Annotated in this window: 51 protein-coding genes, 1 rRNA gene and 1 other RNA gene (1 of these 53 running past the window's edge); 30 read left to right on the forward strand and 23 right to left on the reverse strand. The window is 36.1% G+C overall.

Annotated elements, in window-relative coordinates; translation table 11 throughout:
* Window positions 1-106, forward strand: the final stretch of a protein-coding gene (locus ACIQLB_RS17530) for an SMI1/KNR4 family protein (RefSeq protein WP_400728463.1). 485 nt of this gene lie to the left of the window's left edge; the window shows 106 of its 591 coding nt (coding positions 486-591); its start codon lies beyond the left edge, outside the window; it ends in the stop codon at window positions 104-106.
* Between the two features lie 205 nt (window positions 107-311).
* On the opposite strand, the gene ACIQLB_RS17535 is transcribed toward ACIQLB_RS17530, so the two are convergent.
* Entirely contained in the window at window positions 312-1,625 is a 1,314-nt protein-coding gene (locus ACIQLB_RS17535; protein ID WP_400728466.1) for a short-chain fatty acid transporter, read from the reverse strand.
* A gap of 309 nt (window positions 1,626-1,934) precedes the next feature.
* On the opposite strand from ACIQLB_RS17535, the gene ACIQLB_RS17540 reads away from it, so the two are divergent.
* The 4 genes from ACIQLB_RS17540 (at window position 1,935) to ACIQLB_RS17555 (ending at window position 5,065) form a co-directional block, all read left to right on the forward strand.
* On the forward strand, window positions 1,935-2,813 hold the full coding sequence (locus ACIQLB_RS17540; RefSeq protein WP_400728469.1) for a LysR family transcriptional regulator: 879 nt from the start codon (window positions 1,935-1,937) through the stop codon (window positions 2,811-2,813).
* 107 nt (window positions 2,814-2,920) lie between these two features.
* Window positions 2,921-3,628: a CoA transferase subunit A gene (locus ACIQLB_RS17545; RefSeq protein ID WP_400728472.1), complete on the forward strand. Its 708-nt coding sequence runs from the start codon at window positions 2,921-2,923 to the stop codon at window positions 3,626-3,628.
* On the forward strand, window positions 3,628-4,269 hold the full coding sequence (locus tag ACIQLB_RS17550) for a 3-oxoacid CoA-transferase subunit B (RefSeq protein WP_400728475.1): 642 nt from the start codon (window positions 3,628-3,630) through the stop codon (window positions 4,267-4,269). Before ACIQLB_RS17545 ends, ACIQLB_RS17550 begins: the two co-directional genes overlap by 1 nt.
* Window positions 4,270-4,651: 382 nt before the next feature.
* Window positions 4,652-5,065 (forward strand): VOC family protein, encoded by a 414-nt coding sequence (locus tag ACIQLB_RS17555; protein WP_400728478.1) that lies wholly within the window; start codon window positions 4,652-4,654, stop codon window positions 5,063-5,065.
* Window positions 5,066-5,237: 172 nt separating this feature from the next.
* On the opposite strand, the gene ACIQLB_RS17560 is transcribed toward ACIQLB_RS17555, so the two are convergent.
* A complete protein-coding gene (locus ACIQLB_RS17560) occupies window positions 5,238-5,693 on the reverse strand; it encodes a hypothetical protein (RefSeq protein WP_400728481.1) in 456 nt (151 codons plus the stop codon).
* Window positions 5,694-5,773: 80 nt separating this feature from the next.
* On the reverse strand, window positions 5,774-6,904 hold the full coding sequence (locus ACIQLB_RS17565; protein WP_400728484.1) for a CamS family sex pheromone protein: 1,131 nt from the start codon (window positions 6,902-6,904) through the stop codon (window positions 5,774-5,776).
* A gap of 400 nt (window positions 6,905-7,304) precedes the next feature.
* Here ACIQLB_RS17565 and ACIQLB_RS17570 point away from each other — a divergent pair, with 400 nt between their 5' ends.
* Both ACIQLB_RS17570 and ACIQLB_RS17575 read left to right on the forward strand, forming a co-directional pair.
* Window positions 7,305-7,877: a tetratricopeptide repeat protein gene (locus tag ACIQLB_RS17570; protein ID WP_400728487.1), complete on the forward strand. Its 573-nt coding sequence runs from the start codon at window positions 7,305-7,307 to the stop codon at window positions 7,875-7,877.
* 411 nt (window positions 7,878-8,288) lie between these two features.
* A complete protein-coding gene (locus ACIQLB_RS17575; RefSeq protein ID WP_400728490.1) occupies window positions 8,289-9,470 on the forward strand; it encodes a NupC/NupG family nucleoside CNT transporter in 1,182 nt (393 codons plus the stop codon).
* 183 nt (window positions 9,471-9,653) lie between these two features.
* Here the strand turns inward: ACIQLB_RS17575 and ACIQLB_RS17580 are convergent, their stop codons facing one another.
* Window positions 9,654-9,896 (reverse strand): DUF3923 family protein, encoded by a 243-nt coding sequence (locus ACIQLB_RS17580; protein ID WP_053595887.1) that lies wholly within the window; start codon window positions 9,894-9,896, stop codon window positions 9,654-9,656.
* 335 nt (window positions 9,897-10,231) lie between these two features.
* Window positions 10,232-10,424: non-coding RNA, 6S RNA (ssrS, locus tag ACIQLB_RS17585), on the reverse strand.
* A gap of 246 nt (window positions 10,425-10,670) precedes the next feature.
* On the opposite strand from ssrS, the gene ACIQLB_RS17590 reads away from it, so the two are divergent.
* The 3 genes from ACIQLB_RS17590 (at window position 10,671) to ACIQLB_RS17600 (ending at window position 12,711) form a co-directional block, all read left to right on the forward strand.
* The gene (locus tag ACIQLB_RS17590) at window positions 10,671-11,009 is read left to right on the forward strand and encodes a zinc ribbon domain-containing protein YjdM (RefSeq protein ID WP_400728493.1); all 339 of its coding nucleotides are present in this window, start codon (window positions 10,671-10,673) and stop codon (window positions 11,007-11,009) included.
* A gap of 162 nt (window positions 11,010-11,171) precedes the next feature.
* Window positions 11,172-11,702 (forward strand): sigma-70 family RNA polymerase sigma factor, encoded by a 531-nt coding sequence (locus tag ACIQLB_RS17595; protein WP_400728496.1) that lies wholly within the window; start codon window positions 11,172-11,174, stop codon window positions 11,700-11,702.
* Window positions 11,695-12,711, forward strand: coding sequence for an anti-sigma factor (locus ACIQLB_RS17600; RefSeq protein WP_400728498.1), 1,017 nt, complete (start codon window positions 11,695-11,697; stop codon window positions 12,709-12,711). Before ACIQLB_RS17595 ends, ACIQLB_RS17600 begins: the two co-directional genes overlap by 8 nt.
* Window positions 12,712-12,763: 52 nt before the next feature.
* Here the strand turns inward: ACIQLB_RS17600 and ACIQLB_RS17605 are convergent, their stop codons facing one another.
* Window positions 12,764-13,276, reverse strand: coding sequence for a zf-HC2 domain-containing protein (locus ACIQLB_RS17605; RefSeq protein ID WP_400728500.1), 513 nt, complete (start codon window positions 13,274-13,276; stop codon window positions 12,764-12,766).
* Between the two features lie 103 nt (window positions 13,277-13,379).
* On the reverse strand, window positions 13,380-14,018 hold the full coding sequence (locus ACIQLB_RS17610) for a YfbR-like 5'-deoxynucleotidase (protein ID WP_370082871.1): 639 nt from the start codon (window positions 14,016-14,018) through the stop codon (window positions 13,380-13,382).
* Between the two features lie 172 nt (window positions 14,019-14,190).
* On the opposite strand from ACIQLB_RS17610, the gene ACIQLB_RS17615 reads away from it, so the two are divergent.
* Window positions 14,191-14,631, forward strand: coding sequence for a hypothetical protein (locus ACIQLB_RS17615; protein ID WP_400728503.1), 441 nt, complete (start codon window positions 14,191-14,193; stop codon window positions 14,629-14,631).
* A gap of 47 nt (window positions 14,632-14,678) precedes the next feature.
* On the opposite strand, the gene ACIQLB_RS17620 is transcribed toward ACIQLB_RS17615, so the two are convergent.
* The 5 genes from ACIQLB_RS17620 to ACIQLB_RS17640 all read right to left on the reverse strand — a co-directional run bounded on the left by ACIQLB_RS17620 (window position 14,679) and on the right by ACIQLB_RS17640 (window position 22,701).
* Window positions 14,679-16,523: an FtsX-like permease family protein gene (locus tag ACIQLB_RS17620; protein WP_400728506.1), complete on the reverse strand. Its 1,845-nt coding sequence runs from the start codon at window positions 16,521-16,523 to the stop codon at window positions 14,679-14,681.
* A complete protein-coding gene (locus ACIQLB_RS17625; RefSeq protein ID WP_400728509.1) occupies window positions 16,513-17,274 on the reverse strand; it encodes an ABC transporter ATP-binding protein in 762 nt (253 codons plus the stop codon). The genes ACIQLB_RS17620 and ACIQLB_RS17625 overlap by 11 nt, the downstream gene beginning before the upstream one ends.
* A 115-nt stretch (window positions 17,275-17,389) precedes the next feature.
* Complete coding sequence (locus ACIQLB_RS17630) at window positions 17,390-18,370, reverse strand: sensor histidine kinase (RefSeq protein WP_400728512.1); 981 nt, start codon at window positions 18,368-18,370, stop codon at window positions 17,390-17,392.
* Window positions 18,367-19,056, reverse strand: coding sequence for a response regulator (locus tag ACIQLB_RS17635; protein WP_400728515.1), 690 nt, complete (start codon window positions 19,054-19,056; stop codon window positions 18,367-18,369). Before ACIQLB_RS17635 ends, ACIQLB_RS17630 begins: the two co-directional genes overlap by 4 nt.
* A 612-nt stretch (window positions 19,057-19,668) precedes the next feature.
* The gene (locus ACIQLB_RS17640) at window positions 19,669-22,701 is read right to left on the reverse strand and encodes an ATP-binding protein (protein WP_400728518.1); all 3,033 of its coding nucleotides are present in this window, start codon (window positions 22,699-22,701) and stop codon (window positions 19,669-19,671) included.
* Between the two features lie 65 nt (window positions 22,702-22,766).
* Between ACIQLB_RS17640 and ACIQLB_RS17645 the strand changes: the two genes are divergently transcribed.
* From ACIQLB_RS17645 to ACIQLB_RS17655, 3 genes are all read left to right on the forward strand, one after another.
* Window positions 22,767-22,937: a hypothetical protein gene (locus ACIQLB_RS17645; protein ID WP_400728521.1), complete on the forward strand. Its 171-nt coding sequence runs from the start codon at window positions 22,767-22,769 to the stop codon at window positions 22,935-22,937.
* 58 nt (window positions 22,938-22,995) lie between these two features.
* Complete coding sequence (locus ACIQLB_RS17650; protein WP_400728524.1) at window positions 22,996-23,139, forward strand: hypothetical protein; 144 nt, start codon at window positions 22,996-22,998, stop codon at window positions 23,137-23,139.
* Window positions 23,140-23,450: 311 nt separating this feature from the next.
* The gene (locus ACIQLB_RS17655; RefSeq protein WP_400728526.1) at window positions 23,451-24,473 is read left to right on the forward strand and encodes a GGDEF domain-containing protein; all 1,023 of its coding nucleotides are present in this window, start codon (window positions 23,451-23,453) and stop codon (window positions 24,471-24,473) included.
* A 44-nt stretch (window positions 24,474-24,517) separates the two neighbouring features.
* Here ACIQLB_RS17655 and ACIQLB_RS17660 read toward each other — a convergent pair whose 3' ends face one another.
* Together ACIQLB_RS17660 and ACIQLB_RS17665 are read right to left on the reverse strand one after the other, a co-directional pair.
* A complete protein-coding gene (locus ACIQLB_RS17660) occupies window positions 24,518-25,636 on the reverse strand; it encodes a response regulator (RefSeq protein WP_400728600.1) in 1,119 nt (372 codons plus the stop codon).
* Window positions 25,637-25,779: 143 nt separating this feature from the next.
* The gene (locus ACIQLB_RS17665; protein WP_400728529.1) at window positions 25,780-25,962 is read right to left on the reverse strand and encodes a putative motility protein; all 183 of its coding nucleotides are present in this window, start codon (window positions 25,960-25,962) and stop codon (window positions 25,780-25,782) included.
* Between the two features lie 280 nt (window positions 25,963-26,242).
* Between ACIQLB_RS17665 and ACIQLB_RS17670 the strand changes: the two genes are divergently transcribed.
* The 10 genes from ACIQLB_RS17670 to nhaC all read left to right on the forward strand — a co-directional run bounded on the left by ACIQLB_RS17670 (window position 26,243) and on the right by nhaC (window position 36,118).
* Entirely contained in the window at window positions 26,243-27,028 is a 786-nt protein-coding gene (locus ACIQLB_RS17670; protein ID WP_400728532.1) for a 3D domain-containing protein, read from the forward strand.
* A 187-nt stretch (window positions 27,029-27,215) separates the two neighbouring features.
* Window positions 27,216-27,767: a superoxide dismutase family protein gene (locus ACIQLB_RS17675; RefSeq protein ID WP_400728535.1), complete on the forward strand. Its 552-nt coding sequence runs from the start codon at window positions 27,216-27,218 to the stop codon at window positions 27,765-27,767.
* A gap of 230 nt (window positions 27,768-27,997) precedes the next feature.
* The gene (locus ACIQLB_RS17680; RefSeq protein ID WP_400728538.1) at window positions 27,998-28,264 is read left to right on the forward strand and encodes a hypothetical protein; all 267 of its coding nucleotides are present in this window, start codon (window positions 27,998-28,000) and stop codon (window positions 28,262-28,264) included.
* 167 nt (window positions 28,265-28,431) lie between these two features.
* Window positions 28,432-29,424 (forward strand): TAXI family TRAP transporter solute-binding subunit, encoded by a 993-nt coding sequence (locus tag ACIQLB_RS17685; RefSeq protein WP_400728541.1) that lies wholly within the window; start codon window positions 28,432-28,434, stop codon window positions 29,422-29,424.
* Between the two features lie 144 nt (window positions 29,425-29,568).
* Window positions 29,569-30,084 (forward strand): DUF1850 domain-containing protein, encoded by a 516-nt coding sequence (locus tag ACIQLB_RS17690; RefSeq protein WP_400728544.1) that lies wholly within the window; start codon window positions 29,569-29,571, stop codon window positions 30,082-30,084.
* Complete coding sequence (locus ACIQLB_RS17695; protein WP_400728546.1) at window positions 30,081-32,120, forward strand: TRAP transporter permease; 2,040 nt, start codon at window positions 30,081-30,083, stop codon at window positions 32,118-32,120. Before ACIQLB_RS17690 ends, ACIQLB_RS17695 begins: the two co-directional genes overlap by 4 nt.
* Window positions 32,121-32,132: 12 nt before the next feature.
* A complete protein-coding gene (locus ACIQLB_RS17700) occupies window positions 32,133-32,462 on the forward strand; it encodes an S-layer homology domain-containing protein (protein ID WP_400728549.1) in 330 nt (109 codons plus the stop codon).
* A gap of 191 nt (window positions 32,463-32,653) precedes the next feature.
* On the forward strand, window positions 32,654-32,797 hold the full coding sequence (locus tag ACIQLB_RS17705; protein WP_387086180.1) for a hypothetical protein: 144 nt from the start codon (window positions 32,654-32,656) through the stop codon (window positions 32,795-32,797).
* 484 nt (window positions 32,798-33,281) lie between these two features.
* Window positions 33,282-34,397, forward strand: coding sequence for an amidohydrolase (locus ACIQLB_RS17710; RefSeq protein ID WP_400728553.1), 1,116 nt, complete (start codon window positions 33,282-33,284; stop codon window positions 34,395-34,397).
* 275 nt (window positions 34,398-34,672) lie between these two features.
* The gene (nhaC, locus tag ACIQLB_RS17715) at window positions 34,673-36,118 is read left to right on the forward strand and encodes a Na+/H+ antiporter NhaC (RefSeq protein ID WP_400728556.1); all 1,446 of its coding nucleotides are present in this window, start codon (window positions 34,673-34,675) and stop codon (window positions 36,116-36,118) included.
* A 65-nt stretch (window positions 36,119-36,183) separates the two neighbouring features.
* Here the strand turns inward: nhaC and ACIQLB_RS17720 are convergent, their stop codons facing one another.
* Window positions 36,184-37,425 (reverse strand): hypothetical protein, encoded by a 1,242-nt coding sequence (locus ACIQLB_RS17720; protein ID WP_400728559.1) that lies wholly within the window; start codon window positions 37,423-37,425, stop codon window positions 36,184-36,186.
* 78 nt (window positions 37,426-37,503) lie between these two features.
* On the opposite strand from ACIQLB_RS17720, the gene ACIQLB_RS17725 reads away from it, so the two are divergent.
* Together ACIQLB_RS17725 and ACIQLB_RS17730 are read left to right on the forward strand one after the other, a co-directional pair.
* Window positions 37,504-38,616 carry a mandelate racemase/muconate lactonizing enzyme family protein gene (locus tag ACIQLB_RS17725; protein ID WP_400728562.1) on the forward strand — a complete coding sequence of 371 codons (1,113 nt, stop codon included), beginning with the start codon at window positions 37,504-37,506 and terminating at the stop codon, window positions 38,614-38,616.
* A 12-nt stretch (window positions 38,617-38,628) separates the two neighbouring features.
* On the forward strand, window positions 38,629-39,309 hold the full coding sequence (locus ACIQLB_RS17730) for a GNAT family N-acetyltransferase (protein WP_400728565.1): 681 nt from the start codon (window positions 38,629-38,631) through the stop codon (window positions 39,307-39,309).
* A gap of 468 nt (window positions 39,310-39,777) precedes the next feature.
* Here the strand turns inward: ACIQLB_RS17730 and ACIQLB_RS17735 are convergent, their stop codons facing one another.
* The 4 genes from ACIQLB_RS17735 to ACIQLB_RS17750 all read right to left on the reverse strand — a co-directional run bounded on the left by ACIQLB_RS17735 (window position 39,778) and on the right by ACIQLB_RS17750 (window position 42,300).
* The gene (locus ACIQLB_RS17735) at window positions 39,778-40,422 is read right to left on the reverse strand and encodes a YesK family protein (RefSeq protein ID WP_400728603.1); all 645 of its coding nucleotides are present in this window, start codon (window positions 40,420-40,422) and stop codon (window positions 39,778-39,780) included.
* Between the two features lie 33 nt (window positions 40,423-40,455).
* The gene (locus tag ACIQLB_RS17740; RefSeq protein ID WP_400728568.1) at window positions 40,456-40,941 is read right to left on the reverse strand and encodes a hypothetical protein; all 486 of its coding nucleotides are present in this window, start codon (window positions 40,939-40,941) and stop codon (window positions 40,456-40,458) included.
* A gap of 5 nt (window positions 40,942-40,946) precedes the next feature.
* Window positions 40,947-41,438, reverse strand: coding sequence for an RNA polymerase sigma factor (locus ACIQLB_RS17745; protein ID WP_400728571.1), 492 nt, complete (start codon window positions 41,436-41,438; stop codon window positions 40,947-40,949).
* 154 nt (window positions 41,439-41,592) lie between these two features.
* Window positions 41,593-42,300: a Fe-S oxidoreductase gene (locus ACIQLB_RS17750; RefSeq protein WP_400728573.1), complete on the reverse strand. Its 708-nt coding sequence runs from the start codon at window positions 42,298-42,300 to the stop codon at window positions 41,593-41,595.
* Between the two features lie 119 nt (window positions 42,301-42,419).
* Between ACIQLB_RS17750 and ACIQLB_RS17755 the strand changes: the two genes are divergently transcribed.
* Both ACIQLB_RS17755 and ACIQLB_RS17760 read left to right on the forward strand, forming a co-directional pair.
* Window positions 42,420-42,848: a DUF4395 domain-containing protein gene (locus ACIQLB_RS17755; protein ID WP_400728605.1), complete on the forward strand. Its 429-nt coding sequence runs from the start codon at window positions 42,420-42,422 to the stop codon at window positions 42,846-42,848.
* A gap of 385 nt (window positions 42,849-43,233) precedes the next feature.
* The gene (locus tag ACIQLB_RS17760) at window positions 43,234-43,722 is read left to right on the forward strand and encodes a GNAT family N-acetyltransferase (RefSeq protein WP_400728576.1); all 489 of its coding nucleotides are present in this window, start codon (window positions 43,234-43,236) and stop codon (window positions 43,720-43,722) included.
* Between the two features lie 77 nt (window positions 43,723-43,799).
* Here ACIQLB_RS17760 and ACIQLB_RS17765 read toward each other — a convergent pair whose 3' ends face one another.
* The 3 genes from ACIQLB_RS17765 to ACIQLB_RS17775 form a co-directional block, all read right to left on the reverse strand.
* A complete protein-coding gene (locus ACIQLB_RS17765) occupies window positions 43,800-44,765 on the reverse strand; it encodes a DMT family transporter (protein WP_400728579.1) in 966 nt (321 codons plus the stop codon).
* A 95-nt stretch (window positions 44,766-44,860) separates the two neighbouring features.
* Window positions 44,861-46,090, reverse strand: coding sequence for a peptidase T (pepT, locus tag ACIQLB_RS17770; RefSeq protein ID WP_400728581.1), 1,230 nt, complete (start codon window positions 46,088-46,090; stop codon window positions 44,861-44,863).
* Between the two features lie 29 nt (window positions 46,091-46,119).
* A complete protein-coding gene (locus ACIQLB_RS17775) occupies window positions 46,120-46,770 on the reverse strand; it encodes a lysoplasmalogenase (RefSeq protein ID WP_400728584.1) in 651 nt (216 codons plus the stop codon).
* 163 nt (window positions 46,771-46,933) lie between these two features.
* Here ACIQLB_RS17775 and ACIQLB_RS17780 point away from each other — a divergent pair, with 163 nt between their 5' ends.
* Complete coding sequence (locus tag ACIQLB_RS17780; protein ID WP_400728587.1) at window positions 46,934-48,613, forward strand: hypothetical protein; 1,680 nt, start codon at window positions 46,934-46,936, stop codon at window positions 48,611-48,613.
* Window positions 48,614-48,659: 46 nt separating this feature from the next.
* Here the strand turns inward: ACIQLB_RS17780 and ACIQLB_RS17785 are convergent, their stop codons facing one another.
* Complete coding sequence (locus ACIQLB_RS17785; RefSeq protein ID WP_400728590.1) at window positions 48,660-49,085, reverse strand: hypothetical protein; 426 nt, start codon at window positions 49,083-49,085, stop codon at window positions 48,660-48,662.
* A gap of 532 nt (window positions 49,086-49,617) precedes the next feature.
* On the opposite strand from ACIQLB_RS17785, the gene ACIQLB_RS17790 reads away from it, so the two are divergent.
* Window positions 49,618-49,711, forward strand: a 16S ribosomal RNA gene (locus ACIQLB_RS17790); the annotation flags it as partial.

Genomic DNA, 49,711 nt, shown 5'->3' on the forward strand with positions numbered 1-49,711 from the left:
TTTGCACGACCTTGATCAATATGAAGTGATTGCAAACAGCTTTGATGAGTATTTACAGGATCTTATTGACGGTGGTTACATTTTTCTGGAAAACGAAGAAGAGTAACCTCTTGCACTCGAGAAAATGCAAATACTAACCACATGAATATACTAGAAGTCTCCTACCTCTATAGGTGGTGAGATGAATGTAATTTTTGGTGATGAACCAAGATTTGTCTTAAGGATCTCTTAGTTTTTAAAAGGTACAAAAAAACTTCACGAAAATGTATGGTCATATACATCTGCGTGAAGTTTAAATACTTTATATTCGGCTAGAAGAAAAGGAAGCCAATGCTAATAATAATGCCTGTGAAGATTAAAATGAATAAACAAAAGCCCATTATATCCCTAGCCTTTAAGCCAGCGATTGCAAGGGCTGGAAGTGCCCAGAACGGTTGAATCATATTCGTCCAAGCGTCACCCCACGCAATAGCCATAGCGGTTTTTGCATAGTCGGCACCTAAAGTGGTTGCAGCATCTAGCATAATAGGAGCTTGCACCGCCCATTGTCCACCGCCTGATGGAACAAAGAAGTTAACAAGTCCTGCTGAGAAAAATGTGAACAAATAGAAGGTATGTTCATTAGAAATATTAACGAACCATTCTGAGAATACAGCAGCTAAACCAGAAGCGGTCATCATGCCCATAATTCCTGCATAAAACGGAAATTGAAAAATTATTCCTGTTGTTGTTTTAATAGCATCCTGTGCAGCAGCAAGGAAACGCTGTGGTGTCCCATGGAAAATGATACCCAACACAATAAAAATCGTATTAACCACATTTAAATCAAGAGCAAAGCCTTTCGTAATAAAATGATGTACTAAATATATAAGTCCAATAATACCAATTAAAATCGTTAAAATATAACTACGTTCAGAGCGGCTGGCAAAGTTGTTTTCGGGTTTAGGCAGCTCTGTTTTTTCTTCTATTAATAAAGCAGGGTCAACCTCAACCGTATCTTCTTTCTTTGGCATCATCCAACGATTAAACAACGGTAAGGTGAAGACGATAACAATGACTATAAATAAGTTATAAGTTGAAAAGAGTGTAACATTTGTTGGGATGATACCCATAATGTCAGCAAACTTATGACCTTCAGTCGCAATGGATAACGGAATAGAACCAGCTAGTCCGCCATGCCAAATAACAAAGCCTGAATAGGCACTAGCAATTAATAAACGATAATCTACTTTTTTAACATGACGGGCAATTTCCTTTGCAAAGAGGGCACCAATGACAAGTCCGAATCCCCAGTTAATCCAGCAAGCTATTAATGATACGAAAGTAACAATGATAATGGCCATACCTGGTGTTTTTATTTTACTTGCAATGGCTGATAATCCTTTTTTAAAGACCGGACTATTCGCTAAAATGTGACCTGCAGCTAAGACAATCACCATTTGCATTGTAAATGCTAATAGTTCCCAAAAACCATCTCCCCAATAGATCACCATATCGAGCGGAGAAGAATCTGTTAATGCAACCCCTAAAAGTAATACTAATACTGTGAGTATAGTGACAAATATGTATGGGTCAGGTAAATACTTTTCCATGATAGCATTCGAAACTCTTGTTAACGTTTTCATGTTAGAAATCCCCTTTCCTTTTCTGCCATCCCTTATTGCTAATTGTACATAGAAAAATGAATAAAGGAAGATAGAATGGGTATTAAGCACAATAAATCTAACTTGATGTAGAAATAAATTGATGGTTGTTATCTTGGGTATGGCGAGTAATTAAATATTATGAAAATTATAACAAATGCTTATTGCTATTGTATTTGTCTACATATTTATTAAGAAGAAGGATTAGTATAAAACGAGGAGAATTTATTACTGAATAGGGGGTTTGGGAATAATTTTTATAACAAATTAGAATAAATAGGAGGTATCAATATGGAGTTGCGAGATTTAAAAGCCTTTATGAATGTTGTTGAACATGGAAGCTTTACTAAGGCTGCTAGTGAATCCTTTGTGTCACAGCCTTCATTAAGCAAAAGCATTAAAAAGTTGGAGAATGCTCTGCGTGTAGAGTTATTAAACCGCTCTACACGCAATATAGAATTAACAGACGCAGGTAGTATTGTTTATAAACAAGGACAAAAAATAATACGTTCTGTACATGATTTACATATATTATTGGATGATTTATCGAACATCGAAACAGGTACGATTAAATTAGGGATTCCGCCGCTAATTGGTACACTATTTTTTCCTGAAATTGCTCGAAAGTTTCATAAGCGGTATCCAAAGGTGCATTTAGAGCTTGTGGAACGTGGAGCTAAAATGATCGGAACATTAGTAGAAAATGGCGATGTTGATATGGGGATTGTTGTCATACCTACAGATGGAAGGAAATTTTCTGTCCAATCATTTGTGGAAGACCAGTTTTTTGTCTTTATCAATGAGTCCCATCCATTGGCTCAGCAAGAACATATTCTATTACAAGATTTAAAAAATGAAACATTTATTATCTTTACAGAGGAATTCACACTGCATGATTATGTTATTAAATCATGTAAAAGCGTAGGATTTACACCAATAATAGGCTATAAAAGCTCGCAATGGGATTTAATAGTCGAGCTAGTATCCTCGAATTTAGGGGTGACGCTTTTACCATATTCCATTGCCGCAAAGCAGACGAATAAAAATGTGAAAATTATTCCATTACTTAATTTTGACATGCCATGGCGTTTAGGTGTTATTACGAAGAAAAATACATATCAATCTTTTGCATTAAAGCAGTTACTCAATACAATACGTTCTGAAAAATGATTTATGCACTTTTAGAATAAATAGTATTCTAATTAATTCCTTTACTTATAAAATGGTATTGAGGTAGAATTTTTCTTAATAAGTGAGCAATTTTAGGGGGTTTCGATATGGGGAAGGGCAAAGTGTGGAATTCGTTTAAGGAAGCCGTCGCTGATATTAAAGATGGAGATACATTAGCGGTAGGGGGCTTCGGGCTATGTGGTATCCCAGAAAAGTCAATTGCAGCGCTAGTACAAAGGGGAACAAATGACTTAACAGTTGTAAGCAATAACTGCGGTGTGGATGATTGGGGTTTAGGGCTTTTATTAGCAAATAAACAAATCAAAAAAATGATTGCATCCTATGTAGGTGAAAATAAAATTTTCGAGCAGCAATTTTTAAGTGGGGAGCTTGAAGTAGAATTGACACCACAAGGTACGTTGGCGGAGCGTATGCGAGCTGGCGGAGCAGGAATTCCGGGTTTTTACACAGCTACTGGAGTGGGAACACCTATTGCTGAGGGAAAAGAAGTAAAGGTTTTCGATGGCAAGGAATATATTTTAGAAAAAGGTATTGTCGCAGATTTTGCCCTTGTCAAAGCATGGAAGGCAGACAAGCTAGGAAATTTAGTTTTCAGGAAAACATCACGTAATTTTAATCCTTTAGCTGCAATGGCAGGGAAAATTACGATTGCAGAAGTAGAGGAAATCGTTGAAGTAGGAGAGCTAGATCCAGATCATATTCACACGCCAGGGGTGTTCGTGCAACGCATTTTACTAGGTGAACATTATGAGAAGCGTATCGAGCGTTTGACGGTGAAAAGGGGGGACGTGTGATGGCTGATACAAGACAAAGAATAGTAAATAGAGCGGTAAAAGAAATACAAAACGGCATGAACGTCAATTTAGGAATTGGTATCCCGACGCTAGTGGCTAATGCAATTCCAACTGATTATGATGTCCTTTTACAGTCAGAAAACGGACTCCTTGGCATTGGTCCATATCCAGCAGAAGAAGCCGTCGATCCTGATTTAATTAATGCGGGTAAAGAAACGGTAACGGTTGTTCCAGGCGCTTCCTTCTTTGATAGTGCTGAATCATTTGCCATGATTCGTGGCGGTCATATCGATCTTGCTATTTTAGGTGGCATGGAAGTATCTGAAACGGGTGACCTTGCGAATTGGATGATTCCAGGAAAAATGGTGAAAGGTATGGGAGGAGCCATGGACCTTGTAGTAGGGGCGAAAAGAGTAGTCGTCGTGATGGAGCATGTCAATAAAAACGGCGAGTCAAAAATAAAAAGACAATGTGAGCTACCGTTAACAGGAAAAGGCGTTGTGCATAGATTAATTACAGATTTGGCTGTTTTCGACTTTACAGATGAAGGCATGCAGCTTATAGAATTAGCAGAAGGTGTCACATTAGAGGAAGTGAAAGAGAAGACAGCTGCTTCTTTTAGTGTTGTCATAACAGGATAAAGTGAAACTTTAATCAGTGGGGATTTTCTTCATCCCCACTGATTATTAGTCTTCACCAATCGGGCGTTTACGGGCAGTTAACCTCCCATAACTTTTTTGCTTCCGTTTAATCTTGAGGTTGTACCCGATGCTTCTCTTTCGGTACACAATTACTGCCCGTTAATGCGGGGTAAAGTGATTGAATGTAACCAGTTCTTTAATAGGGCTGGTTATTTTTCATTCGGAGTGTCAATCAAAGAATATATTTGTGATTTTTGAAAGTAGTATTGTCGCTTCGCGGGTATTTGAAGAGCATTAAGGTTGATTGTGATTTTTCAGACTATTGGCTGTTCTCAAGCTCTGTTTTACAATTGTACAATGGTCGAAAAGGGGAAAAATAACAATGAGACAACAATGGTCAGATGAATTACAGGTAGCACAGGTACGCGTTGCACGGCCGACTGATAAAATAAAGGAAATTGAAAAATTTTACTGTGAAGGCGTAGGGTTAGAAAAAATCGGTTCTTTTTCAGGACATCGGGGATACATAGGTATCATGATTGGTCTTCCGAATGCTGGTTATCATTTAGAGTTTACAGAGCATATTGAAGGAAGTCCTTGCCCAGCACCAACAAAAGATAATTTGCTCGTATTGTATATCCCGAATCGTTCAACCATACAGCATATTGCTGAACGCTTATTGCAAATGGGCTACCCTGAAGTGGAACCAGAAAATCAATATTGGGCTGAAAAAGGTGTCACAATTGAAGATCCCGATGGCTGGCGTCTTGTATTGATGAACACAGAGGGTATTTAAATAGATAAGCGATTCGAACCACTTTTATACCCTGCGCAGTATTTAATTACAACCTTTAATATCAAAAGATAGAAAAGGTATTAAGCAAAAAAACTTTTGTCTGAAGTAATTAATAAATAAAACAAGATACCTCTTCTCTATACAAGGAGGGGTATCTTATTGTTGGAATGCTCTATTGTCCTAAAGCAGCACTTTGATGATAATGAGTAGCAATGGATTCAATATCTAGCTGGGTATAGTTTGCCCAATTAGCCTTTCTAAAATCTTCCTCACTAAAATAAATATTCAATAGCTCCGTCATAGATTTATCCCCCTTAGGGTCCGTTAAAGGTGCATACCAATTAATAGCTGGAGTTTTAACGCTTTGTAGCTTAGACAGCTCTGCAAATATTTTAGTGGAATCCTTCAGCATTTGATTTTTCATACCTTTTTTCACATCAGTATCCTGTATAGAGATTGATACGATACCGTTCTTTTCTTCAACGGTAAATTTATTTTTAACGATGGCTCCCACTATATCTTCAACGGAAGTATTTTTATCGACGGCAACTTCCTTTGGAGCAGTGTTTTTCCCGCAAGCTGATAAGAGTAGTGTGGCTAGTAAAAACAAATAAAATAACTTCTTCATGTAATAACCTCCCTTGTTACTACCATATATGCGCAAAATGGAGGTGAATTATACAAAAAGAAAGCTGTTAATAAAATAAATTAGAATGGAGTTGCATAAATCTGTTTTTCAGTGGGATCCCAGAGGACAATCCCGACATCTTGGTTTTGATCTATAATACGAATAGAAATAGGAATATAATCAAATAAAACAGTATTCAATTTAGTACTAGTCAACTGTAAAAGGCCAATCAATTCAGTATCATTTATTAAAGGCACATTAACATCTATTTTTAAGTCTGTTAAATTTCCGTTTTCATATCGAAGTTTACCAACTATTTTAGGATTTAAATGTTTAAAGCCTTCTTGAATATCTTCTTTGAAAATTAATAATTTACTATAAGTATCTTTGTCTATACTATAAAGTGAATCTGAAGGGAATGTATAATTTTTTATATCTATAGCAGCCCATTTATCTATTTTATCCTCGCCTTCTGGAATAAATGTTTGAGCTAAAAATATTCCTGGAATTATATCATTTTTATTGGATTCTTGATATAAAGTTAAATAAATAGGGATATTAGGTATTTTATTGTTATTTTTTATATTTTTTATTATAGTTCCGGCTATTTCCTTACCGTATTTTTCTACGTCATTAACCTCATCTTCGTTAGTATCGACTTTAACTTGATCTGTATAAGTTAAGCCTTTATCATCATGTACTCTAATGTCATAAAATTCATTTAAGGATATGGCTAAAGACATTCCTTCTACTTTTCCGTTTTCTTTGTTAACAAAATTTTGTTCTAAGACATGAGATAATATTTTAGGATTATTTTTTTCATCCTCTAAAATATCTCCAGTACTTTTTTCAATAGGTGGGTTTAAACCAAAACCTTCTTTTGATTTTCTATCTAACCATTGATTGATTATTTTTTTATCTAAATATTGACCTTCTTGCATATAAAACTTCTTTGTAGGAAAGTGATCGACTGATAAATCCATTAATCCTTTTTCAATTTCACTGACATTTATTGGATTGTTCATATTACTAAGTATCAACCCTCTTGAAACATTAGATATTGCAGGTTGTTTAATTTCATATATTTCCTGTTGTTGAATTGATGATGTATACATTTTCTCATCATTTTTAAGAACTTGATCATCATCACTACAAGAAGCTAAAAGAAATAGTGGTGATATAAAAAACAGCATACTCTTCTTTATATTCATTTAATATACTCCTTACTGATTCTTATATAATTAATCGTGTATCAAAAGTTATGATGACTTCAGGTTGGCTAATTAAGACTGAAATTGTTCCGATAAAAGCTAAAATTGTTCCGATAAAATGAGATTTTATTCCGATAAATCTTCAAAGTATTCCTTTAAAAATGAATTCATAACAATAACGTGGAGTTGATTTCGTTCCACTAGGCGCTTCTGATGAGCCCCTTCGCTCCAGGATCTCATCTTCAACTGCTTTATATTTACATTTTAAGTTGAATTATGGTAAAAGTATATAATAAAAAAACTGATATATATTTCGTACGTCATAAAATGCAAAATCCGCCTTATATCATCGCTTTAATTTTTTATTAATGATTTAAAAACTATTGGAGGCATTGATAAAATGAATTTTCCGGAGTTTAAAAACTGTCTTTTGACAATAAATGAAATAATTTATTTTGATAGCAATGAGTATCTTCGAGAAAAAACTTCTAATCCTTTTAGATTAAGGGAAATTATAGACATGGCTGAAGATTTACTAGCAAATCTAACGAATGAAGATGAAAAATATTTTCTAATGGGAACGCTAGGGAACTTATATAGAATTTACGGAGAACCACAAATAGCTGTTAACATTTTAACTAAATGTGTTACTATTGCCAGCAATCAAAACAACAGCAATCGAGAAATTGTGTTCTTAATACGTCTTGGAGAGGCAATTAAGTATAACGGTGATCCGATGAAAGCATTAGAAATCTTCAACGAAGCTTTAGTTAAATGTAAGGCAAACAATCAATTGTTATATTTGGACTTTGCCATACAACATAAAGGAAAGTGTTTATTAGAAATAGGGGAAATAGCTGAAGCAGAAAAATGCTTTAAAGAAGCATTAAATTTAAGGGAACTTAAAGGTGATGTATCTCTTATTGAATCTACCCAACAAGCATTAAATTTTATACAGAAATTGAAATGCTAATACCTAGATCCTATATTGAATAATCATAAAAAGGTTGGGTGGTTTAAAGGTCACTTATAATTATTGGACAGGGATTTATCCTTAAAAGTTCATGTAAATAAGTATAATTTGAATAAAGTTTACAAAAACTTGTAGTAAGCTGGCCATCATTTATGATGGTCTTTTTTTATAAAACGATAATTTTGTAATCGTTTACTTTCAGGCATAGTTTTTTTCTTTTAACTATTGAATTGCTAGTGAAAACAATGTATAGTGAAGTGATTTGTCTGACGTCTGACTATCTACATAAATTCATTTTTAAGATCTATAACTGTTATTCAAGTTTCAATAATGGAACATAATGAGTGAAAGAAGGATTTGTAGTTTCGGATATCGAACGCAAAAATTATCAATATATTTATGGAGGAACTCATGAGATACTTAATATCCTTTTGTGGATTGTTACTTGTTTTTGGTTTAGCTCTGTTAATGAGTAAAAACAAAAAAGAAATAAAATATAAAAACATAATTATTATGTTAATCATTCAATTTATATTTGCAGCATTACTGTTAAATACGAAGTTTGGTTATGTTCTAATCAAAGGATTTACAAATGTATTTGATCATTTATTGTCTTACGCAAGTACGGGCGTAACTTTTGTTTTTGGTGGTTTAGCGAATAAAGGAGAGTATTCCTTCTTCCTAAATGTGTTATTACCAATTATTTTTATATCTGTATTGATAGGGATATTACAGCATTTCAAAATTCTTCCTTTCATCATGAAATGGATAGGTTTACTTTTAAGTAAAGTAAGTGGTATGGGGAAATTGGAATCCTATAATGCTGTTGCTTCTGCAATGGTAGGTCAATCTGAAGTATTTATTACTGTAAAAAAACAATTAGATAAGATTACTCCACAGCGAATGTATACATTATGTGCATCAGCAATGTCGACCGTTTCAATGTCAGTTGTTGGAGCATATATGACGATGATTGAACCAAAATATGTTGTCACGGCGATTGTATTGAACTTGTTTGGTGGATTTATTATTGCTTCAATCATTAATCCGTATAGCGTAGAAGAAAGTGAAGATATCTTAGCGATTGAAGATGAAAATAAGCAAACTTTCTTTCAAATGCTTGGAGAATATATCATGGATGGATTTAAAGTAGCCGTCATTGTTGGCGCTATGCTTATCGGTTTCGTAGCATTAATGGATTTAATCAATTCACTATTTGATATGATTTTCGGTATATCCTTCCAAGACATTTTAGGTTATATCTTTGCACCAATAGCTTTCCTAATGGGTGTACCATGGGCAGATGCTGTTTCTGCCGGAGGAATTATGGCAACCAAATTAGTAACGAATGAATTTGTTGCAATGGTAAGCCTTGGAGAAGTAGCTAAGTCTATGAGTGCACATACACTGGGTATTATTTCTGTATTTGTTGTATCCTTTGCAAACTTTTCATCGATCGGTATTATTGCCGGAGCAGTAAAAGGTTTGAATGAAAGGCAAGGAGATGTAGTTGCTCGTTTTGGTTTAAAGTTGTTGTATGGTGCCACACTCGTTAGTATCTTAACGGCTACAATTGTTGGTATTGTTATTTAATTTATAAAAAAGAAGCAGTTGACTGCACTCCAATTGATAGATACATCTATTGGGGTGCGTTTTTTTTATGACTGCGTGGTTTTTGCACTTCGTAGATGGATAGAACACAGGCACTTTTACATTAGTACATATAAAAAAGCCACTTTATTTAAGTGACTTAGAAAACTACAAAGACCACCGTTATTAAGATAGTCTTTTTGTTGAAGTATTGGTTGTACCTTTTTTAACAAAATGAATAAAAATGAGTAGTATTAGTTGAAACAGTGCAACAATCAAAAATACAATACCCAAAACAATGAATGAGACCATTCTAACTTCCGGAGTTTGAACTACCCCTGCATAATCAACTTCTCTTACTCCAATAAATATGGCCCCAGCAGCAAAAATGAATAACCATACAATATTTATAGCCCACCATATTTTCATACTCAAAATACATATCTCCTTTCTATTCATAATTGTATTTGGTTTACTACCATAACTTAGGGTTGATGACCTTTCTAGCGAGGTACTTCCCTAAAAATCAATGAGCATTCTAAAATCAATACGCTCTTTAATAAATGCGTTTTTATTGTAACACTTTTCCTTTTTACTGGAAACGAGCTTTAGGCGGTGCTACCTTTCAGCCTTAAGACTGATTTCCTTATAAATTAAATGAACAAAAAACAGACAACCAATATTAGCTCATTTTGATAAAAAAAAGTCACCCTCCAATAATGGAGAGTGATTCGTTCAAAAGCCTTGTGGCTGTATGATTAAATTAAAAAGCCGCGTATGCCGTAGTTATTATAGAAAGTTTTAAACCACCACTCCTCAAAGTGGGTGTTCGCAGAAGCTTTCCTGCTTATCCTCATGCACCTTGGTGTGAGGCCCGTCATTCCAACTCCAATAATAAAACTCCCTTTTACAGCTTAAAGGTTAAAACTTAATATTATACGAACAATGCAGCCTTTAAAAATATAATAAGGCATGTTAAACGAACTTGCAAGTAAGATGGTTTGTACAAAAAAGTCAATGGGCGAGTATCCCAAATCATACTTATCCAAAATGAAATAGCTCCAAAAACATAAAATAGATTCAAACATTTATCACAAATACGAACGAAAAATACGAACGCCCTTTACTTAATAGGGCGAAGTATGTAAAGATAGGAGAATATACAGGGTTTACCTAGCAAAAAAGTAAAGGGAGGAAGCGGAAATGGCAGCTTATCCAAATTGTCCGAAATGTAATTCTGAATACACATATGAGGATGGAACGAACTTTGTATGTCCAGAATGTGCGCATGAGTGGAGCACTGATGTAACGGAGCAGGACACAGATACGTTACTCGTAAAGGATGCTCATGGCAATCTACTTGCAGATGGTGATTCCGTTACAGTTATTAAGGATTTAAAGGTGAAAGGTAGTTCTTCAACGCTAAAAATTGGGACAAAGGTGAAAAGCATTCGTCTCATTGAAGGTGATCACAATATTGATTGTAAAATCGATGGCTTTGGTGCAATGAAATTAAAGTCTGAGTTCGTAAAAAAAGCATAATTACTGTAAAAAGAGTCGTGAAATGAAGCGCCCCAACTTAATGTTGGAAGGCTATTCTAAACCGACTCTTTTTATTTTTTTAAAAAATTTAGTAATTACTGTAACATTTAGAAAAGATATACGTTTTACTTATGAAATAGCGAAACGAGGGGATGGCATGGCATGGACAGACAGCGGAAAAACGAGCTTGAGCAACTTTATGAAAAATACGCGAAATCGTTATATTATTTTCTGCTGAAGATGTCTGGATCAGTGCATATAGCGGAAGATTTAGTGCAAGAAACATTTGTACGAGCTACGATATCGCTGTCGTTTTATAAAGAGGAGGATGTGAGAGCGTGGTTATTCAAAGTTGCGCGGAACACGTATTTAGATGAATGGCGTAAGCAGAAAAGGCGAAGGACTATTCCATTCGCAAACTTATTTTGGAAAGATGAAATGCTAAGTCCGTATGGGTTACCAGAAGAGGATTTTTTAACGCAGGAAGTGACAGAAGATGTACAGGCGTTGTTGAAATTTTTGCCTGAAAATTACCGAACGATTTTATATTTACGTGAATATGAACAATTCACCTACTTAGAATTGCAGGAAGCCCTAGAGCTTTCTGAGGGGCAGGTGAAAATACTTTTGCATCGTGCCCGTAAAAGATTGGAAGAAATAGTGAGAAAGAATGGAGGTTTCCAACATGACTGAGTGGTCGCAGGAGAATGAAAAAAAGATTTTAAGAAAATACCGTTTTACGTTAACATTTCGAGTACTGCGTATATTGCTAATATGCTTCGTTATTTATGCTCTCTATATAGCAGGGGTGTCCATCGTTTTTGATAAAACGCGTCCTGATCTTAAACATGCTTATAACTCTTTAATAGTACTTGAATGGCTACATCCAAATATGAAAGGTCAATATTCTATGGGTTCGCCTGCTGAAATAACACCATTTCTGACGCAAAAAATTAGCTATCCTCTAGAGAAGCAGGTAGGAAAGGAAAAGGTAGTAGTCGGCGAAATGCATGTTGAAAAATCTATAATGAATTCTAATTCATCTCTGAGTATGGACTTACCGTCGACAAATACATCACAACAATTTAATTTTAATTTACCCGAAGATCCGGTAACGGGAAAAGCAACCTCATCTCAACTTAACAATAATATATGGAAGATATTAGAAGAATTACCTGATGGAACTGTAGCGGAAATGGCATTTTCAATTTCATCATTTAAAGAGCCTATAGAATTGGTAAAAATGCTTGCTCCGTACGACGTCCGAATCGTTTGGATGCCATTATATACAGGTGAGTTTAAATCCTTTGAACCAACTGCTTCTGGCCGCTCCAGTGGTACAATTACAATTTATGATAGAATCGGTCTATCAGGAGGCTTAACAGTTAGTGATGATTATTCACATATATCTGAAGCACAGGACTTATCAAGTAACTTCTCAAGTACTGTGAAAGATAGCCAGCGTTGGATGGTAAGAAATATGGAAAAACTATTGAAAAATGAAAAGAAAAGCTATTATGAGGAGTTTCTCGGTTTACACCATTTGCAAGAACGCTATGATTATATTAAAAAGAATGGATTTCAAGCTTATGGTGCTGTTGTAACAGGACCGACAAAGCAACTATGGATGCTTCAAGATCTAGAAGGTATTTCTAATGAAATGCTAGGGGATGTTGAGCTTATGAATGGGTATAATTGGTGATGAAAGAAGTTGTCTCAGATACTTGAGACAACTTCTTTCTGCAGGTGTAACATTATTTTGTAAACCTACGAAACATAATAGCAAAACCTGCACCAAATAGTGCGAAAATAGTATGTAAAAGGGCTATGTAGCTAGCTCCAATCAACAGTGTACCGATTTCCGTTAAGGAGTAGTGGGTGACATAGAGTGAATTATTAATATTGTTAATAATGGCCCAGACGAAAACAGGTACAGAGCTGATAGCAAAAACAATCCAAATATTTTTGTAAAAGAAATAAGTAAGGCAGCCAAAAATCGCGTAACATATAGCAAAGCTTGTTTGATTGCCAAGTAAGGAAGAGTTAATGGCAAACATAAAGGATAGTACGATAAAAACAAGATGGAAAAATGTTATCGTTCTTTTCATTAATAAAGGATAGCCCAATGATTGCTTTGAAGTAGCGAGCAGCCGACAATGCTCACAAATAGCTAAATGTTGTTCGATAAATTCTACAGTAGTTGCTTGGAGCGCTTGTTTTTTATACAAAGGTAATAAATCCTCTACAATTGAACATTCCTGTGACAAAAGCTTCCCTCCAATCGATCTCCTTCCATTATACGACTTTTTTGAGAAAATAAAAAAAGCCTTCCGTGAGTTAATTCGTTCGGAAAACTTGTAATGCACCCTATTAATTTGATGTTAATACTTCATTGGTCAAAGCTTGAATATCAATATGTGTTTTTTCCTTTACAGCATCCTTCAGAATCTCGGTACGGAAATAGTGAACCGACGCTTCAAGAGGAATAGTTAAAATCTTGGAAAGGGCTGATTGATACATATGCACAAATTCTTTATCTGTGTTTCCGCGTTTTAACTCAGCAAAGGCTTCATAAAATTGGTCAAGCTTATCAGCAAACTCAAGTAGGAGACCTTCTATAGTTTTATCCTTACCTTCTTTCATGCGCTCAAAGAAGACAGCCTGAAACTCTTGTGGGATCTCATCAATAATAAATTTCTCCATCATTTTTTCTTCCACATGTGCAAGCATTTGCTTAAGCTCTGGACTCGCATGCTTTACTGGAGTTTTAATATCACCGATAAATACTTCAGCAAAGTCGTGGTTGATGGTTTTTTCATATAATGATTTCCAATTGACCGTAGCTCCATTCATTTCTTCAAGTGTGGCAAAGAACATTGCATATTGTGATACCTTCCAAGAGTGAGCAGCCACATTGTGCTCCTCAAATTTGAAGCGTCCAGGGCAACGAATAATTCGCTCTAAGTCGTTAAGACTTGTAAAAAATTGATGAATACCTATAAAAATCACTCCTTTTTGTTCTATATGTGCATGTTACTATAATCCATACCCTCTTTGTGCAAATTTCAAACAATTTTACAATGATTCAATTTGTATTTACAAATGATTCACAATTGACGATAAAGTACGCTTTTGTTGAGTGCTATAATGAGGGGGACAGATTAAAAGGAGAGTATGCACCATGATTTCAATTTATACACTTCTTCTTTACATACATATTTTAAGTGCTATTCTTTCGATTGGGCCTTTGTTCGTTGTTTTAACAATTGTTAAGAAAATGCGTATAGCATCTCATGTTGAAATGTCGCCATATATTGAGTCTTTTAAAGGGGCAATTACGATCGTCAAGCATTCGGGGCATGTCCTTGTTGCATCTGGTATTTTATTAATGTGGCACGCGGGCTACCATTGGAGTACCTCTTGGATTGTTCTTACATTTCTTGTGATGTTGGTATCTATTGTTTTTTTAGCTAGAGCGTTTAAACCGACTTTACAGACATTTAATACACCTGCCTATGACCAACAAAAATTTACTTCATTGTTACATCGTAAAGCATGGATGTATATTTTATTATTGCTAATTATGTTATGGCTAATGGTAGCAAAGCCTGTGCTTTGGTAAATAGGAATAAAAAAATTCGCACTCCACAAAGGGTGCGGATTTTTTTATTAAAGGCTAAGCAAGCGTTTAAAATAGCTTTTGCGAATAAATATAAAACTAACGAAGAACAGGGCAAAGAAGCATAAAGAGCTCATCATTGAGACTTGTAAAAATGATGTTGAAACCATATTTCGCATAGCAAATAATGTAGCAAATAACATTGTAGTGGCTATCGCGAATGGTACAAATATAAGGATTGCCAGCTCTTTAGAAACGACAGTGAATAACTCTTTTTTAGATAGTCCAAGTTTTCGTATGCCTACATACTTTTCTTTTTCTTGAAGAAGTGTCGTTTGTAAATAGAAGTAGAGTATACTCATAGCTGCACTTAAGAAAATCAAGCTCAACATAGAGCCGATAAAGAACTCTACACTTTTTATAAACATCTCTCCGTCATACAATACGATTTTTGAAGTTACATAACGTTCCTCATATATAGGGGGCATATCCCCAATAATTTCTTTCGCAAGTTCTGTATGTTCTGTCCAATTGTCTAACTCAAATAAATAAGCTTTGTAGACAGGATATTTGATGCTGTTATAAACTTCATCAGGCACAATAAAATACGTTTGTTGGAAACCTGTTGTTAATAGATTTTTTTCATTTACAGATACAAGCTTAAATTGCTTTAGATATTTGTCATCACTTACATTAGTAATTGGTAATGTTTTACGATTACCAGCAACTGCCATAAATTCATTTTCACCTAAGCTAACCTTTTCATTGTGTAACAAGTTATAGTCGGAAACCGACATATAACCAAGTCGTGTATCTTCATTCGATTTAAATTCAATGAAATATTTTTCTGAATCCACTGTGGATAATTGTTTTTCAATATTTTCAATATCAGCTTCTACCATACTTGGATCAGCCTTAGGAGGTGCAATGTACTGAAAACTGTATGGATAATTTGCCTCACTATCTTTTTCAACATTATAGTAAGAGCTAAATAAAATGCTTGTACTTAAAAATACACCGCTTAATAAGACCGTGATTAAAAATAGTATATTTGCGTGCGATTTCATTTTCGCATTGAGATTGGAAGCTAGTAACATATTCGTTTTCCGCATATAGGCTGGTGATCTCTCGAAAATTTTAAGCAGGAAGTGCATACCTTGTGAGATGACTAGATAAATGGTAGAAAGAATACTTGCGAAAAACGCTGTGTAGTAAAGAACACCAAAGCCATATATAACCTCATGATCAATTTTTAATAAATAGGCTAAAGTAGTGAAAATAATAATACTAATAAATAATAAAAGATAATGTGGTTTTATCGATTTTTCAATAACAGCATCACTTTTTAATAGTTGAATGGAAGCTTCTTTATTAATAAATCTTGTCATTACTTTTGAAATCACAACGAATAATACAAGGAATAAACCAATAGTTAACACGATTGCTTTAATGGGGATATACATACCGAAAGTTTCTGCCTTTAAAACAACTTTGGCACCCATTAAGAAGAGAGGTGCAATGACAAGCCCAAGAATAATGGCTGTAATAATCGCCATGACACCGATTAGAATATTTTCACGAAAGACTAACATACGAATCTGTTTCATCGATGCACCAGTAATCATAAAAATACCTAGTGTTTTTGTTTTTTTCTTTAAAAAGGCCATGATGGAATAGGCGATATAGATAAATGAAAACAAATAAACGAGCAAACTCGCTAACATTAATGCAAGGCCAAGTGTTGAGTTGGAATCTAAACTTGCAAGACTCGGATGAAACACAATGACTGTAAATAGAAAGAAAATAATGATAGAGAACATACTGCTAAGGAAATACGAAACATAGGTCCATTTATCACGTAAAATGTTTTGAACAACGATATGATTAAAGCTCATGCTGTCCACCACCTAAAAAAGCAAGTGTGTCCATGATTTCCTGGTAAAATTGTTTCCGATTATGACCACGATGAATTTCGTTATATAATTTACCATCCTTAATGAAAATAATACGATTGGCAAAGCTTGCTACATAAGGGTCATGTGTCACCATTAAAATGGAAGTTTTTAGCTCAGTATTAATAGAACTAAATAAGTTCATGACATCATTTACTGCTTTGGAATCGAGATTTCCTGTAGGCTCATCTGCCAGCAATAAACTCGGTTCATGAATAACCGCACGAGCAATAGCAACACGTTGTTTTTGTCCACCGGAAATTTCATAAATTCGTTTTGATAGAAGCTCTTCAATTCCGAGAAATTGAGATACATGTTTAAGTCGTTGCTGCATTTTATCGGCAGGTAAACTATCTAACGTTAACGGTAATAAAATATTTTCTTTCACCGTTAATGTGTGGACAAGATTAAAGTCTTGAAAGACAAAGCCTAATTCTGAACGTCGGAACTTTGCAAGTTCCTCATCATCTAAAGAATAAGGATTTCTATCATTTATAAGAATTTCGCCAGCGGTAGGGCGATCGATTGTTGACACGCTATTTAAAAATGTAGTTTTCCCACTTCCAGAAGGTCCCATTACGGCTACGAATTCGTTCTCACCAAGCTGAAAATCAATGCCATTCAAAGCCTTGTATGTGATTTCGCCGAAATATTCTTTTTGCAAATTAGTCACTTGTAGGATTGAGTTTCCCATCTTTAACAACTCCCTTACTTCGATTGAATAGCTTAAGTATAAAGAAGGAGCAGCATTTTACCTATTTGGCTTTATGACGTCAATATGACAAAGTTGTCATAATACGAACCTACAATCATGATTTTTTCACGTTATTTGAAAAGTCTATAGAAAAGGTAGTGACGCACTCGTGGGACTTTAAAGTAAAAGGGTGCTCTAATTCAGTTAAAATCTTTTTCACTAAATACAAGCCTATACCGGTTGCTTCACCGCTCGTTCTCCCTTTCTCACCTGTATAAAATAAATCAAAGACACGTGAAATTTCACTCTCGGGAATCGTATCTCCATCGTTTTTAATGCGTAAAGTAGCTTCGTCATAAATAATTTGGATAGAACTTTCAGACTTACCGTATTTAACGGCGTTATTGATGATTTGATAAAGCACAATTTTTAACCATTTTCGATCTGAATAAATAATCGTATTTTCAACAAGCGTCACTTTTGGAAAAACTTCTTTGGCAATGAAATAATCCTTTAAATCGTTAACAACTTCCTTCATAGGCTCTTTTAATGAGAGTGCTTCTATTTTTAAATCAGCCACAAGATTGGACGTGCGTTCATAAGTTAGTAGCTGATTGAGAGTAAACGTCAGCTTATCGCATTGTTGATTAATTGTTTGTAAATGCTCGGGCTGGCTATTTGCATTCGATTGGATAATTAGTTGAATAACCGACAATGGCGTTTTCATTTGATGGGTAAAATGTGAAAGCACAAGCTGTTTTTCTTTCCCTTGCTCCTCTAAATATTGCTGCTGTGTTAAGTATAGATATTGCATTTGTCGTAGTTTTTGGCTGTAGGCTTGCTCAATCATAGCCTGTGGTTCATACAGATGGAGGTTATCGTTAGTTAATGTGTTTTCCTGTAAATGAGCATAGAGTTTTTTTCTACGATAATAACGTCCAATCAGCCAAATGGTAAATAGAAAGCTAACGAGAAAGATAAAATAAAGATAATGTGAAGATAAATCATCCAATGAATGAATGATCCAGGGTAATAATAAAAAGCTTACACAATAAAGAATGATTACACTTACATGATCACGCAAGAAAAGCTTCATTCTTCTGCCTCCACTAATTGATAACCAAGGCCACGAATTGTTTTAATTTCGAGTCTAGATTGGATCGCCTCGAATTTTTTGCGTAATCGGCCAATATTAACAGATAAAGTGTTTTCTTCAACGAAGGATTCATCATCCCAAATGGCACTTAACAATTTTTGACGAGGAACTACATTAGGATAAGCTTCAAATAGTAATGTACTAAGCTGCATCTCTTTTAACGTTAACAGGCTCTCATGTTTCTCTGTGTAAAGACGAACTGTATTAGAATTTAATGTTGTATTAGCAATTGATATCGAATTAGAATCGGAGGAAGCGTATTCTCCGTATGTACGACGAATAAGACCATTCACTTTTGCCATAAGCACATCTAGCGAGAAGGGCTTAGTGATAAAATCGTCCGCACCATTTTCAATACCATGCACTTGATCGATGTCATTCACACGCGCAGATACGATGATAATAGGGCAGTTGGATAGCTGACGGAGTTTACGCGACCAAAAGTACCCATCATAGGTTGGCAGGTTAATGTCCATAACAACTAGATGAGGTTGTATAGCTTGAAATTCTTCTACTATATAATTAAATTGTTGGACGGTATAGCATTCAAATTGATATTTTGATAAATGCTCCTCAATAATTTTTGAAATATTGATATCGTCCTCTACTATGTATATTTTGTACATATTATCGACCTTTCTTTATGAGGTATCATTAAAAAATGGGTAATTTAATAAAATATACGCTTTATATTAGTTGATCTTCGTTTCGACTGGGCGACTCCTCGGGGATCAGCAATAAAGGAACGAAGGCTAAAAGCATCACATCCTGTGATAACACCTTCGTGACCAACATCGTGTTGGCCCGAGACCCTGGAGCGAAGCGGGAGGGGAACGAAGGCTAAAAGCATCACGCCCTGTGATAACGCCTTCGTGACCAACCTCCTATTGCCCCGACGCCCCCAGGAAGCTCTGCTCTGTGCGAAAGCGAAGCGTCAGCAACAATGTTTTATCTGAGCGAAAGCAAAGCGTCAGCAACAATGTTTTATCTGCGCGAAAGCAAAGCGTCAGCGACAATGTTTTATCTGCGCGAAAGCAAAGCGTCAGCGACAAAGCGCCCAGTCGGAACAGAAATCAACCCCACGTTATGCTGAGTAGCCTTTCTTTATTTATATATTTTTAATGTACCCTGATTTTAAAAAATCCATTAATATTCTTTATTGAATATAGTAATTGTAACTTGAAAGTATAAAAAAGAGCCACCACCAACTCAATTGAGAAGGTGATGACCTCTTTCATTTATTTTTTAGGAATATGGAAGGTGACAGTTGTTCCTTCATTTAGTGCGCTTGTAATTTGTAATCTCTGTCCGTAAATCCTTTTAAGACGTAAATCCGTATTACGTAGACCTACACCAGTGTTTGGTGAATGGCTACCGGATTGTAGTTCATCTAATATACTTGGATCTATCCCAACGCCATCATCGATAACACTTACTGCTACATGATCCGTAAAATCTTTTATACGGATACAAACTTTACCGCCTTCTTCCTGTTTCAATACACCGTGACGAATTGCATTTTCGACTAAAGTTTGTAAGGAGATAGGGGGGATTTCAATGTTTATATTGTCATCAACATCCCATTCAATGTTTAGTAAGTCCCCAAAACGCTGCTGATTAATATAGAGATATGACCGTACTAGCTCTAACTCATCCTTAAGTGGCACAACTCGCTGTAAATTCCGCACATCGAAGCTTGCATGTAGATACTCACCAAAATGATGCATTAAGTCAATCATTCGATCTGTATCGATCGTACTAAGTGATGCAATTGTATTTAAAGTATTAAATAAAAAATGCGGCTGTATCTGGGCCTGAAGCCAAGCTGTTTCCAAATGTAGTCGTTGATTGATGCTATATTTTAAATCGATTAAGGCTCTACTCCTGACCTTTAGCTCTACAGAATTAATAGGCTTCGTAACGTAATCATTTGCACCGTTGGCGAAACCAGTATAAACATCCTCGGAATAATTACGAGCTGTTAATAGTAGGACAGGTAACTCAAGCAATGAGTAGTGTTCTCGAATTATTTCAGTTAATGCAAAGCCAGATATATAAGGTAGCATCGCATCGATAATGACTAAATCCCAACAATCCTCTTGCTGTAACATTTCCAATGCCTTTTCGCTGCTAGTAACTGTAGTAACAGCATATTCTTTTGTTGCAAATAAACTTCGCATAATGGTTAAGTTTACAGGATCATCATCGACCATTAAAATATTAAATTGCTTTTCCACTGTCGATGATGAATTATGTTCTTTAATAGGAAGAAGCATGTCCTCTTCCTCAATATAGGATTGCTCCTCCTTAAGGTCTCCCTCTGCTAATGGTAATGTAAAATAAACATCCGATCCTTTGTCAGGAATAGAATGTATTTGCAAAGTTCCACCATGCAATTCGATAAGCTTCTTTGAAATTAATAACCCGAGACCGATCCCATTATTATTGTCACTTCCTTGTTCGTAAGGGGAAAATAGACGACTTTGGATAGCATCATCCATTCCTAACCCAGTGTCACGGATATGGATAACTGCCATATTATTTTTTATATGGGCACTGATTTTTATCGATCCTGCACTCGTATATTTAATGGCATTATGTAGGATATTGAAAAGAATTTGAATCAATCGATTTTCATCAGCCACTACATTAGGGAATGACCTAGGAATCGTTGAATTCATTTGAATCTGTTTTCCGCTTGTTATAAAGCGTAACATATCAAAAACACCATAAACTATACTTTGGATGCTAACGTTCTTTTTATGGAGATGTAAATGACCTTCCTTTAAACGAGTAAAATCTAGTATGTCATTTAAGGTAAAGGACATGCTTCTCCCGATATCAATTAGATGTTTCAGGTTGTGTTTATCATCAGCCATAAGCTTGTTGTTTGGATTATCATAGATGGACTGTCCTAATGTAATCATTTTATTCATGGGATCCCACAGCTTTTGTGAGCTACTGGATAAAAATTCATCCTTTAATGCATCATCCTTTTGTAATTTAGCAATCAATTGATTAATTTGCGCTTGATTTTCAAAAAAGCGTTTAAACCAATAACCAGAAAAACCTAGCATGGCAAATAAATAATCGAATGGATACATTGGTATATCAAAAATATAGATGGATTTGATGTACGCCCATATGATGCCATTCGTTGTACCAAGGGCCGTCAATGCAATAAAAACAGTGCTCTGTTTTTGATTTTCAAGATACTCTTTTAAAGAGAGTGCTATTACATATAAAAATGAAGCGACATAAAGGAGAAAGTAAAAAGAATTTATTGTGTATAACCAATTAATCGGTAAGATGATAGTTAAAAATGCTGAAAGACCATAGAAAGCAAAGAGCCATTTAAAGCATTTAGCATTATGATATTTGACTAGTAAAACACGCATAAATTGAACAAAGAAAAAAGAAGACCCGAGATAAATGATAGTAGATAGCTTAAATGACCATACATAATCAAGATGTATCCAAGTGAGTATAGATCGATCATATGAAATTAATTCATCTGCTAAAGGTAAAAGAAAGCCTACTGTGAACAGTAAAACAATTGGCTTTGGATTAATAAACAAGAACACAAGGGTGCTAAAAAGTGCGAACAATATGAGTGTTATTGAAATTGTAGCAAGGGATAAATCGTTAATCATTTGGTGATGTTCTATAGCTGAAGCAGAGCCAAATAAAATTCTTTTATCTATGGTAGGGCTTATTGATGTATCAAAATTAGATACATGTAAAATTATGTCAATTTCAGGCTGCTCATTTGTAAAGTAAAGAGTATAAGGAGCGGCTTGGCCTTTATGACTACGTGAATTAGTAGCTACTTTTCCTGACTGTTCAACCAACTTTCCATTAATATATAATGCTGAAGCAGTTGACACTGCAGGGATCCGAACGGCAAAACGATTATCTTTGGGAGCATTGTGATTGAGTAAGATTTTTAAACGGTATGAGCCATATCGTTGGGTCGTTGCATCTGAATCTCGCATAGGAATCGTTCGGGTAGTTTGTTCAAATGATTGGGTATTAATGTTTAAGGGATCTATTAATGATCCGGGATAGTAGAGCCATTCACCATCTAAGTTAAGAACTTCTTCATCGGATAACTGCTGATCCCGTATATCAAATATACCTTCCCGGGCAATCGGTTGATCACTTGAAGGGAGAAAGTATGCTAGCCAAAGTAAACGAAGTGCAGTAAGCACTATGAAAATTAAAATAATGAAAAGTGAATGTCGTATAGTCGCTTTTTTCAACAGTGACATAAGAACCTCCAAAATTTCTTCTTGTAATCAATTATGCCTCGGCATAATTGCGTCCGGAATCGGCTTTGTGCGTAGGCCTGCATGAGGGCCAACACGATGTTGGTCATTTCGGTAATGTCACAGGACGTGGCGTTTTTACCGAGGGCCAACACGATGTTGGTCATTTCGGTAATGTCACAGGACGTGGCGTTTTTACCGATGCAGGTCAGTTAGGCGTTATCGCATGGATGCGATGATTTTAGGCTAACATCCTATGTGAACTCATTTCCGATTCTGTGACATCCGCCGGAGGCTTTGGGCCAACAAGATGTTGGTCACTCAGTCGTTGCCACAGGACGTGGCGTTCTTAGACTGAGTTCCTCTATTTCAGCGGGTGTTTGGACATCTGTAGCTGACGTTTCACTTTCGCTACAAAAGACATCTGCTGAAAGAAGTTAAAAGTACTATATTTACCATGCCATGAAATTTAGTAAATGGAAATAAGAAATTTTTAAAAATAATACTTTCAGACTAATCAGAAATAATGGAGGGGAGCTGATTTCCGCTACAGGCTACTTGCTTTGCTGTGGGCGTAGCGTGAGATTTGAGACTCTTCTTACTGTGCAGTCAAGTACATATTTTGAGGGAGAGTCATTAGTGTTTAAGTTTTTTTTAAGAGGCGTGACGTATGATGAAGTAATAAGTAATTTGTGGGTTAAAGCGTATAAAAATTTAACAAAAAATCATCTCAATGGGAGAAATGATCTATTGTGGGTAAATTCAAGTTAAAGTTATCGTTTGTTATTGTTAGTATGACGGTAATTGTTGTACTTGCGACTTCTAGTATTAGTATTTGGAGTAGCTATCGAAATTTTAACGACATTCTTATGAAAAATAAGATTGCCATGCAGGAAAATTATGTGAAGGAAGTTTCGGTAATCACAGAAAGCTACGTACAAGAAAAACTGATGGAACCAAATCAAGATAAGTCGATCGAACCTTATATGATGCAAGTGGTTGACAAGTTACTTGATGAAAGGGTTGTTTCATTTAGCGCGTTCATAAAAAGTATAATCATTCCTTTACTATTATGGTTAGTTACAGTACTTGTATTAGCTGTATGGCTTGCTTTCAAAATTGCACGACCTTTAAAAAAGCTTTCTACTAGCGTGGAGAGAGAAGAAATACAGAAGCTTGAAGAAATGGATGACTGGTATGACGAAGCACATTCGTTAAAAAAAGTAGTACAAAACATGGTCATAAGTTTGGAAAGCAAAATATTTGATTTAACGAATCAACTGAATTTAGACTCTTTAACGGGAATTCCTAACCGTAGAAGGATGGATCAAATTTTAAATGAGCTAATCATCAATAAAGTGCCACATACAATAGTGTTAATAGATCTAGATGACTTTAAAAGTATAAATGATACTTATGGACATACTGTAGGGGATGAAGTTTTAAAAGCTTTCGCAATTCATATGCAGGAGAACATTGGGCAACAGGGAATGTGTTTTCGATATGGTGGGGAAGAGTTTATGGTTATATTGCCATCCTCGACAATAGATGTGGCTTTAGATTTAGCGGAGAATGTACGTATTAAGCAGGCCTTGTTAGATACGGAGTGTGGCAGGCCAGTTACAATGTCTGCCGGCATTACAGCATTTACAGCAAATATCAAGACTGCTAATCAGATCATTACAATTGCAGATCAAGCATTATATAAGGCGAAGCAGTCAGGAAGGAATTGTATCTGTGTCGTCGAAGAATTATCTGAAATGAATACAAGATAAGAGGCATCGAGAGTTATCTTCTCGATGCCTTTTATAGATTAAAATTATTCAACCGATATAGCATTAAATACCTCAGTTGTTTCTTGCTCGGGTAAAATACCGAGATCCGCTAACAAGGTACATTTAAAGGAATTGTAAACCTTTACTGCACTTGCTCGGTTATCCACTTCTATATAGTGTTTTATTAGCTGACGGATGGTTTTATCGGAATATGGATTATGCTCTATCGTTATAAGTAATATTTCTTCTCGTTTTTTTACATCATGTATTGCTGTATAATGCTCTACTAAATCATGAAGTAAAAGAGTAAATTTATTGTTCATAAAATTTGCCTTACTAGTAATCCAGGGATAATCTAATGAGGCCATAAATTCACCTTGGTAGTTTTGTAGTAGTGCCTCAGCCTTCTCTACATCAATCTTACCAGTCTCCGTTTTACCATTTAAAATTCGCTCTAAGTCATGGGCATCACATTGAAAATCCTCTAGTTGCAAAATATAGCAGACATTTGCATACTGTATGACTTCTGAATAGCCCAGTGCTGAAAGCGTAGTACGTAAATAGGAAACTGTTGTATGTAACTGAACTCTTGCCTTTTTAAATTCTGTATTTGCCCATAAAGCATCGATGATTGTATCACGGGGTACAGGGTTATTAAGATTGGAAAAAAGAAAGGCGAATAATTCCTTTGTTTTAAGCGTTCTCCAATGGACTGCTTTGTCATTGTGTAAAACAACGAATCCTCCAAAGCATTGTATCGTAAGTGCGGGTTTATTTCGTATTTGTATAGGAGTCGATTTATTTTCTAAGTGAAGGAGTTCTTGGATTCTATTAATAGTTGTCTCTAGACGAGCTTTTGAAATAGGCTTTAATAAATAGTCAATGGAGTGAATTTCAAATGCTTGGACAGCATAGTCCCGATACGCAGTGACAAATACGATAAAAATGTTTTTGTTCCATTCTTTTAATAGCCGTGCAATCTCTAAACCGTTCATGCCAGGCATTTCAACATCTAAAAATGCTACTTGAAAATCCAAGCTTGGCCCCTCTGCAAGCAAATCTTTTGCAGTTGTAAAAGATTTAATGACCTCTATTGAATAAAATTCTTTTAACTTTTTCTCCATGTTTATAAGAGCTAATGGCTCATCATCCATTATGATCACTCGAATCAAAAAGGGCACCAACTTTCCAATATTTATTAACCTGATATCAATTATGCCACGGCATAATTGCGTCCTGAATCGGCTTTGTGCTCTGCACAAAGAACTCCTTTCCGATTCTGTGACATCCGCCGGAGTGAAATAGGTTAAATTGAAATATCAAAGGCTGCCCCTTTATACGGATGTATGGCCACTTGCTGCTGTGGCAGATCTTTTAATAATTCGATAGCGGCTGCAGTATTTAAATTAAGCGCATTTTGCATAACACTCATTTGTACAGTTTGTTGTAGCTCCATAATCTGAGAAGACATTATTGTATTAATTTCCATTATACATTCCTCCTTTACCATATTATCGTATAAAAACACTGATTTTCCAACATATAAAAATTGCAAATAGAGTCCCAATGTTCTTTCTGCAAAATTACTCAATTTCCCAAAAATATTATTGATATTGTATATTTTTCCGTTTTTATAGAAATAATTCGTACTATCAGGTCCGTTGTCCTGAGTTATTAATTGCATTCTCTAACATTGCTTGCATAAAAGAGCCTAACTCTAGTGTGCTAGCAGCAGACTGCAAAATAATCAAATATGGAGGTTACAAAATATGAAAAAACAAGCTTTAGCTTTAGCTGTAACATTGACCTTGGGATTAAGTTTATTTGCCAGTCCATCATCTGCTAAGGAAAAACTCACTTTTAAGCCATACGACGTATTGTGGGGAATCTCGAAAATTTACAATTTATCTTTAGGAGATTATGAGCCAATGATCGACCCAGACGCGAAATGGTTTTATCCAGAGCAAGATTTAGATGTAGTCGAATCGAAAAATGATAATTCTATGAAAGACCAGCACTTTGTTGAGGGCGGGGATACATTATTTTCAATTGCACGCGTAAATGGTGTATCAGTGGAAGAATTAAAGGAATGGAATAACCTTTCATCTGATCTAATTTATGTAGGGGAATCATTAGCTATCAAAGCATCGGCGGCAAAACCTAAAACTTCCGAAAGCAAAACAAATAAGGTAGCAACGACATCAAGCAAAAAGAAAGTAACGACATCAAGCACAAACTCAGTGAGTGCACCACCAGCAAATACGGGCAAAACATTAACAATGCGGGCAACAGCCTATACAGCGTATTGTGAAGGATGTTCGGGGATTACAGCGAACGGAACAGATATAAGATCTAATCCAAACTTAAAGGTAATTGCTGTAGATCCACGTGTAATTCCTCTTGGTAGCAGGGTTTGGGTTGAAGGTTATGGTGAAGCAATCGCAGCAGATACTGGCGGAGCGATAAAAGGTAATAAAATTGATGTATTTATTCCTACCGAGGGACAAGCTCGTCAGTGGGGCGTCAAACATGTAACTGTAAAAATTTTAAATTAATGTAAGTTGAAGGATATCTCGTTTATTAGAGATATCCTTTTATTTTGTATCATTATTTTTAAGCGTCAAAGCCATTAAAAGCCAAGTATGAACAATTTACTCCTTAACCAATAATTAGCAAAATTCTACTGAAATTGCATAAGTGGAGGGATTGTTGGCAACCATCAGAAATAGAGGAGGTATTTTTATGAAAAAAATGAGTTTAATAATTATTTCTTTATTAGTATTTGTCGGTGGTTGTGGTTTCTTTGAAAAGAAGGAGCAAAAAGTGGCAGTTAACGCAAATTCAGGACCAACGGCAACCGCGAAAGTAATTGGTAAAAATAATGAAAGCTATGGCAATGCATATTTTGAGGAAGAGGATAATGGGGTTAAGGTAACACTTGCACTTTCGGGATTGCCTGCCGGAACTCATGGCATTCATGTTCATTCAGTTGGGAAGTGTGAACCACCGACGTTTGAATCAGCAGGTCCGCATTTTAATCCAACGCATAAAGAGCATGGGAAACTTAATCCTAAGGGATATCATTTAGGGGATCTTCCGAATTTAGAAGTTGGAGAAGATGGTAAAGTGGATCTGAATTTCTTAGCTGAAGGGTTAACTTTAGAAAAAGATGCTGCCAACTCATTGTTACGTGATGGAGGCACTACATTAATCATTCATGAATCTGAGGATGATTATAAAACAGATCCTTCCGGTAATTCTGGTGCTAGAATTGCTTGTGGCATTATTCAATAAGGAAAATGAATCGACTGTATCTGAAGTAAATCACTTTAGATACAGTATTTTTGTTTTAAGGGTAAAATCGACAACAAATGATTAATGTTCGAAATAAATCGTCATCATAACGTAGGGTTGATTTCCGTTCCGGCTGGGCGCTTTGTCGCTGACGCTTTGCTTTCGCGCAGATAAAACATTGTTGCTGCCGCTTCGCTTTCGCACAGAGCAGAGCTTCCTGGGGGCGTCCGATGAGCCGCTTGGGCCAACACGATGTTGGTCACGAAGGCGTTATCACAGGATGTGATGCTCTTAGCCTTCGTTCCCCTATCGCTGATCCCCGAGGAGTCGCCCAGCCTCCACTCCAATCAACTTATTCACATAATATTCCTTTTAACAAATGCTCTCCCCAATTTAAAAAAGAAGTAAATGGTTACTTCAATAATGAATATGCATTTTTTATACATGTAGCAATTAAAAATGTTTTCTTGGAAAAAGAATTTAATGGATTAATGTAGATAAATTCAGTGTGAAGAAGTTATTAGTTTAATCCGGAAATGTTAGGTATTTAAGGAGAAAGGTATAATTATAAAAGACTGAATTTACAATAAATAGATTGACATTATTATACTATGTTTGATAATTTTAAATAGATTATTATTTTTAACCAAGGGGGAAGGTTACTGTGAAGAAAAAACAATTCAGGTTATTAATGCTATTAAGTGCCTTTGCGCTATTGATTTTAGCTGCATGTGGTTCGGATAGTGGAACAGGTTCAAAGGACTCGAATAAGGGAGAATCGGCATCATCTGAAAAGCCTAAATTTCTGAACTTATTAACAGGTGGAACGCAAGGTACTTACTATGCATTGGGTGGAACGTTTGCGGATCTAATTACGAAAGAAACAGGCATCAAAACAACTGCTGAAGTTTCTCAAGCATCTGCTGCCAACATGACGGCTTTGCAAGATGCTAAAGGTGAAGTTGCCTTTGTACAATCAGATATTGCTTATTATGCCACTGAAGGAACAAAGATGTTTGATGGTAAAAAAATCGATGCAATTGCTGCTCTAGGTGCACTTTATCCAGAAACAATCCAATTAGTAACAACTGAAGCATCAGGCATTAAAACATACGCTGATTTAAAAGGGAAAAAGATTTCTGTAGGTGCTCCAGGTTCTGGAACTTACGCAAATGCTGAACAATTACTTGAGATTCATGGTTTAACAATGGATGATATCAAAGCACAAAACCTTGATTTTGGTGAGTCTGCTGACGGTCTTCAATCGGGGCAAATCGATGCAGCGTTTATTACTGCGGGTACGCCAACAGGTGCTGTTGAGGCATTAAATGCAACAACTAAAGTAAATATTATCGGTGTAGATCCTGGTAAAGCAGATGAGCTAATTGCTAAATATCCTTACTACGCAAAAGACACAGTAAAAGCTGGTACGTATGGTCTTGCAAAAGATACTGAAACAGTTTCAGTGCTTGCAATGCTAGCGGTGAAAAAAGATCTTTCAGATGATGTTGTTTATTCAATAACAAAAGCTATTTATGATAACAAAGATAAAATTTCTCACCCTAAAGGGGCGTATATCAACGCTAAGACAGGTTTACAGGGTATCAGCATTGACGTTCACCCAGGTGCCAAAAAATACTTTGATGAAAAGAAATAACGGAACATTCGGGTTTGGATTTTTCAAAACTATAGCTTATGGCGAGTAGAAAGTTATTTTCTTAAATAAAAGAGGCTCGGATTGCGTAAAGCTTCGAGTCTCTTTTCTTCCGTACATAGCTTTTTAAGTGGGGGAACAGATGTAGTGCGAAAGAGAACATTAATAATTGTTATAGTTTTTTTATGTATTTGCTTGAGTATAGTCATTTTTCTTCCTCTTCAAAAGGTATTCGCATTTACGGAAACACGTATAAATAATCCGGTTGTGCATTATATACCACTGACAACTGAGGATACATTTGAAATTAGATACACTCACTCCATCCATAAAACGGATGTACTCGAACATTATAAATGTGTAGATGGAACAAGTATTCAAATGTTAGGGATGGAGTATGAAAGTTTAGCAATCGGCATGCCAAGCTATGCAGAGAAAAATCAAACATTAACAGAACGAAATGGTAAATATTTTTTGCAGTTTGACAATGAAGTTATTAAAAATTTTACGATCTATATAGCCGATTTGGATTTAGATCTTGTATTAGATTACGAGGATTATGAATACGATTTTAAAAAAAACTTACAAAGGGGAAAATCCTATTTATTTGAGGTGAAGCGTTTATCGCTTTATGAACAATGGAAAGGAGCAAGGATGAAATGACGACACAACATAAATCAAACGACGACGTAAAAAAAGAAGAATTCGAACAAATATCAGCTGAAGAGCAACAAGCAATACTTGAGAAATATGATATTGAATCCAATGTCCGAACGGTATCAGGCATTATGAAGCATGTCATTTTCTTTGGACTACTAGCATTTTCGTTGTTTCAGCTTTACACAGCAATTAAAGGCCAATTCCCAGCGCAAATCCAGCGTACGATACATTTAGGTTTTGGTTTGACCCTAATATTCTTACTATTCCCTGCTCGAAAAAAAGCAGCAAAGAATAAAATTGCATGGTTCGATTATATTTTAGCGGTATTATCCATTGCAGTAGGTTCGTATTGGACGATGAATTATACAGAGCTTGTCAATAGTAATGGTACTATTACACAAACAGATTTTATTGTTGGTCTCATAGCTGTTGTATTGGTGCTTGAGGCAGCTCGTCGTGCAGTAGGTTTACCGATTACCATCATTGCAATATGTTTCTTAATTTATGCCTATTTCGGACCGTATTTCCCGGATTTTATGGCACACAGAGGGCAAGATGTAGAGAGTATTGTTAATCTCATGTATTATACGACAGATGGGATTTTTGGAACACCGATTAGTGTTTCTGCCACATTTATTTTTGTGTTTTTACTCTTCGGATCATTCCTTGTCAAAACAGGTGTTGGTCAATACTTTAATGATTTAGCAGTAGCTATAGCAGGTAAATTGATTGGTGGTCCTGCAAAAGTAGCGGTATTTTCTAGTGCGCTTCAAGGTACGATTTCAGGGAGCTCTGTAGCGAATGTTGTAACATCTGGGTCATATACGATTCCGATGATGAAAAAGCTTGGATACCGCAAAGAGTTCGCGGGTGCCGTTGAGGCAGCAGCATCTACAGGTGGGCAGTTAATGCCTCCAATTATGGGTGCGGCAGCGTTTTTAATGGTTGAGTTTATCGGTCGCGGAATTACGTATTGGGATATTGCGAAGGCGGCGGCTATACCTGCATTGCTTTATTTTACAGGTATTTGGATCATGACTCATTTCGAAGCGAAACGTGTAGGTTTAAAAGGCTTACGTGATGATCAAATGCCAAATCGTCTAGAGGTATTTAAGAAAATTTACCTTCTATTACCGATAATCTCTATCATCGTTTTAATGTTAACAGGTACAGCAGTAATGCATGCTGCCCTTTACGGTATTCTTATTTCTATTGGTGTTACTATGTTTAATAAAGAAACACGTTTAAAACCAAAGGATATTATTGATGCATTAGTTGAAGGTGCTCGTACAGCACTTGGTGTTGTAGCGGCAACAGCTTGTGCAGGTATTATCGTAGGTGTAGTTGTAAAAACAGGTTTAGGCTTAAGTTTAGCTAATAGCTTAGTAGCTTTAGCTGGTGGTAGTATTATTTTAACGCTGATCTTTGTTATGATTGCTTCCCTAATTCTTGGGATGGGGGCTCCGACAACAGCAAACTATGTAATTACGTCCACAATTGCTGCTCCTGCAATCGTGGCATTATTATCACCGAATACACCACAGGAATTAGTACCAGTAGTCGTTTTATTATCAGCTCACTTCTTTGTATTCTACTTTGGTATTATTGCTGATATAACGCCACCTGTTGCGCTTGCTGCTTTTGCGGCCTCAGGGATCTCTGGTGGGGATCCGATTAAAACAGGTGTAAACTCAGCAAAGCTTGCTATTGCAGCGTTTATTATTCCGTATATGATTGTATTTTCACCGGCGTTGCTAATGATCGATACAACTATACCTGAAATTATTTGGGTAGTAATCACGGCTATTACAGGAATGGTAGCTATAGGTGCGGGAGTAATTGGTTACTGGTATCGCAAAATGCTTTGGTTTGAACGCATTATTGCGATTGCAGCTGGTTTACTTCTTATCTATCCAGAAAAATTTTCGGATTGGGCTGGTTTAGCCATCTTTATTGTAATGTTTGTTATTCAATATGTAACACAGCAAAAAGGTAACGATGATGACAATCAAAATAGTAAAACGAGTGCTATAGCTTAAGTAATATCATTTTTGGATGTCCCACATAGCCATCCTTACTATCAACAAATTACACTACTCCAACAAGCGGGTATTATAGACGGTTCAAACGGGGCTTTCCGTCCGAATGCTTATATTACTCGTGCCCAAATGGCAAAAATGATGGTGCTTGCATTTGGCTTAACGCCAGAAGGCAATAGTACGTTCAAAGATGTCGATCCATCACACTGGGCGAGTGGATATATTGCCGCTTTAGCGGACCATAACATTGCACTAGGCGATGAAAACGGTAATTTTAGACCGAATGAAAACTTAACACGCGCACAATTTACGGCGTTCATGTACAGAGCACTTGGTTTATAAGTCTTACTATAAGGGAGATGTATCGTAATTTGATACATCTCTTTTTCTGATAAACCCGGAATTTCAATCTAAAAAGTAGATTGTTTTTATACTTTTTATGCATAATGAGCATCGTTTATTGCTTTTTTTACAAAGGGCATTGTATAATTCTTTTATCAGAAAATTCAATTAAATAAAAAGGGGGTGATTAAATGAAAAAGTTGTTGAACTCAAAATTTGAAACGTATTTAATGGATCAGGAAATTGAGCTTAATATGGAAGAGGAAAAAAATGAGGAGCAACTAACGATGGTACATTATGAAGAATATCCAGAAGGTTTTTTTACAAGTTTATAATAAATATTTGATGGACTGTGCTAAAGGTAGAAATAACTTTTAACACAGTCCTTCGTTTTTTTTACATATATTAATCATTTTTGGATCCTCACAATAGCGTGTGGTTGATTTTTGTTCCGACTGGGCGCTTTGTTGCTGCCGCTACGCTTTCGCACAGATAAAACATTTGTTGCTGCCGCTACGCTTTCGCGCAGAGCAGAGCTTCCTGGGGGCGTTGGAGCAACGGGATGTTGGTCACGAAGGCGTTATCACAGGACGTGATGGTTTTAGCCTTCGTTCCTCTGTTGCTGATCCCCAAGGAGTCGCCCAGTCGGAACGGAAATCAACTTATATATGATATACGTTTTATTTAATATTTGATTTCTTCGGCTGTATGGAGTCATATTAATATTTTTTTTCATATATATAGGTCTAAATCCATATGTACTTTTAAGAAATACTTTCATGTATAATGAGAAACAAAAATGCGTATAGAGGTGTAGTTATGTCAAATGCAGTAACAGTAGAAGAAGCAATTTATCAATGGTTTGAACATTTCCATAAATACCCAGAGGTAAGCTGGAAGGAATTTGAAACTACTAAAAAGATTGCGTCCATTTTAGATGAGTTAAACGTATCCTATCGTTTGTTAGGGGATGTTCCGGGGTTAATTGCTGAAATTGGTACAGGTGATGAAATTGTTGCTGTACGTGCAGATATAGATGCTTTATGGCAGGAAGTGGATGGGGAATGGCAAGCGAACCACTCATGTGGGCACGATGCAAATATAACGATGGTGCTTGGCGCTTTATTACTGCTGCAAGATCGACCATTGCAACATCGTGTTCGTTTTATTTTCCAGCCTGCTGAAGAACTTGGGAATGGAGCTTGTGCAGCCTTTGAACGTGGAGCTGTTGATGGTGTATCGCATTTATTTGGTGTTCATCTAAGACCAATTGAAGAGTTACCACTTGGCAAGGTATCGCCTGCTATCCATCACGGAGCGGCTTATTTTTTAGAAGGAACAATACGAGGCACTGATGCCCATGGTGCTAGACCTCATCAAGGGAAAAATGCAATCGATGTTATTATGGCCGTACAGCAAATGATCCATAGTATACATTTATCACCTTTCGAGCCTCATTCTGCAAAGTTAACGAAGATTGTTGCAGACGGTGGTAGTACGAATATTATTCCAGGCACTGCGAGCTTCTCAATGGATATTCGGGCGCAACGTAATAATCAATTAGAATTACTTCGTAGTCGTATTGAGTTTGGCTTAACATCAATCCAACAGCAGTTTGAGATTGATATGGACTGGAAATGGATAGATTTCACACCTGGTGCTGAGGTTTCTTCAATTGCTGCACGTATGGCTAAAGACGCAATTATTGAAACACTTGGGGAAGAGCATTTAGCTGGGGAAATTACAACACCTGGAAGTGATGACTTCCATTTTTACACAGTTAAAAAACCTAAATTAAAAGCAACAATGGTTGGTATTGGAGCCAACTTAACACCAGGATTACATCATCCAAAAATGACTTTTGAACGAAGAGCATTAATGGATGCCGCAAAAGTACTTGCTTGTGTGTTAGAAAAAAAACCTGAATACGAATAATGATAGCGAGAGGGAGTTATATCAAAAGTACAAAATTCTTTTGATATAATTCCTTTTTCTTTTCTTTTTTGTCGAAAAGTATGAATATTTCGCATTGTCCTTAATAGCTATTTGAAAACGTTTTTATACGCTAAAATAGTCGAAATTGCTCGAGAAGCATAATTTTTTTGCGTTGACTTTTAATTTTTTGAATATTATGCTAAAAAACATAAAAAAATATTTGCGTCTTTGACAACCGAGAATGGCAACTGGTGCAAAAAAAGGGGATGGATTATATGAAAAAGGATATTAATGCGGGTTGGGCACTTCTGACTTTTGTACTAATGATTATAGCTATGCTAATTACAGTAGTTGTGTTAAAGCAAAGTCCTCACGTACCACTTATTGTTGGAACAACTGTAGCAGCAATTGTGGCTAAAATGCATGGATTTAAGTGGATAGAAATTGAGGAAATGATGTATAAGGGGATACGTCTAGCTTTACCAGCGATTGTTATTATTATTTTAGTAGGTTTGACAATTGGCGCATGGATTGGCGGCGGTGTTGTCGCAACAATGATTTATTTTGGTTTAAAATTAATTTCTCCAGCTTGGTTTTTAGTAACAATAATGCTGTTATGTGCAATCGTTTCACTGGCGATTGGTAGCTCATGGTCGACGATGGCAACAATCGGTGTTGCTGGTATGGGGATTGGTTTAAGTATGGGGATTCCTGCAGCAATGATTGCTGGAGCAGTTATTTCAGGTTCATACTTTGGTGATAAGATGTCGCCATTATCGGATACTACTAATCTTGCAGCAGGTTTAACAGGCACAGACTTATTTGATCATATTAAGCATATGCTTTATACGACAATTCCAGCTTTAGTCATTGCGATCGTTGTATTTGGAATTATGGGTAGAAGCTTTGCAGATATCTCCATGAAATCAGAAAGCATTTTAACGACATTAAAAGTAATGCAGGAAAGTTTTGTTATTTCTCCTTGGTTATTACTTGTACCAGTTGGTGTAATTGTATTGGTAGCGAAAAAAGTACCTGCAATTCCAGCTTTAATTATCGGAATAATCTCAGGATTCTTACTACAAATCTTCGTACAAGGTGGCACACCTACAATGGCTGTACATGCTTTACAAGAAGGATTTGTGATTTCAACTGGCAATGAAATGGTGGACAATCTATTTAACCGTGGTGGCTTAGATTCGATGATGAATACGGTTTCAATGACAATTGTGGCTATGACATTCGGTGGGGTGTTAGAATATTCCGGCATGTTAAAAGCACTTATGAATGTCATTATGAAATTTGCTAAATCAACAGGAAGCTTAGTTGCTTCAACGATTGCTGCATGTATTACAACAAATGCTACATGTTCTGAGCAGTATATTTCAATTGTTGTTCCATCACGTATGTTTGCGAATGTGTATAGAGAGCGTGGCTTGCATTCGAAAAACTTATCTCGTGCGTTAGAGGATGGGGGAACACTAACTTCTGTATTCTTCCCATGGAATACTTGTGGAGTCTTTATTTTAGCAACATTAGGTGTAGGAGCTATGGACTATGCGCCATATGCCATTATTAACTTCCTGGTACCTATTATTTCAATTTTTTATGCCTATATCGGATTTGCGATTGTTAAGCTGACACCTGAAGAAATGGAAGAAGCTGAGAAGCGCAAAAAAGAGCAAGAAATAAATGATGCTGACATGGTCATGGCTGACTAAATCTCTTCTGATAGTTAACAAAAAGTCTCGCGGATGCAAAGGCATCTGCGAGAGATTTTTCTATGTTAATAGATAGCAAAGTTCAATTCATATATTGTACGTGGGCGGCCTTGCTGGTGAGTCATTTCTTCACCAACTACTTTAGCATAACCGTTATCCACTAATTTTTTAATAATGCGCTCTGTTGTACGGCGTGTAACCTGTAAGTATTCTGCAAGATTATGGGATGTAAATTGTGCTGATTGTCGCTCTCGGCTAAAATGAATGATCTTGGAAATATTTAATGGACTTAAGCTTGTTTGCTTGGCCATTTGTAAAACGTAGGGATCATCTGTTTTTAAAGCTAGTCTTACTTCCGATTTTGGAAATGGACCTAGCAAGTTTTTATGTTCATCAAGTATATAAATTTCACAAGGTTTAGCAAATGTTAATGCATTCTTAGCATTTTGGTTAGCCTCAAATATTGAATGACCATAACCGAATGCTAGCTTAAATGGCTGATCGATTTGTTGTAATAAGTTCTGTAAGTTCTCTTTCTCGAGTGCCTTTTGCAAATGCCCAGCTGTCGTATATAGTTCAAAAGAGTATGGTGAAATTTCTTTATAAGTTGAATGTGTAGCTACTGAGATTTGCGTTAATATGTTATAGTCTATAGGTTTATTTTCAGGAGCTTCTAATAGTCCAACAACGGCTTTTACAGACTCGGATTTTGTAAGAAGTGATTGGGATCTCGTTTCCTCTAAGCATTGAATAATGGAGTTAGTTGCATCTAACATACGCATTGCAGGTATTTGAAGAGCTTGTAATTCATCAAACACACTATGAATACTTGTTATGACAAAGTCAATGCTGTTAGCTTCCCATAAAGCTATATGATGCTGCAATATAGCTTGAGTAGGTTTAGTGATAGAAATAGGTTGAATATATGGTTTTGGACCACAATACTCTATTTCTGTTAAAACATTTTCTACAATAGCGGGATTCATAACATCAATGGAAATTCTATTTAAAGGTACTGCATGACTGGCTATAAGCGATAACAAAGTTGTGGAAATTGTCGTCTCATCTTGTTTTATATAATTCCAAGGTATTGGCAGTTCTGACAGTGCAGATTGGGCATGTAAGTAGGGTAGTGTTCCTCCGAATAAGAGTGCATCACATGGCTTCATTTCCTTTAACAAAACGGGTGCCTCTGTAGGTTGATTATAAAGATAAAAATCTATTTGAATATTCTCTATGTTTTGTGCGATACTGTTTATACGCTTCATAAATGCTTTCGAGCAGATAACCGCTATTTTAGTAGACATAGGCACTTTCCTTTTCTATTTTTTTTAACAATTAGCGACGTATTAGCGACAACTATATTATACAGGAGACTGATAAAAATGAAAATCCAACAAGTAGAGATTTTTGCAATTCATTTACCACTTATTGATCCATTTATCATCAGTTATGCTACATATGATACAATGCCTTCTATTATTTTGAAGGTTACGACAGACACGGGTATTGTAGGCTACGGTGAAGCAGTACCAGATGAGCACGTAACAGGGGAGACGTGGGAGAGCACGTACGCGCTATTAAAAAGCCAACTTGCTCCTGCAATCATTGGAGAAAATCCAATGGCCTTTGAAAAGCTTCACGATAAAATGAACAAAGTAGTGAAGGATGTCCCAGCAGCGAAAGCAGCGATTGACATTGCTTGTTTCGATATTGCAGGTAAAGCGTTACAGGTTCCAGTGTACCAACTACTAGGTGGACGTTATCATGAGAAATTCCCGATTACGCATGTACTGAGCATTGGAACTCCTGAGGCAATGGCAGAAGAGGCGGCTGACCGTGTAGAGATGGGCTATCGATCATTTAAAATGAAGGTAGGGACAGAGGTAGTTCGTGATGTTGCTCGTATCAAAGCGGTGCGTGAACGTGTTGGTGAAGACATCGCAATTCGTGTAGATGTAAACCAAGGATGGGGCAATGCGTCAACTACATTACAAGGTTTACGTGCATTAAAGGATCTAAATATCGATTGGTTAGAGCAGCCAGTAGATAGTGAAGATATTGATGGAATGGTAGAAGTGAAGTCAAAGTCTGATGTATCATTAATGATTGATGAAGGGCTTCGCGGTGTACGTGAAATGCGTGAAATTATTGCAAAGCGTGCTGCAGATAAAGTCAATATTAAATTAATGAAATGCGGTGGAATTTATCCTGCTATGAAACTAGCAGTAATGGCTGAAATGGCAGGCATTGAATGTCAAATCGGTTCAATGGTAGAATCATCCGTTGGTTCAGCAGCTGGCTTCCATGTAGCATTCTCTAAAAAAATAATGACAAGTGTAGAATTAACAGGTCCATTAAAATTCTCTAAGGATGTCGGAAACTTACACTATGATGTGCCATTTATCTGTTTAAATGAAAAACCAGGATTAGGTGTAGACGTAGATGAAGAAATCCTTAAAGAATTATGTAAGTTCTCAACAATTGTAACGGCCTAAGGAGGCGGCGAAATGGAAAAAATTCATGAAGGTGTACTTGGGGAAACGCCGTTTTTTGTTACAACACTAAACCTTCAGCATTTGCAAGAAATTGAAAAATTACAGTTTGAGGTTTATGAATCATTAGCAGACCAAAGTATATTACAGCCATTAAGCACGGAGGAATTTGACTATATTTTAAGAGGCAATGGCATGATGATAGGTGCTTACGTAGGGGATGAGTTAATGGCCTTTCGTGCACTATTGAACCCACCTATTGATGACGAGCACCTTGGCTATGATTGTGGGATTGCCGAGGACGAATTTCATAAAGTTTTATATCAAGAAATATCGAATGTCTCACCAACATATCGTGGCTATGGCTTACAAAAAACATTAGCCCAAGTTGTCATGGGTCATATCGATTTAGAAAAATATGATTATGTATGCTCAACAGTAAAGCCATATAATATCCCTAGCTTAAAGGATAAATTTTCTCAAGGATTAGTCGTAAAGGGATTAAAGATTAAGTATGTAGATAAGCTACGATATGTTTTCTATAAAGACTTGCGACAAGAGCTATCCACCTTTACAGAAAAGAAGGCGATTTCGATGGATGATACAGCTGGTCAGCAACAGCTTTTGAAACAGGGTTATATGGGTACTTCTATGTATGAGGATCAAAATGATTGGTTCGTCGTTTATGAAAAATAAATAATAGCAAAAAGCCTTACCTTTTACTTATTGTGAGGGTAAGGCTTAGTTAGTCGACAAAAGAATATAGATTAAGGGGTATCAATAATCAAAGGTTGATTTTCACTCCGAGTTGGCGCTTTCCGCGGGCTTGGCTTCAATCTCCTCGTCACTACGTTCCTGCGGGGCTTTCAGCGCAAGCTAATCCCGTAGGAGTCGCCACTCTCCGTGAAAAGTCAACAGCTCCTCATCACTAGTGTGAGTCGACAAGCTGATTCAAATTTATAACCATGATAAAAAGAACAAAGCCATGTAATATAACAATAAAGGTATTTAATTTTAAAAGCTCAAACAAGCACAACCCCGTTCTAAATTTAGGACGGGGTTAAAAATATAGTTGTTTAATTTCAATGTAAGGTATTTAACTACACTAACAAATAGCGCTCGATTATTTAATAAGGATATACGGTTACAATTAAATAGTTTTTTTCAGTTATTAAATTTAGACTTGATTATCTCTCCATCAGTTGTTTGGATTACTAACGGCTCAACAATTTTATCTAGACCTATCTTTATAAAGGGGAGTCCCGTTTCTTTTCCTTTATCGACGACCTTAACTGTGACTTCAGTGTTCCCAAGGGTCTTTACATCTTTTACTTCCAGATGCTTTCCTTCATATTTCTCGCCTAATTGAATATAAATTTGTTTCATTCCTTCAGAAATCGTAGATACCTCATAGTAGGAGGGAGTATCTTTATCAGCCTCTATAACGCCTTCTTCATTGACCCAATAACCTTCATCTAAGGTGATCGCCCAACCAATAATAGCAAAAATAAGGACTGGGACTATAAACAAGATTGATTTATCCACTTTGTTAAATTCAGATTTTTTTAGGCCATTCGTAAAAGGAAGTAACAACGTCCCAACCATGGCAGCTATCAAAATACCTACTCCAATAATGCCAAAACCCATCCCTTCAAAGCCCCCCACTTTGAACAATCCGTATAGGACGGTAAGCACAGCAATTAAAAATGTCACAATCGGAGCCAAGTAGAACTTTCCTGTTTTTTTCAAAGCTATAAAAGTAAAAAGGAAAATACAGGTCCCTATAATGAAACCAACTAAACTTATCATCCCCAATTGATTCACCTCCAAAATAATAAGGTATTAATTGAAAATCGACATAAATGTGTCTAAAAAAAATATAATCCCCAAATCAAAAAGAATTGAGAGTATAATCCATCTTTTGGTAAAAAAAGTCATCGTGAATACTGATAAAAAAATAGCTGCTGGGAAATAGAACATGAAAGTGGCACTTTTGATATATTCAATGGCCGCATCAGCAGACAGTTCCCAGTTGTAAAAGTAAAAAGAAGAATAAATGATATAAAATAAAATGAAGGCTCTAATGGAAATAAACAACCATTTAAGGCCATGATTAAACTGAACTAATTTCTTTAATGGCTTTATTTCTACTTCCTCACTATGTTCTAACATCGGGTAATTTCCTTCAGCTAATTCATTAAATAATTGCCTACACTCATTACAGTCTTGAATATGTTCCAAAACCACTTCTTTTGTTTCTTGTTCTAACTCATCAAATACAGAGATTAACTCCCGCGAAAGAATATGAATCTTTTGGGAATCCTCCATCTTTTTCACCTCTTTTTAGCCATCTGCTTTCTCATCCTAAATATCTTGGACTTTAATGTAGGGATAGGTATATCCAAAAGTGTACTAATTTCTTGATAATCATAACCATAATGAAACTTAGCTAAAAAAATGGCTTTATCACTCGTCGATAAATAACCTAAGGTAGTTGTAATTTGGGAATTTATGATTGCTTTTGACTCGGGTGTTTGATTATCAATTAATAAGCTTTCAATTACACTTTCATCATGAAACAGCGCTGGTTTTCTTTTTTTGTAATGATCGAGGAGTGTATTTTTGGCTACCTTTACTAACCAACTTTTCATATAAGTAACTTCTTGGATTTTTGATGGATCTGTTAAGATTTTTGCAAATAACTCTTGAATGATGTCATCGGCTACGTCATAACTTTTAGTTAATCCAATTAAAAAATTCCGTAAATATGTGTAATGCTCCTCGTAAATCTCTTCAATCACCTCAAATGGATTTTGATTAATCATTTTTATCCTCCGTAAGATATCGCGCACTAAAGAGACGACTCAAATTGGAAAAAGTTTTAACTTTTTTTAGTAATAGTAAAAAAATAAAAAGAATCCAGTTTGAATAAAAATTTAATCAAAATGGATTCTTTTTCATATGAGAGGTAAGGCTTTTTTATTTTATCGGGCAAAATCCACAAGCCATTAAACCAGGTATGTCTTTAGAAAAACAACATGATTTTCGTACTGGGACGTTCACTAAATAAGAGGGGCTTTGGCCTCCTGTATATTGTGCCCACCAAGATTTGTTGGAGAAACGAGCCCATGTTTTAGGGTCCTCTAAAGCTTCAATATCCTCCATTGCCTGATCGGCTAGACCGGGATTAGAAAGCAATATATGATAGTGCCAAAGAAGATATCCAAAGAAATTCTCCCAAATTGTGAGAGGGGAAATAGATGTTACTTTACGAAGCTGTTGAACGATAACGTGCCCATCATAGAGGATCTTCTCAATAACTGCTTGACGTCCATCCTCATCGACATAACGCCAATCATTTGGGTTAACAAACATTGCGACTGTAAAACTGTCAAATTCTTTTGCTGCATCAAAGCGAAGCTCGATTGGTTTACCGTCCCACACCTCGTCATAGGCGGCAAGCATGTAAAGTTGCATAGCGAAAAACATACCGTAGCGGCGTGCAAAGTGAGAAATAGCGGCTGTTTCCGTTGCTGCGTCTGTAATTCCCATCATAAGGTTTAAAAAATCAGGATGGTAAAAGTCCTTATGTATATCCGCTAATGTAAATAATGTTCGCTTTGGTTCTGTCGTATAAATGCTATAGGAATTCAATTGTCGAACTTGATCCATCGTTAATGCTGGCATTGTGATCACCTTTTCTTTCAGTCTTCTGTTACTTCAATTATAAATTAATCATTTTTGCTTCACAAATGGAATGCAATATAGTAAAATACATTAAACATATCCGAAAGGTAGGTTTTATGATGTCACAGCCTCATGCAATCCCAAGGCCGCTCGTTCGACTCAATCAATGGACGATTCTTTTAAGTGTCATGATAACGTGGGTAACAGGCGTCTTTTGGATTTTAGCAATTCCTTTAGTAGCAAATTTACTTGGTGTTTTATGTAATTACAACCCCATTATTCGGGTAGGGAAGCTGTTTCTAAAAAATGCGCCATCTACATATATACCAGAGGATGCACAACAGCAAAAATTCAATTCCAGAATTGCTAGCTTTTGTTTAGCAGGTGGAATTTTAGGTTACTTGCTTAAATGGCAGGTGGTTGGCTATGTCTTTACGGGAATGGTTGCTGTAGCTTCATCGCTAGCAATTGCAGGATTTTGTATAGGTTGTTTCCTACTTTTTCAGCTAAAGCAATGGCAATATCGTCGCTCGCTGAAGAAGGCATAAAAAACTTAAAATAATTTTCAGATTAATGTTGACTTTATAACTGATAATGATTATCATTATCATATAAAGATTATTCCTCCTCTGCAATACAGTGTAGAGAGGATGAACTTTAGCTACTTTTCTCCAGAAGTTTGCTAGTTCATGATAACGCTCCTAAAACCCCCCTCATTTTTTGGGAACGTAAAATCTCTAGACGACTCACTCCATTGTGACTGAGTCGTCTTTTTTTGATTAAAACTGCAATTGTTCCGATAAAAGCTAAAATTGTTCCGATAAATCTTCAAAGAGTTCCGATAAAAATGAAATCCTCGCAAAGTCATGAATATTATACCAAAAATTACAATTTAATATATAATATACCTTAATGAGAAGGAGTGATTATTTCATGTTTTCTATTAGAAACTTCGAAGGTAGTGAAAAAGAGTTTGAGTTCTTTCTAGATATGTTATATGAGTCTATTCATATTCCTGAGAATAAACCATCAAAAGAATTTTTACTAAACTTGCCCGACATAAGAAAATATCACGAAGGTTGGGGGAGAAAGGGAGATAAAGTATTGATTGCCTTTAACACAGAAAATCACACTGTTGGTGCAGTCTGGTACAGATTGTTTGACGACAATAATAAAAGCTATGGTTATATTGATGGCAACACGCCTGAAATAGGAATGGCTGTTTCAAAAGAAGTAAGAGGAAGAGGGGTAGGAACTTTACTGATGCGTAAAATAATTCAACAAGCAAAGGATGAAGGATACAATACCATTTCACTTAGTGTAGACCTCGAAAATGACACGGCCATTAATATGTATCAAAAATTAGGCTTTAAAGATTATGAAGTAGTAGGGACATCTAAAACAATGATTTACAAATTTTAGTGTTCACTAGAATAAAAAATGTACACGACTAAAAGGTAATTTAGTAACGTACATTTTTCTATTTCTTGTCTTTCATATTACGGAGTAGAACTACTGCTAGGAACAGCACTTTTTTTCCCTAGTATCATCGTATAGTAGCTATGTAACAGCATGCCAACAATAATGACACCTAGGCCCGCAAGAGCAATTGGATTTGGGAATGCAATGCCGAGTAATAATACTTCACCAATAATGACAAAGAGTATTTCAGTCGATTGTGTTGCTTCAACTGCTGCAAGCTTGCCTTGATGATCGTGAACACGGTCAGTTGCGATGAAAAATAAAGTTGTGGCGATGACACCAGAGCTTATACCTACAAGCAATGATTGCATCACTTGGTTGATAGAAGGTAGCCCGACCGTTGCTAATGCATAAATAGCTAGAATAATCCATGCAGGCATTGAGGCGATGGTCATTCCTAAAACTCGTTGATATGTATCGATGCGTCCGCCACAGATTGCCATCATTTTGCGGTTACCAAGAGGGTAGGCAAATGCAGCGATGACAACAGGTAAAATGCCAAGCATTAAACTTTTAAGTGGAACAGATTGTGCCTGTGGTATTTGAATAAGTAAAATGCCGACTAAAATGACACATGAAATGAGTAATGAAATAAGCGGTATTTTTTGACGTACAGTTTTCCCGGCTACTACTGAAACAAATAGGGGGGCTAGTAATACGCCAGCGACAATTGTCAATTGCCATGTTCCGGAAACGAGCCAACCTGGACCGAATGCTGCTGCATATGTCAGTGGTGCATAGAACAATACGAATCCGATAAAGCTCCAAAGTAGCCAAGCGATAGGCTGTGCTTTCATTTCACCTGATAGTTGGGAAAAACCTTTTCGATAGAAGACGATCGCAAGTAAAAACGGTAGCATGAAGAAATAGCGCAAGGATGCACTCCATAGCCAACTACCACCTTGCATTTCCATTGCATGATTTAATATAAATGTAACAGCAAAAAAAAGTGAGGCTAAAATGCCTAATGCAATTTCTTTCATTAAAGTCACCTCAAAACCTTTCGTGTAATTTGAAAATTCAGTCATTGTTTTTGAAAAAAATTACGAAGAAGGGGCAAACCCTTCTTCGTAACTAACTATTTTCCTTGCTGTTCAAATAGCTCAACAATCTCAATAATCACTTGTGTAGCTTTCTCCATCGTTTCTGCAGATACGTATTCGAATTTACCGTGCATATTTTCTCCACCTGCAAAAATGTTTGGTGTCGGTAAGCCCATGTAAGAAAGCTGTGAACCATCAGTACCGCCACGGATTGGTAATGTAATTGGAGTAATATCTAACTTTTCCATTGCTGTGCGTGCAATGTCGACGATTTCTTTAACAGGCTCAATTTTTTCGCCCATATTATAGTATTGATCTTCCATAGTAATGCTTAAAGCATCCTCACCATATTGGGCTTTAATTTTTGCCGCAGCATCAAGAATTAATTGTTTTTTTGCCTCGAATTTTTGACGGTCATGGTCACGGACGATATAAGAAAGCTCAGTATGCTCGATCGCACCGTTAAAGCTCATTAAGTGAATAAAGCCCTCATAGCCTTCCGTTTTTTCTGGTACTTCATTGGTAGGCATTTCATTTTGGAAGGCGATCGCCATTGTGATGGCATTGACCATTTTATTTTTCGCAGAACCAGGGTGTACACTCGTACCTTTTGTCACAACCTTTACGCCTGCAGCATTAAAGCTTTCGTATTGTAGCTCGCCAAGTGGTCCGCCGTCCATCGTATAAGCATAGTCGGCTCCAAAGGCAGCCACATCGAATTTATGAGGACCGCGGCCAATTTCTTCGTCGGGTGTAAACGCTACACGCAATTTACCATGTTTAATAGAAGGAGTGTTTACTAGGTATTCCATAGCCGTCATAATTTCTGCGATACCAGCTTTATCGTCAGCGCCTAATAATGTAGTGCCATCCGTTGTAATTAACGTTTGACCTACATAATTTTTAAGCTCAGGAAAATCTGTTGGCGACATCGCTAGATTTTCATTGAGCTGGATAACTCCGCCATCATAGTTGTCAATGCGCTGTGGATTAACATTTGTGCCAGTAAAGTCTGTTGTAGTGTCCACATGTGCTAAAAAGCCAATAGTAGGCACTTTTTTATCTGTATTTGCTTCGAGTGTCGCAAATAAATAACCATTTTCATCTAATGTAATGTCAGTTAAGCCTATTGCTGCAAGTTCATCTTTTAGTACATGCAATAAGTCAAATTGCTTTTGTGTTGAAGGAGTTGTTTCGCTTGTGAAATCAGATTGTGTATCAATTTTTGCATAACGAATTAAACGCTCGATTACTTGTTCTTTCATAAGTATGGCCTCCTAATGTGATGTCTAAATTATTGTAACACTTTACTTCGGATTTCGGAATATTGAAGGATGCTTAAGGCAATTAGTATTTGGGCACTGTAATATGTCAACATAATAACCTCATGAGAAAATGGTAAGGGCATAACAAATTTATTAATAGATAAATAGGAATCTGATGAAATAAATAGCAGAGCTCCAATCGTTGCAAATGTAGAACCTGTTCGAATCGCAGTCCAACCCATCGTTAATATGACTGAAATATAGGCAATTACTGCGATACCAAGCACGACTTCCCCTGATGAAAACACTGTACCTGCAATCCACACAGCCATACTTGCCCCGTAAACGAGTAATACAATCTTCGCCCAAGTCGGTACTTGTCGTTCATTAGTAGAAAAAAAGGCGAGGATATAAAAAATATGACCGATTAAGAAGCTTGTTAACCCGATTAGAAACCACTGTAGTGTATAATCACCGACCATACAAAACACAAGTCCGATGACGATCAGCAGTTGATACTTTTTAATGCCTAAATTTCTTTGTGTAGCGGCTAAGATAATGATTAAAAGCATTGGAATGACTTTAAAGACAAGTATCAAGCTTTCTGCAATATGGGAAAGGAAAAAAATATAATATAGACCAAACAAAATAATAAATGCTATTAAAATTTTTTTAGACAAATTTCTCATCTCCTTTTCTTTGAAATTCTTTATCTATGTTAGAATTTCCTTTATTCTTTTGTGAAGGAAATGCCCAAGAGGGTACTCACTCATCTTATGTATGAAACTTTTTTAGTATGTAGCCGTAAATAAGTGGACAGTAAGGTTAGAGAGGGTGAGCAAAATGACTAAGCTATTAATAGCTTCGGCAGTCATTGGATTAATCGCGAGTGTTATATTAACACCGATTATAACAAAAAAACGAGAAGATGGCGGATCTAAAAAGGTAATTGGATATTTCTTTATCGGTGTATTTGTACTAGGATTTTTAGCTACTGGTATAACAGTATATGTGACAAAGATGGATGTAAACTGGCTTGCTTTTTGGCCAGCTATTATTCTATTAACATTAGGCGGTGCACTTCTTGCAAGTGGTATTGAAAGAAAAATAAAGGGTGTTTTATTTTTAGCTAGTTTAGGTGTCGCAGTGTATGTATTGTCAGCCCCTTTATGGAATGCTAATGAAAAATTCAAATCAGCTGAAATGAAGGAAGAGGTTGAAATAAAACCATTCGATGAAACACAAACGCCAGCTAGTGTTCCTCCTAAATTTGCGCGTAATAAGATGAAAAAAGCATTCGGACAAGTACCGAATACGAGTTACTATGAGTTAGGGCGCTTACAAATTCAAAAAGTGAAGGGTGAATATGTTTATATAGCGCCAGTAGAGTTTTCAGGTTTCTTTAAATGGATGAACGGCGGGACGACTCCTGGTTACTTTATAATGAGTGCAACGGATTCGGCGGATAATCCTAAATTTGTTAAGCAGGAAATGAAGTATGTTCCTTCTGCTTATTTAAATTCAAATTTAGAGCGTCATATACGTTTACAACATCCATTCCTTGTTTTTTGTGGAGATGTACAACTTGAAATAGATGATGAGGGTAAACCATACTACATCCGTTCATATGGTGAATTTATTTCAGCACGTAATGGCTTCGATGTAAAAGGGATCGTGCTTGTAGATGCGCTAACAGGAAAATCAGAAGTTATTAAGTTGGAAGATGTCCCAGAGTTTATTGATGGAGCGGTTTCTCCAGAGACAGTAAGCTTACAAAATAGTTATTTCGGTAATTATGTACACGGATTTTGGAACAGTAAGTTTGGTAAGAAAGATGTAAAACTTCCTTCAGATGAGGGAACAGAGGAAAATGTTAGCCCGATTTTTGACGAGAAGGGCGATATGTATTATTTCACAGACTTTACGAGCCCTAAAGAGGGTGTCGATTCAATGCTTGGCTATTCCTTAACAAATGCCCGAACAGGTCAAGCAACCTATTATACTGGAAATCAAGACGCTTCTTATATGGATTCACAAGGTAACTTGCAAATTATCGAGAAGAAATTTATAGAGAAAAAATGGTCTGGAGAAATGCCGGTATTGTATAACTTCTACGGTGAAGCTAGCTGGCTAACAGCGGTGCTTGATTCAAATGGTTTCTTACAAAATTATTTCATCGTATCGGCAGCAAATCCTGAAATTTCGGTTTATGCGACAACTCCTAAAGAGGCATTAAAATTATATAAAACAGCCTTAAGTCGCGGTGGAACTACAGTCGAAGGAAGCTCACATGCAGAAGAGAAAAATGTAAGTGGAAAGGTGCTTCGCGTATACAAGGAACGTCTCGGTGACTATACAGTTGTATCATTTTTACTAAATGACGGGAAAAACTATTTGGTCAGCTCTGAAACAGAACCGCTTGCGATTTATTTACAAGAAGGTGATGATGTCATTCTCACTTATGGTGATACAGGAGAGCAATTCCTACCAGTTCGATCAATAATTATTAAAGGATTAAAATAAAAGAAAAAGACGATCTAGTTGCAATGTGCTACTAAGATCGTCTTTTTTATGTTGGTTGAGATTCCATATAGTGAAGCATCTTTTCCTGGTGATTAGTATAAAGTGATTTTGCATGATCGTTTAACGTAAATATTTCAAGAATGCACCCTTGAAGTAAATGATGTTCATATTCAAAAGCATAACAGTCTTCGTTTTCTAATATATGCGCTAATAAAAGTGCATGTAACACAACGACTTCTAGATTTTGTGTATTTGTAATGAATTTTAAGTTGAGGATGGTAGTGTGGGAAACGAATTGATTCACATAATCAATAGCATTCTTATAAACAGCTAGGTCGATCTGTAGTTCAAGTCGTTTTCTTAATAATGTACAATCATTATTTAAGTCTTGAATTTTTAAAAATAAACCTCTTACACTTCGCTTATGTAGTTGTTCTAAGGTACGAGCAAGATCTTTATTGACATAGGACATTTATGTATAACTCCTTTCCACATAGTGGTCATCTATTAGTATTAATGGAATTATTTAAAAAGGAAAGAGTCTTTTTGTTTAATTTATAAACTTCTCCCACAAAAAAAGTCTCTCACTTCTAAACGTGAAAAACAATGTACTTTCTCATTTAATCACCTATTGAACAAGGTTTGATCAAAATGATAACTTAATTATTAAATAGGAAGATTTTCAATGGAATGAAAAAGTATAAATTTTTATTAGAAAAAGTGTTGACCTTTTTAAATTAAGAGTGTAGTATTATACAAGTCGTTAAGACAACCGCTGAAAAACAACTTAATCAAATAAATTAGTTGTTGACATCGAGCTTACGACATGATATTATATAAGAGTTGCTGTTGAAGAAATGGCGACAAAATGAACCTTGAAAACTGAACAAGCAAAACGTAATCAATAAAGTTTTTAGTAACTAACCTTGAGTTGGTGAACGAAACAAAATTTTTGGACATCAAACATGATGCCAGCAAAACAATTTGAGCTAATCAAATTTCTTTTTATGGAGAGTTTGATCCTGGCTCAGGACGAACGCTGGCGGCGTGCCTAATACATGCAAGTCGAGCGAACAGAGAAGGAGCTTGCTCCTTTGA

Source organism: Lysinibacillus sp. NPDC092081, assembly GCF_044755845.1.
Lineage (GTDB): Bacteria > Bacillota > Bacilli > Bacillales_A > Planococcaceae > Lysinibacillus.

Coding starts and splice junctions, on each gene's coding strand:
- ACIQLB_RS17535 (WP_400728466.1), bottom strand. CDS start 1,625: ATGAAAACGTTAACAAGAGTTTCGAATGCTATCATGGAAAAGTATTTA.
- ACIQLB_RS17540 (WP_400728469.1), top strand. CDS start 1,935: ATGGAGTTGCGAGATTTAAAAGCCTTTATGAATGTTGTTGAACATGGA.
- ACIQLB_RS17545 (WP_400728472.1), top strand. CDS start 2,921: ATGGGGAAGGGCAAAGTGTGGAATTCGTTTAAGGAAGCCGTCGCTGAT.
- ACIQLB_RS17550 (WP_400728475.1), top strand. CDS start 3,628: ATGGCTGATACAAGACAAAGAATAGTAAATAGAGCGGTAAAAGAAATA.
- ACIQLB_RS17555 (WP_400728478.1), top strand. CDS start 4,652: ATGAGACAACAATGGTCAGATGAATTACAGGTAGCACAGGTACGCGTT.
- ACIQLB_RS17560 (WP_400728481.1), bottom strand. CDS start 5,693: ATGAAGAAGTTATTTTATTTGTTTTTACTAGCCACACTACTCTTATCA.
- ACIQLB_RS17565 (WP_400728484.1), bottom strand. CDS start 6,904: ATGAATATAAAGAAGAGTATGCTGTTTTTTATATCACCACTATTTCTT.
- ACIQLB_RS17570 (WP_400728487.1), top strand. CDS start 7,305: ATGAATTTTCCGGAGTTTAAAAACTGTCTTTTGACAATAAATGAAATA.
- ACIQLB_RS17575 (WP_400728490.1), top strand. CDS start 8,289: ATGAGATACTTAATATCCTTTTGTGGATTGTTACTTGTTTTTGGTTTA.
- ACIQLB_RS17580 (WP_053595887.1), bottom strand. CDS start 9,896: ATGAAAATATGGTGGGCTATAAATATTGTATGGTTATTCATTTTTGCT.
- ACIQLB_RS17590 (WP_400728493.1), top strand. CDS start 10,671: ATGGCAGCTTATCCAAATTGTCCGAAATGTAATTCTGAATACACATAT.
- ACIQLB_RS17595 (WP_400728496.1), top strand. CDS start 11,172: ATGGACAGACAGCGGAAAAACGAGCTTGAGCAACTTTATGAAAAATAC.
- ACIQLB_RS17600 (WP_400728498.1), top strand. CDS start 11,695: ATGACTGAGTGGTCGCAGGAGAATGAAAAAAAGATTTTAAGAAAATAC.
- ACIQLB_RS17615 (WP_400728503.1), top strand. CDS start 14,191: ATGATTTCAATTTATACACTTCTTCTTTACATACATATTTTAAGTGCT.
- ACIQLB_RS17620 (WP_400728506.1), bottom strand. CDS start 16,523: ATGAGCTTTAATCATATCGTTGTTCAAAACATTTTACGTGATAAATGG.
- ACIQLB_RS17625 (WP_400728509.1), bottom strand. CDS start 17,274: ATGGGAAACTCAATCCTACAAGTGACTAATTTGCAAAAAGAATATTTC.
- ACIQLB_RS17630 (WP_400728512.1), bottom strand. CDS start 18,370: ATGAAGCTTTTCTTGCGTGATCATGTAAGTGTAATCATTCTTTATTGT.
- ACIQLB_RS17635 (WP_400728515.1), bottom strand. CDS start 19,056: ATGTACAAAATATACATAGTAGAGGACGATATCAATATTTCAAAAATT.
- ACIQLB_RS17640 (WP_400728518.1), bottom strand. CDS start 22,701: ATGTCACTGTTGAAAAAAGCGACTATACGACATTCACTTTTCATTATT.
- ACIQLB_RS17665 (WP_400728529.1), bottom strand. CDS start 25,962: ATGGAAATTAATACAATAATGTCTTCTCAGATTATGGAGCTACAACAA.
- ACIQLB_RS17670 (WP_400728532.1), top strand. CDS start 26,243: ATGAAAAAACAAGCTTTAGCTTTAGCTGTAACATTGACCTTGGGATTA.
- ACIQLB_RS17675 (WP_400728535.1), top strand. CDS start 27,216: ATGAAAAAAATGAGTTTAATAATTATTTCTTTATTAGTATTTGTCGGT.
- ACIQLB_RS17680 (WP_400728538.1), top strand. CDS start 27,998: ATGAGCCGCTTGGGCCAACACGATGTTGGTCACGAAGGCGTTATCACA.
- ACIQLB_RS17695 (WP_400728546.1), top strand. CDS start 30,081: ATGACGACACAACATAAATCAAACGACGACGTAAAAAAAGAAGAATTC.
- ACIQLB_RS17705 (WP_387086180.1), top strand. CDS start 32,654: ATGAAAAAGTTGTTGAACTCAAAATTTGAAACGTATTTAATGGATCAG.
- ACIQLB_RS17710 (WP_400728553.1), top strand. CDS start 33,282: ATGTCAAATGCAGTAACAGTAGAAGAAGCAATTTATCAATGGTTTGAA.
- nhaC (WP_400728556.1), top strand. CDS start 34,673: ATGAAAAAGGATATTAATGCGGGTTGGGCACTTCTGACTTTTGTACTA.
- ACIQLB_RS17720 (WP_400728559.1), bottom strand. CDS start 37,425: ATGTCTACTAAAATAGCGGTTATCTGCTCGAAAGCATTTATGAAGCGT.
- ACIQLB_RS17725 (WP_400728562.1), top strand. CDS start 37,504: ATGAAAATCCAACAAGTAGAGATTTTTGCAATTCATTTACCACTTATT.
- ACIQLB_RS17730 (WP_400728565.1), top strand. CDS start 38,629: ATGGAAAAAATTCATGAAGGTGTACTTGGGGAAACGCCGTTTTTTGTT.
- ACIQLB_RS17735 (WP_400728603.1), bottom strand. CDS start 40,422: ATGATAAGTTTAGTTGGTTTCATTATAGGGACCTGTATTTTCCTTTTT.
- ACIQLB_RS17740 (WP_400728568.1), bottom strand. CDS start 40,941: ATGGAGGATTCCCAAAAGATTCATATTCTTTCGCGGGAGTTAATCTCT.
- ACIQLB_RS17745 (WP_400728571.1), bottom strand. CDS start 41,438: ATGATTAATCAAAATCCATTTGAGGTGATTGAAGAGATTTACGAGGAG.
- ACIQLB_RS17750 (WP_400728573.1), bottom strand. CDS start 42,300: ATGCCAGCATTAACGATGGATCAAGTTCGACAATTGAATTCCTATAGC.
- ACIQLB_RS17755 (WP_400728605.1), top strand. CDS start 42,420: ATGTCACAGCCTCATGCAATCCCAAGGCCGCTCGTTCGACTCAATCAA.
- ACIQLB_RS17760 (WP_400728576.1), top strand. CDS start 43,234: ATGTTTTCTATTAGAAACTTCGAAGGTAGTGAAAAAGAGTTTGAGTTC.
- ACIQLB_RS17765 (WP_400728579.1), bottom strand. CDS start 44,765: ATGAAAGAAATTGCATTAGGCATTTTAGCCTCACTTTTTTTTGCTGTT.
- pepT (WP_400728581.1), bottom strand. CDS start 46,090: ATGAAAGAACAAGTAATCGAGCGTTTAATTCGTTATGCAAAAATTGAT.
- ACIQLB_RS17780 (WP_400728587.1), top strand. CDS start 46,934: ATGACTAAGCTATTAATAGCTTCGGCAGTCATTGGATTAATCGCGAGT.
- ACIQLB_RS17785 (WP_400728590.1), bottom strand. CDS start 49,085: ATGTCCTATGTCAATAAAGATCTTGCTCGTACCTTAGAACAACTACAT.